The following is a 57008-nucleotide window of genomic DNA, read 5'->3' as shown; positions in this document are numbered from 1 at the left end:
ATATCTCGTCAAAACGGAGCCCGTGTCCCGCAAACCCGCATGTAGCCTGGGCCGTACGCCCTGCATTCCGTGAACAACTGCAACCGTGCGCCGAAACTTTTGGCTGCGTGTTATGAAATCATCGTGTTGCAGTAGGACTAGACTGACATGTTGCGATCTTGCCAGCCTACATCCCAGCGGAAACCCGTCTTATGTTCATAACCTACATAGAAAACTAAAGTACACCCTACGCAATCGGCAAAGCAGCGCGAGAACAGAAGTGCTCCTGGATGGTCTTAATAGATGATCCGGCCCCGACCAGCGAACCATGTACTTATAGTCTGTGAGGATAAAATGAACAACATTCAGCCTGTCGCTACCGAAAAAAACTCTGTGTCCCGTTCGATGCCCATCGGCTCGCGGGACTTCAAGGTGGCGGCGCGGCCCGTTGTCAGTTACAGCGGCACGCAGCAAAATGAACTGCTGGCGGCCCTGCCTCGCGATGTGCTGGAATCGCTGTTCGAACACCTGGAACTGGTCCAACTGCCTTTCGGCAAGGAACTGTTCGAGTTCGGCAGCAAGCTGGAAAACGTCTACTTCCCCACCACGGCCATCGTGTCCCTGCTGTACGTGATGGAAGACGGCGCCACGACGGAAATCGCCGTGGTCGGCCATGAAGGCGTCGTTGGCGTGTCGATGTTCCCGGGCGAACGTGCCATGTGCACCGCCGTCGTGCAAAGCGCCGGCTACGGCTACCGTCTGAAGGCCCAGGCGCTGCGCGACGCATTCAACCAGGGCGGTGCCCTGCCCCAGCTGCTGATGCGCTACAACACGGCCCTGTTTGCCCAGATGGCCCAGAACGCCGTCGGCGGCCGCCACAGCTCGATCGAGCAGAAGCTGTGCCGCTGGCTGCTCGACCGCCTGGACCGTTCGCCAAGCAACGAACTGAAGGTCACTCAGGAAATGATTTCCATCATGCTGGGTGTGCGGCGCGAAAGCATTACGGCCGCTGCCGGCAAGTTGCAGGACGACGGCCTGATCACCTACCGCCGCGGCAATATCACTGTGCTAGATCGTGATGGACTGGAACGCTATGCAGGGGAATGCTACAAGGTGGCGAAGACGGAATATGATCGTCTGCTCGTTGACGTAGCTGGCCGCTGACCGGCCTGGCCGGCGCGCTCTCGGCCGCCGGCTTTCCCTGGGCGGGAATGAACACTTCGATACAGGTGCCCCTGTCGCCCCGGCCACGCCGGATCGTCAGGGTGCCGCCCAGCAGCAGCGCCCGCTCGCGCATCCCCAATAATCCATGTGACATCGGCTTGACGATCATGTCGGCCGCAATGCCGACGCCATCGTCGATCACCCGCAGTACCAGCATGCCGTCCGCCGTTTCGCGCAAGGTCACGGAGACGCGCGTGGCGCGGGCATACTTGCGGATATTCGTCAGCGATTCCTGCACGATGCGGAACAGCGCGATCGACAGGCTCGTTTCGCCGTCGCGCACGATGGCATCCACCTCCGGACCGATCTCGGTCTCGCAGGGAATGCGCGTCATGCGGGCGAAGTCTTCCGTGTAACTGTCGATGGCGGCGCACAGGCCCAGGTTGTCCAGCAGGCTGGGGCGCAGGTTTTCGATGATGCGGCGTTTCAGCTCCACCGTTTCCAGCAGGGTGCCGCGGGCGCGGCGCAGCTGGTTGGCCAATTCCGGGTCGGTCTTTTGCAACTGCTGCGTCACGGCCGTGATGTCCATGCTGATCGACGTCAGGTGTGCGCCCATTTCATCGTGCAGTTCGCGCGACAGGCGGGCTTTTTCCTCTTCCGAAATACTGATCAGGTGGCGCGACAGCACGGACAGCTGTTCGGTACGCTGCGCAACCATCGCTTCCAGGTTCTCGTTGGACTGCTGCAGCGCGTGCTCGACGGTGGCCTGGGCGAAGTACGTGCGCCGCACGATCTGGTAGAACATCACGAGGACGACGATGGCGACGGCATTGATGCCCATGCCCAGCACGAGGGCCTTGTGGTATTCCTCGTAGAATTTCGCGCTGCGGGCGGCCAGGGTTTCGCTCTGCTCCTGGATCATGATGACGGTTTGCAGCCGGATCTCGTCCATGCCGCTGCGGTCCTCGCCGTAACGGGCGATATTGACGATTTCTTCCAGCCCGCCATGGCGGTAGACGTCGATGGCCTGTCCCATCATGCCCAGCTTGCGACGCACCAGCTGGTGCAGCTGGTTCAGGTTCTTCAGCTGAGCCGGATTATCGGCCAGCAAGGTTTCCAGCAGCTTGAATTCAGCTTCCGTATCGGCCGTGACGGCGCGCGTCGGTCCCAGGTAGGTTTCATCGCCGGAAATGAAATAACCGCGCATGCTGCTCTCTGCATCCTGCACGAGCACGCCCAGGTATTGCAGGCGCTCGGCCACCCTCGAGCTTTGCAAGGTCTGCGCATTGGCGCTCTTGAGCGACTCCAGGTTATGGAACAGGCTCAAACCGTTCACGATGAGGAACAGTGCGCAGGTTACGCACAAAACGGTTTTGTAGAATGGCAGGCGGTGAGCCGGTCCTGCTTGAACGGTGAAGTACATCCTGAAGCATCCTTCGCTGACGCGCGGCGGCGGGCAGGCTATTATAGACCGCCGAGTCAATTAATGCCTCATGGAAAGTCTATCGCGCTCAAAACTTGCGCACAGGAACAACAAATCGGGAGGACGGGATGGACTGCGGAGCCCGAAAACACCAGCTGGCGGTACCAGTGGCGGCACCGCCTTGCCGTTCGGGCAAGGCGTTACGCGGGGATGCGCCTGGTCAGGCAGCGCTGTGTATTCAATCCAGCAAGTTGTTCTTCATTGCGTAGTATGTCAGGTCACTGTTCGATTGCAAGCCCATTTTTTCCATGATGCGCGTGCGGTAGGTACTGACCGTTTTGATACTGAGCGACAATGCCGTGCCGATATCGGACACGGTGGCGCCGCGCGCCAGGCGCAGGAAGACCTGGAACTCGCGGTCGGACAACTCCGTATGGAGTGCCGTGTTCGGATCGCGGTCGAAACTCTGCGCCAGCAATTCGCCGACCTGGGAGCTGACATAGCGCCGCCCCTGGTAGACGGTGCGCACGGCAGTGATCAGCTCGTCCGCCTCGCATTCCTTGTTCAGGTAGCCGTTGGCCCCCATCTTGAACAGGTTCAGCGCGTATTGCTGCGCCGGATACCCGGACAGGATCAGCACCGGCAAGTCCGGCTGGCCTTGTCGGATGGTCCGCAGGGTATCGATTCCGCTCTGGTCCGGCATGGCGATATCGAGCAGCAGGACGTCGCAAATCTCGCGACGCGCGATATCGAGCGCTTCGCGTCCCGTACTGCCTTCGGCCACGACGGAAAAATCGTCGGAAGACGAAAAAATCTGTTTGAATCCTGCTCTAACTATCTGATGATCGTCACAAATGGCAACGCGTATCATTGTTTTCCCTCGTATATCCCTAGCGTGGGGAAGTAGTTCTGGGGCGCTCGCCGCCCCGGATCAGCGTCTGCATTTTCACTGGCGAAATTATAACGTTGATATTGTATCACTAAACATTTAACGTTCTCGCCCACTGTCGCGCCGACACGCGCACGCCATTCCGACGAAAAAAAAGACGTTGCCCGCGCCGGAGGACGCTGCCACGTCTTTCCTCGCGACGGACTGTGTCGGCCTTGAAAACCACCCGCGAACCCCTGCGGACGACGTGTCGGTCACGTATGCGCAGGCAAGATGCCGGCGCAAGCGCGATTTTCAATAGCCCCGTACCAATTCTTGCTTCCAGCGCCTACGGCTTCAGCAGATTCAGGATTGCCTGCAGCTCGCCACGGATCATGTCGCCATCCAGCGGCGGCGGTGCCTCCGGCAGCCCGCCAACCGACACTTCATCATACTCTTCCTGCGCGCCCGCGCCACGGCTGTCCAGCTTATTGCGCGCGCCGCTGATCGTGAAACCCTGTTCATACAGCAGTTCACGGATGCGGCGGATCAAGAGGACTTCGTGATGCTGGTAGTAGCGCCGGTTGCCGCGCCGCTTGACCGGCTTGAGCTGGGTGAATTCCTGCTCCCAGTAGCGCAACACGTGGGGCTTCACACCGCACAGTTCGCTTACTTCGCCGATGGTGAAATAACGCTTGGCGGGAATCGGGGGCAGGCTTACCAGTTCGCTCTTGCTGATGCGATCGTTCATGTCCACCCTCGGCTCACGCGGCACGGGCCAGCGCGGCGCTCTCTTCCACCATGGCCTTCAGCTTCTGGCTGGCATGGAAGGTCACGACGCGGCGCGCCGTGATGGGGATCTCTTCGCCCGTTTTCGGGTTGCGCCCCGGCCGCTGCGGCTTGTCGCGCAGCTGGAAATTGCCGAAACCGGACAGCTTGACGGCTTCGCCCCGCTCGAGGGCGTTGCGAATCTCGTCGAAGAAGGTTTCGACCATGTCCTTGGCCTCACGCTTGTTCAGGCCGACCTGTTCGAACAGAAGTTCAGCCAGCTCGGCCTTCGTCAGCGTGGGCAAGTCTTTTTCAGCTTCCTTGCGTACCTTGGCAACCTGCATGGCGCTGTGCAACTCGGCATCCAGCGCAGATTGCATGACCGCGGAATTGACGTCGTTGTTGTTAATTTTTGCCCCGCCTTTACAAAGAACATCGAGTCCGGCGCACCGGACCCGCTGGGTAAACCAATGATTGAAATGCTGATGCTTGAAATGCCTTGCCGATGGATCAGTTCCGTACCCGCCCACCCGCATTTTGCGTGGCCGCATCGGCCAGCGCAGTCATCAGCGCGTCGACCGTATCGTCCTGCAGGGTGTTTTGAGTATCTTGCAAGCTAAAGCGGAAAGCAAGCGATTTTTCGTCCGCTTCCAGGCCCTTGCCGCGATATTCATCAAACAAAACAATGGCTTGCACGATGCGTCCGTGCTCTGCCCTGGCTTGCGCCGCGGCGAAAATGTCGAGCAGTTGCTGGGCCGGCACGTCCTGCTTGACGACGACGGCCAGGTCACGGCTGGTGCCGGGGAACTTGGAGATGTCCACGTACTTCGGCACCTCGCGCCGCAGCAGCGCGTCGCTGTCCACTTCGAACAGCACGGGCGCCTTCGGCAGGTCGTACTGCTGCAGCCAGCGCGGGTGCAGCTCGCCGACGAAACCGATGACCTTGCCGTGCAGCGACACCGAAGCGGCACGGCCAGGGTGCAGGGCCGGATGCTCCAGCTTGGCGAAACGCAGCTGCGCCGGCGCGAACAGGGCTTCCAGGTCGGCCTTGACGTCGAAGAAATCGACGTCGCGGGTCGGCTGCCCCCACTGTTCATCCGCCTGCGGACCGTAGGCCATGGCGGCAACCCGTTGCGGCTGGCTGTAGCCGGCCACCGTCAGGGCGCCGTCCGTTACCGTCGGGTCGCGATGATACACGGCGCCCACCTCGAACACGCGCACCCTTGGCGCCTTGCGGTTCAGGTTGTAGCGCACATTGGCCACCAGGCTGCCGATCAGCGACGAGCGCATCACGGACAGCTGGCTGGCAATCGGGTTCTGCAGCCTGATCGGATTGGCGTTGGCGGCAAAGTCCAGCTCCCACTGCGCTTCGACGAAGCTCATGTTGACCACTTCCTGGTAGCCCAGGTCGGCCAGCTGGTGGCGCACGGCGAAGATGGAGCGGGTGTCTTCCGGCGCGATGCGCATCGTGTTCTCGGCCACGGGCGGACGGGCCGGAATGTTCTCGAAGCCGTACACGCGCGCCACTTCCTCGATCAGGTCTTCCTCGATCTCGATGTCGAAGCGGTAGCTGGGCGCCGTCACGGCGAAGACGCCGTCTTCCAGCGTGAACGGCAGGGCCAGGCGCGTGAAGATGTCGGCGATGACGGCGTCCGTCAGCGGCACGCCGATGACCTTCTGCGCCCGCGCCGTGCGCATTTTGACCGGCGTACGTTGTGGCACGTTGACGACGTGGTCGTCCACCGGGCCCACCTTCGTTTCCGGCGTGCCGCAGATGTCGACGATCAGGGCCGTGATGCGCTCGATGTGCTCGACCGTCGTCGCGTAATCGACCCCGCGCTCGAAGCGGTGCGCCGCGTCCGTCGAGAAATTGTACTTGCGGGCACGGCCCTGGATGGCGTTCGGCCACCAGAAGGCCGCTTCCAGGTAGATGTGCGTCGTGTCCAGCGACACGGCGGTGGCATCGCCGCCCATGATGCCGGCCAGGGATTCGATTTCCTTGTCGTCGGCGATGACGCCGACCCACTCGTCCACCGCGACGGTATTGCCGTTCAACAGTTTGATGGATTCGCCGGCCTTGCCCCAACGCACGTCCAGGCCGCCGTGGATCTTGTCCAGGTCGAACACGTGCGACGGACGGCCCAGCTCCAGCATCACATAGTTCGAGATGTCGACCAGGGCCGACAGCGAACGCTGGCCGCTGCGCTCCAGGCGCTGCTTCATCCAGTCCGGCGTGGCCGCCTTTGCATTCAGGTTGCGGATGACACGGCCGGAGAAGCGGCCGCACAGGTCGGGCGCACTGATCTTCACCGGCAGGGTCTCGTCCGTGCTGACGGCAACGGGCGCCGACTGGGGCGCGCGCAGCGGCGTGCCCGTCAGTGCGGACACTTCACGGGCCACGCCCAGCACGGACAGGCAGTCGGCCTTGTTCGGCGTCAGCTTGATGGTGAACTTCAGGTCGTTCAGTGCGTAGTAGTCGCGGAAGTCCGCGCCGATGGGCGCGTCGTCCGGCAGCTCCATCAGGCCGCCGTGGTCTTCCGACAGCTTCAGTTCGCGCGCCGAGCACAGCATGCCTTGCGACTCGACGCCGCGCAGCTTGCCCACCTTGATTTCGAAGGGCTTGCCGTCCGCACCCGGCGGCAGCACGGCGCCGGCCTTGGCGCAGACCACCTTCAGGCCCGGGCGCACGTTCGGCGCGCCGCACACGATCGTCAACAGCGTGCCGGTGCCGACATCGACCTGGCACACGTTCAGGCGGTCCGCGTTCGGGTGCTTTTCCATCTCGCGCACGAGGCCGACGACGACGTTGGAGAACGGCGGCGCGACCGGTTCGACTTCTTCCACTTCCAGGCCGGACATGGTCAGCAGGTGCGACAGTTCTTCCGACGTCAGCGTCGGGTCGACCAGGGTACGGAGCCAGTTTTCGGAGAATTGCATATTCAGCCTTCGTTATTCTTTTAGTTGAACTGTTTCAGGAAACGCAGGTCGCCTTCGTAGAACAGGCGCAGGTCATTGACCCCGTAGCGCAGCATCGTCAGGCGCTCCAGGCCGGAGCCGAACGCGAAGCCGATGTATTCTTCCGGATCGAGGCCGAAGTTGCGCACCACGGTGGGGTGCACCTGGCCGGAGCCCGACACCTCCAGCCAGCGCCCCTTCAGGGGACCGGAACCGAAGGCGATGTCGATTTCCGCCGACGGCTCGGTGAACGGGAAATAGGACGGGCGGAAGCGCACCTGCAGATCGTCCGTCTCGAAGAAGGCCTTGACGAAGTTCAGGTAGACGCCCTTCAGGTCGGCGAAACTGATGTCCTTGGCAATCCACAGGCCCTCGACCTGGTGGAACATCGGCGAGTGGGTGGCATCGCTGTCGACGCGGTAGGTGCGGCCCGGCGCGATCACCTTGATGGGCGGCTGGTGGCTGCGCGCATAGCGCACCTGCATCGGGCTCGTGTGGGTACGCAGCAGCAGGGGCTTGCCCGTGCTGTCGTTGCCGTCGATATAGAAGGTGTCCTGCATTGAACGGGCCGGATGGTTCTCCGGGCTGTTCAGTGCGGTGAAATTGGTCCAGTCGGTTTCGATCTCGGGGCCGGCGGCCACGTCGAAACCGATCGAGCGGAAGATCGCCTCGACCCGCTCCCACGTACGCATGACGGGGTGGATGCCGCCGGGGGCACGGCCACGGCCCGGCAGGGTCACGTCGATGGCTTCCGCGTTCAGGCGCAGCTGCAGTTGCGCGTCGGCCAGCGCATCACGGCGCGCGGTCAGCGCGGCTTCGATCTGCTGCTTGGCGGCGTTGATCAGCGCACCCTGGGCTTTCTTTTCCTCGGGCTCGAGCTTGCCGAGGCCCTTCATCAATTCGGTGATCTGGCCCGTCTTGCCCAGGTAGCGGGCCTTGGCGTTTTCGAGGGCGGCAGCGTCCGCGGCGGCGAGGAAGTCAGCCTGGGCCGCGGTAGTGAGTTGTTCGAGGGAGTTCATCCGACTGTTTTCCTATGCTGGAAATTAAAAACGGGGCCCAGGTCGTTGAACCCTGCCCCGCTCTTCGCGCCGCTGTCGCCAGCGGCGCGCCACATCGATCGCTGTTAATTACGCAGCAGCGATTTTTGCTTTCACGGCGTTGACAATCGCGGCAAACGCCGGCTTGTCCATCACGGCCATATCGGCCAGGACTTTACGGTCCAGTTCGATAGCGGCTTTCTTCAGGCCGTTCATGAAGACGCTGTAGGTCAGGCCGTGTTCGCGCGAAGCCGCGTTGATACGGGTGATCCACAGTGCGCGGAAGACGCGCTTCTTGTTACGACGGTCGCGGTAGGCGTACTGGCCAGCGCGCATGACTGCTTGCTTGGCAATACGGTAAACCTTGCTGCGACGACCACGGTAACCCTTGGCCTGGTTCAGTACTTTTTTATGACGGGCACGCGCAGTAACCCCACGTTTTACTCGAGGCATAGTAGCTCCTTAGATGAGTGTGAGATTAAGCGGTCGGCATCATGCGCATGACGCTGGTGACGTCGGACGCATTGATGTTACGGGTACCACGCAGTTGACGCTTGTTTTTGGTGGTCTTCTTGGTCAGGATGTGACGCTTGAACGCCATACCCGATTTGACGGTACCACCTGGACGCACGCGAAAACGCTTCTTCGCGGAGCTTTTGGTCTTCATTTTTGGCATAACACATCTGTCCTCACGGACAGCTCCAAAGTAACAGGATCGCAGGTGGCAACACTACGTCGCGCTTGGGTGCCTGCTTTCACTTGTTGATGCAGCGGCAGCGGGGCCACTACATGTTGCAGCGCTTGGGCGCTGCAAAATCTTCTTGCCGTTCAGCTTTACAATGAAAAACCGGGGTCAGTCCCGAAGGGACAGACCCCAGCTGTTCGGCAGCCGGCAATTATAACTTATTTCTTTTTCTTCGGCGCGATAATCATGATCATCTGGCGCCCTTCCATCTTGGGGAACTGCTCGACCAGGCCATGCTCTTCCAGATCGGCCTTCAGGCGCTCGAGCATTCGCATGCCGATGTCCTGGTGAGCCATTTCGCGGCCACGGAAACGCAAGGTGATCTTGGTCTTGTCCCCGTCTTCCAGGAACTTGATCAGATTGCGCAGCTTGATGTTGTAGTCGCCGTCGTCAGTGCCGGGACGGAATTTTACTTCCTTCACAGCAATGATCTTCTGCTTCAATTTGGCTTCATGCGCCCGTTTCTGCTCGGAATACTTGAACTTGCCGTAGTCCATCAGACGAGCAACCGGCGGAACCGCCGTCGGGGCGATTTCGACCAGGTCGACGTTCGACTCTTCCGCCAGACGGAAGGCTTCGGCCAGGCTCACGATACCGAGCGGCTCATTGTTGACACCGGACAGGCGCATTTCCGGTGCCGTGATTTCGCCATTGATGCGATGCGACTTGTCAGTAGCTATTGCAGTTTCCTTTAAGAAATTAGATCGTGTGGCCGGTTACGGAATAAATTCCGTCAGGCTTTGTTGGCGACATCCTGCTGGAGTCGCTCGACCAGGGCATCGATGGACATTACGCCCAGGTCGACATTGCCCCGCGCACGCACAGCCACGGTATTGGCATCCCGCTCCTTGTCACCGATCACGAGGATATAAGGCAACTTTTGGACGGAATGTTCGCGTATTTTATACGTGATCTTCTCGTTGCGCAAATCAGCCGTGACGCGCAAGCCAAGCGAACGCAGCTTGGCGGCCAGCGCCGTTGCATATTCCGCCTGGCCATCCGAGATATTCAGGATGGCAACTTGCACCGGCGCCAGCCACATCGGCAGCGCGCCGGCGTAGTTCTCGATCAGGATGCCGATGAAGCGCTCCATCGAACCGACGATGGCCCGGTGCAGCATGACGGGCACCTTGCGGGTGTTGTCGTCTGCCACATACTCGGCGCCCAGGCGCTCGGGCATGAAGAAGTCGACCTGCACGGTGCCCACCTGCCATGGGCGGCCCAGCGAATCCTTCAGGTGGTATTCCACTTTCGGGCCGTAGAAGGCGCCCTCGCCCGGCAGCTCCGTCCACGTCACGCCGCAGGCACGCAGGGCCTGGCGCAGCGCGTCTTCCGCCTCGTTCCACACCTCGTCGGAACCGATGCGGTTGTCCGGACGCAGGGCCAGCTTGACTTCGATGTTCGTGAAGTCGAAGTCTTCATAAACTTCCATGGCCTGCTTGTGGAAGGCGACCACTTCCGGCTCGATCTGCTCGTGGGTGCAGAAGATGTGGCCGTCATCCTGCGTGAAGCCGCGCACGCGCATGATGCCGTGCAGCGCGCCGGACGGCTCGTTGCGGTGGCACTGGCCGAATTCGCCGTAGCGCAGCGGCAGGTCGCGGTAGGAACGCATGCCGGAATTGAAGATCTGCACATGGCCCGGGCAGTTCATCGGCTTCAATGCATACGAGCGGTTTTCCGACTCCGTCACGAACATGTTTTCGCGGTAGTTGTCCCAGTGACCCGTCTTGCCCCACAGGCTGGCGTCGAGGATCTGCGGCGCCTTCACTTCCTGGTAGCCGTTGTCCTGGTATTTCTTGCGCATGTACTGCTCGACCTGCTGCCAGATGGTCCAGCCCTTCGGATGCCAGAACACGAGGCCCGGCGCTTCGTCCTGGAAATGGAAGAAGTCCAGCTGCTTGCCCAGTTTGCGGTGGTCGCGCTTTTCCGCCTCTTCCAGCATGTGCAGGTATTGCTCCTGCTCTTCCTTCTTGGCCCAGGCGGTGCCGTAGACCCGCTGCAGCATCTCGTTCTTCGAGTCGCCGCGCCAGTAGGCGCCGGCCAGCTTCATCAGCTTGAACACCTTCAGCTTGCCCGTGGACGGCACGTGGGGGCCACGGCACAGGTCGGTGAACTGGCCTTCCGAATACAGCGACACGTCTTCGCCGGCGGGAATCGACGCGATGATCTCGGCCTTGTAATGCTCGCCGATCGACTTGAAGTAGGCCACGGCCTCGTCGCGCGGCAATACCTTGCGGGTGACGGGCTCGTCCTTCTTGACCAGCTCCGCCATTTTCTTCTCGATCGCTACCAGGTCGTCCGGCGTGAACGGGCGCTTGTACGAGAAGTCGTAGTAGAAGCCGTTCTCGATGGTCGGGCCGATCGTCACCTGCGCATCGGGGAACAGCTCCTTGACGGCGTAGGCCAGCAGGTGGGCGGTGGAGTGACGGATCACGTCCAGGCCTTCCGGGTCCTTGTCGGTGACGATGGCGACGTCGGCATCTTGCTCGATCAGGAAGGAGGTGTCGACGACCTTGCCGTCGACCTTGCCGGCCAGCGCGGCCTTGGCCAGGCTGTTGCTGATATTCGAGGCCACCTGCGCCACGGTGACGGGCGCGTCGAACTGGCGCACGGATCCATCGGGAAGTCGGACTGAAACCATATTGATCTCCATCGGCACGGGGCCGCTTAATTTGCTACGGGAAGTATAGGGGAAACTGCGGACGAAAAAAAACGCGGACTAGCCGCGTTTTTCTTCAAATTGAAAAGCCAAAGAAAGCCGGTCGACTAGCGTCACTCACCAAACCCTGGGGTCGTAGTTCGCGGTGTCATAACCGGTGTGCCTTTCTCGCTCTTACAGATGAACAGGACCGCAGCCTTTCGAAGCTGCGGCCCCCTTGAATTCTGGTGGGCGGTGAGGAATTCGAATCCCCGACCCCTTGGATGTCGACCAAGTATTCTAACCAGCTGAACTAACCGCCCTTTGCCCGCGGCAGCGAGTTTCACGACCAGTGCCGTACTACTCAACTACTGCGGATTCACTACACTTTACAACGCACTGCTTGCTGCCTACTGCTGAAACTGGTGGGCGGTGAGGAATTCGAATCCCCGACCCCTTGGATGTCGACCAAGTATTCTAACCAGCTGAACTAACCGCCCGATGCCCAGCATTATAGGGAGGGAAGCGCCGAATGACAAGAGTCAAACTGAAATAGTTGCCAGGGACGTCGGCGACGGCCCGCAGGGCAAGATGCTATATTGATCCGGCCGCCTTGGGCCATTACCAATTCCACCATGAACGCACCCAGCCACCTGCACGCCCACCTGAAGGGCGATGCCCAGTACCGCCACCAGCGCGCCGACCGCAGCCTGTCCATCCTGGCCGGCGCGCTCGGCCTGACCTTGCTGTTCGCCGGCGTCGAAGTGGTCGCCGGCTTCATCTCCAATTCGCTCGCGCTGATCTCGGACGCCGGCCATATGGTGACGGACGCGGCCTCGCTGGGACTGGCCCTGTTCGCCCAGCTGATCGCCAAGCGGCCGCCGTCGTCGCGCTACTCCTTCGGCTTCGGCCGCGCCGAGGCACTGGCCGCCTTCGTCAACGGCATCGTCATGCTGCTGGTGGTGGGCTGGATCGTGTTCGAGGCCGTGCAGCGTTTCGCCCAGCCCCAGGCCGTGGCCGGCGGCACCGTGTTCATCGTCGCCGCCATCGGCCTGATGGTGAACCTGCTGGTGGCGTGGGTATTGTCGAAGGACCGCGACAGCCTGAACACGCGCGCGGCGCTGGTGCACGTGCTGGGCGACATGCTGGGTTCGGTGGCGGCCCTGATTGCCGGCGCCGTCATCTACTACACGGGCTGGATGCAGATCGACCCGCTGCTGTCGCTGCTGGTGTCGCTGCTGCTGCTCAAGTCCACCTACGGCATCCTGCGCGAGTCGGGCCACCACCTGATGGAAGGGGTGCCGGAGCATATCGACTACATGGCCCTGGGCGAGGACCTGGAGGCGCTCGATGGCGTCGTGTCGGTACACGACCTGCACGTGTGGGACATGGCGCCGGGCGAACCGGCCCTGATCGGCCACGTGGAAGTGCGCGACCTGCAGCAGTGGCCGCACGTGCTGGCGTCGATCCGCGCCATGCTGCGGGAGAAGCACCGGATCGAGCACGTCACCTTGCAGGCGGAAGTGGCCGGGCGCCAGGGGCGCCCCGATAGCGCCGGGCACTAGCGTCGTCCCGTCGCGCGAGAGCACGCAGCCAGTGCCGGCGCCGGCAGGCGCTGCCAATCCACGTCCCATCATCAGCCTGCGGCCAGGTGAACTGTCCGCAGGCCGGCGCAGACACATCCCCATAACATTGCCATCCCAGCACACTTGAGGCGGGTGCAGCGCCGACTCCTGGCTACATGGGCCATGCTATCCAATGTACGCGACCTGGTGCTTCCGGCACGTGCTGTGAAAGCCATCGCGCCATCCGCACCACAGGGCGACGCGGTGTGCGGTGCAGGCTTCAATAATTGAACGCCATATTCCGAATAAGGTCCATGCGGCGATACCCGACTGGCACCTTATGCTGCTTAACAAAATATGATCGCGCGGAGGCAGGCATCCAGCGAACGCTACCGGATCATGCGCGCTCGCCACGGGAATACCGCATGGGCGAATAGACGGGAAACCGGCATCCCGGTCTATCAGTTTTAATCACTGACAGCGATGAATTTGTAACAATTTCGATCGCCGTTGACTTCGGATTTTCAGATGGTTAGAGTCGTACTCGCATAATGCAATTAAATCAATTGGAGTCAGTCCCCACCATCGTTTGATCAACCTAAAGGCTCGAAACATGAAGACTTCAGCTTGTTTTGCTCTCGCAGCAGCTGCTTTTGTTTGTAGCGTGACCGTCCCTTCCGCTCACGCGGCAGGGAAACTGTGGGATCTTGGTTACGGCATCACGGTTTCGGGTTCTTCGGCAGACGGCAGCGTGATTGGCGCCTATATTCAAAACGACTCGTATTACATGTGGACTGCCGCCACCGGCGTCACGTCCATCGGCGGGGCATGGCAAGGTGGCGTGGCCAGCGTGTCGGCTGACGGCTCACGCATCTCCGGCTCGGCCTTCGGAAGCGACGGCCTGGGCTACGCCGGCTATTACTCGGTCGGTACTGGCCAGTGGACGACACTGGGCGGCATTGGCGGCAACTCCGATACGTCCGCCAGCTCCGGCTGGAACATCTCCGGCGATGGGAAGACGGTGGTTGGCTTAGGCTGGGTCGACGGGGGCACTGCGCATGCCATCGCCTCGACGCCCGCCGGCGTCATGCACGACCTTGGTTCGCTCGGGGGCTCGTCACGTGCCAACGGCGTGTCATATGACGGCACCGTCATCGCCGGATGGGTCGAGCAGCCAGACGGGCAATGGACCGGCGCCTATTGGAAGAACGGCACCTTGCATAATATGGTGGACGATCAGGGCAATGCACTGCAGGAGGCAGGTGCGGTATCGGCTGACGGCAACTGGATTGTCGGGGATGGCAACCACGGCCAGACCTGGCGATACAGCACTGTCACGCAGCAGACGGAGTGGCTGGGCGATCTGGACGCGACGACGGACTTTCAGGGCGCGACCGGCGTCTCCGCAGACGGTCATATCATTGTCGGCTACGACCGTGGCTTCGGTCCCGCGGCCTCCGGGCAAGGCACCATCTGGATAGAAGGTCAAGGCATGCTCAGTTTCACCGACTATATCACCAGTCAAGGGGTCGACCTTGGCGGTCGCACGCTGGCATTGCCTCTTGGCGTTTCGGCCGACGGAAGGACGTTTTACGGCATGGACAATACCGGTAGCGGCTTTGTCGTGACGTTGTCACCGGTCCCCGAGCCGGCCACTTACGCCATGATGGCTTTGGGACTGGCGGGGCTGGCTGCGCGTCGACGCATGCATTGCAATAAGGAATGAAGCGCCACGCATTTTTCAGACGCTCGTGAGTCGCTGGACTACCGCATTCTTATTCGACCGGTGGGCAGTCATTGATAAAGCTGTGCAGGCGCTTACATCGTAAAACAATCCGATGTCATCGAAGATATCCTGCTTTTCCGATGTCGTGGCGCACCCGGCTCTTGCCGGGTTCGCCTTCGTTCGCAGAGCTGGAAGGCGCTTTCAGCTGGTTTATCGACGACGCATCGCTGTAGTTATACAGGAAAGCAAGTTCGCCATTCGCCTCCGGGTTCGACCAGAGCGCCCTGCTTTTCATTCCCAGGCAAATTCGGCAGCGCGTTATGTGGCAGGATAACCAGACAGAATCTACTCACCTCGGAAAGGCCTCGGCCTGGCAGATCCGGAAGTCTCCGAGAAAAAACGATCTAAACTGAGCGACAATTCCGGCACCTGGGTATGAGGCGTGCCCTGCCTCGGGCTCGCCGCTCGGACGGATCGCCATCACCAGGCCTGGGCAGTCACCGACACCGGCGCCGCAGCCAGCGCGCTGGCGAAGTCCGGCCGCAACTGCACGATGCGCGCCAGGCTGTCGGCATCGAGCCCGGCACCGAGCCCGTGCTTGACGAGGTGACGCCCCAGCCGGCGATAGCTCTCGAACTGGTCCTCGCCGTAGAACTGGTCGCCCGTGGATTCATGCGGAAAGGCCGGGTGCGTGGCATGGTACTGCAGCACCGAAGCGTCGCGCAGGGCCGGGGTCAGCGCCGCCTTGATGTAGACGAGCACGCCCTCCTCGGCACCCCTGCCGTCGTCGAGGGGCGGATAGAGGATCCTGCCAACGGCAAGATGGGATTGGCTCCGGCCGCTGTCGGGCGACGGCCGCAGCCGGTCCACGTCGATCTCGATGCGGGTCTTGAAGTCGACCTGGCACAGGCGGATCAGGGTGCCCAGCGCGCCGAAATGCATGGCGGCGTCGCACTCGGCATCGACCGACACGATCAGCTTGCAGCGGCGCCGCACCAGTTCGTACACGCCCAGGTTGTCGAAATGGCCACCATCGGACACCATCAGGTAGGACGAGCGCTCGCTTGCCGTACCGAACAGCTCGCGCACGAGAAAAGCCAGGCTGAACCATGGGGAGGTGTACGCCGTCGCGTGGCGGGGATTCGGGCACCAGCGGCCCAGCCGCGCATTGAACATCGTCATCATGAAGGCCGCGGCCGACGACGTGTGGAAGCCCTGGTTCGGGCTGGCCGCGGCGCCGGATGTCGCCAGCGCCTCGCCCAGGGTCATGCCGCGACCGCGATAATGGCCGTGTTCCCGAAAACCGACGATGTGCCTGCCCTGGTCGCCCTCGATCGGCGACGCGCTGCCGATCGTGTACGGCGTGACCGTGAACGAGGCGCCGTGGCGGGTGTGCAGCGACAGGTCCCTGGTGCCGCCCAGGTTCACGGTACAGTTGATCAGGTGGAGCGGGCCTGTAAAACCTTCGCCGCCCAACTCGGAAACCCGCAGGTCGTCGGCATCGTCGAACTGCGTGAATTTCTGCGGCGTGCGCGCCTGCCGCGACGCGCCCAGGTAGCAGCGCACCAGGCGGCTGCGATAGAACGATTGCAGGCTGAATTCGTTGATGTCGACGCGCCAGGCCAGCAACCCCAGCAGCACTGTCACGCCGCCGGCGATGCCGGCCAGGATGGCACCGTCATCACGCAGGTAGTCGGCAAACACGGACCACCACTGGCCCGGCGTGCAGTCGGCAAGCTTCCCCAGCGGTGACGTCGGCTCCAAATAGAAACCCGGCAGCATCCGCTCGATGACGGCGGCGACGATCAGCAGCAGGCCGAGAATGAAGATGACGGGCGCCACCTTGGCGACCACTTCCAGTGCCGTGGACACCAGCGTCGATTCGCGCGACCGGATCTTGGTGTCGCTCCTCGTGGCACCGGAGCTCGATGCCAGCAGTCCGGCGGCGGTCGTGCCGATCCAGGCCAGCAATGGCATCGCCTTCTCCCAGGAGTCGGGATTGACGACGGTCGTCACGAGGGCGGGGCCGTGAATGGCGGACATCGTGAGCATGTTCCACACCAGCGCATAGATCCACAGCCATGCTGCAAGCCTGCTCCACCACTCGCGCATGCCTTCCATCGATGCCCGGCCCATTATGCCGATCAGCAGGACGACGGCGAACGCGAACGATACCAGCACCAGGCTCGGTCCCCAGACGAAGGCGTTCCTGACACCGCCATCCCCGACAAAGGTCTGCATCAGCACGACGATGCCGGCAAACGCCGCATGCAGGGCGGCGATGCACACCACGGACGTGACGGCGATAAGCACCGCGTTGAAGACGACCCTGGGCACCCGCGTCCTGCCCTTGAAACCGGTCCAGCGGCGGAAGGAGCAGCAGGTCAACGCCACCAGCGCGGCAAAGGCGCAGGCCAGCGGTAGGGGCCAGTAGCCCAGGCCGTGGGTGAACAGCTGTCCGAACGCTTGCGGTTTTTCCAGCAGCGAGGCACCGCGCCACAACACGGCAGCAAAGGCGACACTGGTCAGCAGCAGCGGCAGCACGACCAGGAGCTGGACCCAGCCCTGGCCATAGTCGGGCCAGGCATTGACACACTCTTTGCCACCGAAGATGAAGCGCACCGATACGGCGCATGTCACGAACGCCATTGCCGCGGCGACGCACAGCAGCGCGATCGGCACGGCCGGCACCCCCGCGCGGGCCAGGTTGTCTACCGTAACGGGCTCGGGGAAGCGCTCGGGGAAAGGCTTGAAATCATGGATATCCGCGAAATACTGTGCCGCCAGGAGGCATGCAACTCCCGCCAGCGCGCCGACAGGGGCGCCGACCCAGGACAGCAGCATTCGCTTGCTCTCCTTGTTCTTGGCTTGCTTGCGCCGGCGCGCCGCCTCATACCGCTGGTGCAGCTGGTTGGCGGCGATGCCTGCGATAGCGACGATGAACACCAGCACCGTGAGCCACCGCAGGTTGTCGTGCTTGGGCCAGCTGACGAACCACAACATGGCCGCACGCGGTGCCAGCAACGCCAGGACGATGCCGCAGATGACCGTCATCTGGACCAGCAGGGCGTTGCGGCCCCACACGGTCAATACGCTCCACGTGTCGGCACTGAATGCTCCCACGCGCGGCGACAGGTAATTGGAGTATTTGCTGAGGTGGGCGATCGAGCTGTCCCAGGCGCGCACGGTGGCGCTGTCGGCACCCAGCCAGCCCGTGCCGCGGCGACAGTGGGCCGTGAGCCAACCCATGATATAGCCGCCGCCGGAGACGGAGGACAGGTAGTCGAAACGGGGCAGGAGCTTCAGGTCGCGCAGGCCTTCGAGCACGCCCAGGCCCAGGGTGGCACTGCGGATGCCGCCGCCGGACAGTGCCAGCCCCGCGGTCGCCGCATTTGGCGCGACCCCGTGGGCGTGGCGCCAGCGCGCCCGATGCAGTTCTTCCTGCTTCTCGGCATACGCTTGCCCCGCATCGTCGCCGCGCGCGGCAGCAGTGCCGCCCGGCGACAACGCACGCTCCCGTGCCGGCTGCTCCGGCACCCGTTCCAGGCCCTGTGGTACAGCGCTCATGGCAACCTCCCGTAGGATACTTCCTACAGGTTAGCGCGCGGCCGGCGGCGAAACTGTAATGAATTGTCGCCCGCTATGACTTGTGGTTTTCCTGCCATCGGAGGCGGCGCCGGCGCTGCCGGCAGGCCTCACTATCTTCAGGCGCGCCGCGCTTCGAGTACGCCAGTGACCTCGGAAATGGCCGCCAGCGCCTTCTGGAGCTGCGCGGTGGCGCCGATTTCGGCCGTGAAGGTCATGCGCGCCTGGCCCTTGGCGCTTTGCGTGTTCACGCCGATCACATTGATCTTTTCGCGCGAGAAGATCTCGGAGATGTCGCGCAGCAGGCCCTGGCGGTCGCCGGCCAGCACGAACAGGTCGACGGGATACACCGTGTCGCTGCGGGTATTGCCCCATTCCGTGACGATGACGCGCTCGGGCGCCTTGGCGCGCATCTCGGCGAAGTTCTTGCAGCTCAGGCGATGGATCGACACACCCTTGCCGCGCGTGACGAAGCCGACGATGGGGTCCGGCGGGGCCGGCTTGCAGCAGCGTGCCAGCTGCGTCATCAAGCCTTCCGTGCCGACTACCAGCACGCCCGACTTGGCGCCCTGCTCCGTCGACGACGCGCGGCTCTTGCCCACCACCACGGCGTCTTCCGGCGGCGGCGCCTCGCTGGAATCGTGCAGCGCCTGCTCGACGTGACGCAGGCTGAATTCCTCCTTGCCCACGGCCAGGAACAGGTCGTCCACCTTCGGGAAGCCCAGCTTCTGCGCCAGCGCTTCCAGGTTGACGGCCGTCTTGCCTTCGCGCTGCAGCGATTTTTCCACCAGCGCGCGGCCGTGCGACAAGGTCTCCTGCACGTCAATGGCGTGGAACCACGCCCGCACCTTGGCGCGGGTGCGGTTGCTGACGGCATAGCCGGGGCTGAGCCAGTCGCGCGAAGGGCCGGCCGTGCCGGGTGCGCCCTTGGCCGTGATGATCTCGCAGGTCTGGCCGCTCTTGAGCGGCGTATTCAGGGGTACCATGATGCCGTCCACGCGCGCGCCGCGGCAGCGGTGGCCGACGTCGCTGTGCAGGTGGTAGGCAAAGTCGATGGGCGTCGCGCCCACCGGCAGCTCCAGCACGCGCGCCTGCGGCGTGAGCACGAAGATGCGGTCGTCCAGCGCGGCCGACTTGAGCTTTTCGACCCATTCGCGCTGCAGCTCCTCCTGGCCGACGACGGCATCGGCCACGTCGGACTTCCACGCCAGCAGCTGGCGCAGCCACGCGATCTTCTCGTCGTACTGCTGGCCCTGGAAGTTCGAACCGCCCTCCTCCTTGTAGCGCCAGTGGGCCGCCACGCCGTATTCGGCGAAGCTGTGCATCTCGTGCGTGCGGATCTGCACTTCCAGCGGGCGGCCGTCGTCGGCCATCACCACCGTATGCAGCGACTGGTAGCCGTTCGGCTTCGGGCGCGAGATGTAGTCGTCGAATTCCTTCGGAATCGGCGTCCAGATATTGTGCACCAGGCCCAGCACCGTGTAGCAGCTCTTGACGTCGGCGACGATGACGCGGAAGGCGCGCACGTCATACAGTTCGTTGAAGTCGAGCTCCTTGCCGCGCATCTTGTTCCAGATGCTGTAGATATGCTTGGGCCGGCCGAACACTTCGGCCGTGATGCCGGCGTTGGCCAGCTCGTCCTGCAGCCGCTGGATCGACTGCGTGACGAAGCTTTCGCGCATCATGCGCTTTTCTTCCAGCATCTTGGCGATGCGTTTGTAGTTCTCAGGCTCGATGAAGCGGAACGACAGGTCTTCCAGCTCCCACTTGATCTGCCAGATGCCCAGGCGGTTCGCCAGCGGCGCGTACAGGTCCAGCGTTTCGCGGCCATAGGCGCGCGTCATCTCGTTGAACAGCTTGATGTCAGCGAAGTAGCGCAGGGTGCTGCAGCATGAAGCCAGGCGCACCAGCACGACGCGCATGTCGCTGGCCATGGCCAGCAGCATCTTGCGCAGCGTTTCCATCTGCGCCAGCGCCAGTTGGGGCGCGTTCTTGCCGCGCGCGCTGACGGACCCCTGCGTCAGTTCACGCAGGCGGATCAGCTGGTGCACGCCGGTCACCAGGTCGGCCACTTCCTTGCCGAACTTCGGTTCGATGGCGATGGCCTGGGCCGGGTCGAGCAGGCACAGTTCGAACATCAGGCCGGCGATGCGGGTGGCGGCGTCGGTGCGCAGCAGCGCCAGCGTGGTGGCCACGCCGACGGCGAAATCGAAGGCACCCTGCCCGCTGGTGGCGGTGCGGCCGGCATAGGCGACGGCAGCGAAATCGAACGCCGCCAGCACGCGGGCGCCGTCTTCCGGCGACAGCCCCTGGACCAGCTGCTCGGACGTTGCGCTATTCAAAGCCGCGATGGAAACCATAGTGAAACCTTCAACCCTTCAAGCCGGCGAATCTGTCTGTTGCAGCAAAATACTGCCGTAAAAGCGGCCGGCACCTGCCCCGCCACCGGCGGCGGGACGTGCCGGCATGCAGTCAGCGCTGGGCGGCGACGACGACGATCTCGACCAGGCAAGCCGGGTTGGCCAGCTTGGCTTCGACGGTCGCGCGCGGCGGCGTGTGGCCCTGGGCGACCCAGGCATCCCACACTTCGTTCATGCCGGCGAACAGCGCCATGTCGGCCAGGAAGATCTGGGTCGACAGGATGCAGCTCTTGTCGCTGCCCGCTTCGGCCAGCAGGCGGTCGACATGGGCCAGCACTTCGCGGGTCTGGCCGCCGATGTCGGCGCTGGTGTCGTCGGCGATCTGGCCGGCCAGGTAGACGGTGCTGTTATGGATCGCCACTTCGGACATCCGCTTGCCAACGTGCAGTCGTTTAATTTCCATCATCTCTATCTTCTTTCTCTACTGGTTCAACAAAAATTCTCGGGCGATCGCGATCTGCTCGTCCTGCAGGAACATCGGCGCATGGCCGACGCCGGGGATCTCGACCAGCCGTGCGCGCGGTCCCCGCTGCGTCATGGCTTCGGCCGTCGCGCGCGACAGCAGGTCGGACTGCTCGCCGCGCACCACCAGGGTCGGGCAACGGATCGCATCGTAGGCGGCCCACAGCATCTTGCCGTCGGAGGCCACCGATTCGGGCGTGGCGGCGCGAAACGGCAGCGCCAGGCCCATGTCGTAGTGGCGCACCCACTGGCCGTCGGCATCCTGGCGCAGCACGTCGCGCGCCATCTTGTCCCACTGTTCGTCGCTGTGCGGGCCGAAGGGCAGCGACACGTCGCGCACGAACTTCGCGCCCGCCTCGTACGTGGGGAAGCGCAGGTCCTGGCCGATGTAGTCGCCGATGCGGTTCAAGGCGCGCGCATCGAGCACGGGGCCGATATCGTTCAGCACCAGCCTGTCGATCGGGCTGTCCGGCAGCGCCGCCAGGCCCATGCCGATCAGGCCACCCATCGATGTGCCGAACCAGTGCACCTGCTGGCGCTCGCCATCGGCCAGCACACGCGCCAGCAAGGTGACCATGTCGGCCACGTACTGGGGCACGCCATACAGCGTCGGATTCTTCAGCCGGCCGGAGCGCCCGCGGCCCACCACGTCCGGGCAGACCACGCGGTAGCGGTCCGCCAGCGCCGGGGCCAGGCGGTCGAAATCGTCGGACACGCGCGTGACGCCGTGCACGCACACCAGCACGTCCGGGTTGGCCGGATCGCCCCATTCCTTGTAGGCCATCCGGTGCAGGCCCGCCGGCGAAATGCACTGCACTGACTTGATTACCGGTTCGATCGCTGGCTCGCTCATGGCCTGCTCCTCTGCTGAGTATTGGTTTTTGGGCTACATTCTACCGTGCGTTGCAGATAAAATCCTCGGGAAGTGTAGCGCAGCGCACCCGGCATGACCACCTCGATCATTTCAACTCGCAAAGGACAACCATGAGCAGCACATCTGCAGACAGCGTCGGAGGCAGCGCCGGCAAAGGCGCGCTGGCCGGCAGGACGGCCCTGGTGACGGGCTCCACGTCGGGCATCGGCCTGGGCATCGCCCGCGCGCTGGCGGCGCAGGGCGCCGACATCGTCTTCAACGGCTTCGGCGATGCACAGGCCATCGCGGCGCTGCAGGACGATACGGCCAGGGAGTTCGGCGTCCGCACCGTGCACCACAACGCCGACATGAGCAAACCGGCCGAGATCGAAGCGATGATGGCGTTCGCCACCGGGCAGTTCGGCGGCGTCGATATCCTCGTCAACAACGCCGGCATCCAGTACGTGGCCAACGTCGACGAGTTCCCCGTCGAGAAATGGGACGCCATCATCGCCATCAACCTGACATCCGCCTTCCACACGTCGCGCCTGGCGCTGCCGGCGATGAAGGCGAAGAATTGGGGTCGCATCATCAATCTCGCTTCCGCCCATGGGTTGGTGGGGTCCGCCGGCAAGTCGGCCTATGTCGCGGCCAAGCACGGCCTGGTGGGCCTGACCAAGGTGACGGCGCTGGAGACGGCCCGCACCGGCGTGACCGTCAACGCCATCTGCCCCGGCTTCGTGCTCACGCCCCTGGTGCAGAAGCAGGTCGACGACCGCGCCGCCAAGGAGGGCCTGACCAACGAGGAAGCCAAGCACGCGCTGCTGGCGGACAAGCAGCCGTCGGGCGACTTCGTCACGCCCGAGCAGCTGGGTGGACTGGCCGTGTTCCTGTGCAGCGACGCCGCAAAGGAAGTGCGCGGCGCGGCCTGGAATGTCGATGGCGGCTGGGTGGCGCAGTAAGGCCGCTGGAGCCGAAGCGGCCCGGCAAATCCAGCCGGGCTGCATTATCGGAGCGATAACGGTTACGATGGCGCTTTGCCAACTCGCCCCGTCGCCATGAAAATCGCCGCCTCCCTGCCCGCGTGGACCATCGCCGCGCCCATCGCCGCCTGGCTGCTCCTGGCCGGCAAAGCCTTCGGCCTGCAGGAAGCACTGGGCGGCACCTATGTGCTGCTGCTGGCCGCGGGCCTGTTCGCCGGCGTGCTGGCCGCCGTTTTCCACGCCGAGGTGGTGGCGCACAAGATCGGCGAGCCTTACGGCACCCTGGTGCTGGCAGTGGCCGTCACGTCCATCGAAGTGGCCCTGATCGTGTCGCTGATGATCGCCGGCGGCGCAGCTACCACGGGCCTGGCGCGCGACACCGTGTTCGCCGCCGTCATGCTGATCCTGAACGGCATGGTCGGCATCTGCCTCCTGGCCGGTGCGCGCCGCCACGGCGAACAGACCTTCACGCAAACGGGCGTCTCCGCTTCGCTGGCCACCCTGTCGGCCATTGCCGTACTGACGATGGTGCTGCCGAACTACACGACCACCACCCCGGGCCCCGTCTACAGCAACAGCCAGCTGGTCTTCATCGCCGTCGTCTCGTTCGTTCTGTACGGCACGTTCGTACTGGTGCAGACGGTGCGCCACCGCGACTACTTCCTGCCCGATGCGGGCGTGGAGGACCAGGAAGCGCATGCCGCGCCGCCACCCACGCGCACCGTGTGGTGGAGCGGCGCGCTGCTGCTGGCCTGCCTGGGCAGCGTCGTGCTGCTGGCAAAATCGCTGTCGCCGCCGCTGGAAGCGGCCGTGGCGGCACTGGGCGCACCGAAGGCGCTGGTGGGGATCATCATCGCCGCCGTCGTGCTGCTGCCCGAAGGGATCGCCGCCTGGCAGGCCGCGCGCGCCAACCGCTTGCAGACGAGCCTGAACCTTGCGCTGGGTTCGGCCCTGGCCAGCATCGGCCTGACCATCCCCGCCGTCGCCATCGTCTCGCTGGTAAACGGCTGGACCTTGTCGCTCGGGATCGACGTCAAGTCCACCGTGCTGCTGCTGCTGTCCATCGTCGTCGCCACCCTGTCGCTGGGGAACGGGCGCACGACGATCATGCAAGGCACCGTGCACCTGGTGATCTTTGCTGTTTATATCTTTATTACGGTAGTGCCGTAAACGGCACCCTGCGCAACGCAATCCGCATAAGCAATCGCAATTAAGTTCGTTCCCGGCCGCTTCCCGCCTGCCTATACTTTGCCCTGGATGACCCGTTCGTCCGGCGGCGGGGCGCGGCCGTTTTTCCGCCACCGCCGCTCGCAAGAGCGCACCACACAAGGATCATCGATGTACCAGCGTAGAATCGGCCACCACGCCATCGCCCTGCTTTCCGCCGCCGCACCGTTCGCCGTCGCCGCCCCTGCCCCGGCCGCGCCGGCCGCCGCCGACATCATCGAGCGGGTCGAAGTGACCGCCACCCGCACCGGTGCCGTCGACGTGCAGGACGTCCCCGCCGCAATCACCGTCATCAAGCCGGAAAACCTGTCCCGATACGGCCTGGGCAATCTGAACGACATCGCCGACCTGGTGCCGGCCATGACGGTGCAGCAGCAGGGCGCGGGCGTGAACAACATCACGATGCGCGGCCTGGTGGTGCGCGGCATCGTGCCGTCCGAAGTGCAGGATGCGTCGCTGGTGGCCGTGTACATCGACGAGATGCCCGTCACCTTGAAGTCCGCCAATCCGGACCTGAAGGTGCTGGACCTGGAACGCATCGAAGTACTGCAAGGCCCGCAGGGCACCCTGTTCGGCGCCGGCGCGATGGCCGGCACGGTGCGCCAGATCACGCGCAAGCCCGAGTTCAACGACCTGTTCGGCTCCGTCGAGGCGGTGGGCTCGCGCACCGGCGGCTTCGGCGGCGGCAACCACAACCTGCGCGGCATGGTCAACCTGCCCGTCAAGGACGACGTGCTGGCCCTGCGGCTGACGGCGTACACGGGCAAGGACTCCGGCTATATCAGGAACGCCTTCAACGGCGCCACGACCAACGCCGTGTCGACCAACCAGGGCCGCATCGCCGCGCGCCTGCGCGCCAACCCGCGCCTGTTGATCGACGCCAGCATCACGGCCTCGAACATCAAGGGCGGCGTCAACGACGCCTATGCCGACCTGGCCCCCTTTACGACGTTCGCCCTGCTGCCGCAGGCCAGCAACGACAAGCTGCAGCTGTATAACGTGACCGTGAACCAGGACCTGGACCGCGCCCAACTGGTGTCGTCGACGTCCTACCTGCACCGCGATACCTTCTACCAGACGTCGGCCCAGTATCCCGCCACGGCCTTCATCTTCGGCGGCCAGCCGCCGTTGATGGCGTCCGCCTACCGCATCGGCAACGCCATCACGGACTTCGCGCAGGAAGTGCGGCTGCACTCGAAGGATGGGGGCGAGCTGAAATGGACGGCCGGCGCCTTCTACGAGCAGGGCCGCCGCGACACGCGCCAGGACCAGCCGACAGCGGGCTTCGACGCACGCTACGCCGCCACCCGCAACTTCCCCGGCTACGACTCGCAGGTGCACGACCAGGCCTTCGGCCCCGATAACTATTTTTCCGGCACGCAGAACACGAAGTCGCGCCAGCTGGCCCTGTTCGCCGAGGCCACCTATACCCTGTGGAACCAGCTCGACCTGACGGCCGGCCTGCGCCTGTTCCGTGGCACGCAGGACTTCGACCTGAAGTTTACGGGCCTGTTCGGCAACCTCGTGACGGCCACGCCGGCCGTGCCCGTGGGCCAGCCGGAGGTCAGCACCAGCAGCGCCACCTCGCGCGGCGCCAATCCCCGCTTCGCCGCCGCCTGGCGAATCGACCCGGACCACACCTTGTACGCGTCGGCCGGCAAGGGCTTCCGCTACGGCGGCAACAACCAGCCCGTGCCATTCAACTTCTGCGGCGTGCAGGCGCCGGCCACGTTCGCGCCGGACAGCCTGTGGAACTTCGAGGCGGGATCGAAGAATTCGCTGCTGGGCCGGCGCCTGACCGTCAATGCCAACGCCTACCTGATCGACTGGCGCGACGTGCAGGTGTTCAACCGCCTGCCCTGCACCTACTACTTCACGCAGAACGCCGGCAAGATCCGCAGCAAGGGCGTCGAACTGGAGACGGCCTTCAAGCTGACGCGCCGCGCCTCGGTCGGCCTGAATGCCTCGTACAACCACGCCAGCGCCACCGACACCGTCGTCACCGGCATCGCCGCGCAGAACATCCCGGCCGGCAGCCGTGTGCCCTACGCCCCGCGTGTGGCGGCCAGCGCCAACGCCAGCTACAGCATTCCGCTGGCGGGCGCGGACGAAGTGGGCGTGTCGGCCAGCTATGCCTACCGGGGCGAAGCCTTCACGAACTTCGCCGCTTCGCAGGGCAGTTACGCGCGCATCCCGTCGTCGAACACGGTCAACGCCAACATCACGTACCGCACGCGCGGCTATGAGGTGGGCCTGTTCGGCACCAACCTGACGAACGGCGCCAAGGTCAGCGACGTGACGCCGAACGGCATCGCCATCCAGCCGGGCAACCTTGTCTACCTGGTGCGTCCGCGCACCGTGGGCCTGCGCGTCACGGCGCGCTTCTAAGGACACGCCATGGCCGACCCGCTGCTGTCCGCGCAACGTTCGGAATACCTGGACGGCCAACAGCGGCGGCACGTGGCGGCCGAGCGGGGCCGCGCCCTGTGGCGGGGCGAATGGCCGACGTGGCTGCTGATCGCCGTCATCCACGGCGGCTGGTGGACCACGCTGGCCCACTGGGAGCGGCTGGGCATCGTCGCCGCCACCGTGCTGATGATCTGGTGGTGCGCCTGGTACATGTCGCTCCAGCATGAGCTGATCCACGGCCATCCGACCAGCACGCCGTGGCTGAACCGGCTGTTCGGCTACCTGCCGCTGGCGGTGTGGTATCCGTGGCGCCTGTACCGGGAAAGCCACCTGCGCCACCACAACGACTTCCACCTGACCCTGCCCGCGCTGGACACGGAAAGCTTCTACGTGACGCCGCAGGCGTGGGAAGGCATGAACCGTCCGCTGCGCGCCCTGTACTGGTTCAACAAGACCTTCTGGGGCCGCATGCTGGTGGGCCCGGCCCTGAGCATCGGCGGCACGTGGCTGGAGGTGGTGCGCCAGCCGCTGCGGGGCAACTGGCGCGACACGCCGATGTGGCTGGGACACTTCGCGATGCTGGGCGCGCTTCTGGGGACCGTCGACATGGCCTTCGGCGTCACGCCCTGGTACTTCCTGCTGGCGATCGCCTACCCTGCCCAGTCGCTGACGATGATCCGGTCCTACTACGAGCACCGCCCGGCGGCGCAGCATAAGGAGCGCATCGTGCTGAACGAATCCTGCCCCGTGCTGCGACTGCTGTTCCTGAACAATAACCTGCACCTGGTGCACCATGACCTGCCGTCGCTGCCGTGGTACCTGCTGCCCCGCGTGTATGCGGCGCGCCGCGCCGACTACCGGCAGCGCAGCGGCGGCTTCCACCTGCCCGGCTACGGCACCCTGGTGCGCCGCCACGGCTTTTCCGCCATCGACGCCCCCGTGCATCCGCACCTGGCAACGGGAGAGCGGGCATGAGCTGGCAGGCGGCCCTGCCGATGTATAACGTGTCGAGCCGCCTGGGCCGGGCGTACGAGAAGCTGCTGGCGGCATGGCTGGCGCAGGCCGGCGTGGCCGACGACGTCGCCATCGCGCGCGACGTCGCCCTGCCCGACTTCTGGACCCGGCCCGACATGCTGGTCAGCCAGACCTGCGGCTACCCGTATATCGCCACGCTGCACGGCAAGGTCGCGCTGCTGGCGACGCCCTGCCATGAGCTGCCCGGCTGCACCGGCAGCGACTACGCCAGCGCCATGATTGTCCGGGCCGACCGCGGCATCGCCACACTGGATCAAGCGCGCGGCCTCGTCGCGGCCGTCAACGATCGTCATTCGAACAGCGGCATGAACCTGCTGCGCCATGCCGTGGCGCCCTTGGCGCGGGACGGGCGCTTCTTCGGCGACGTCAAATGGTCCGGCAGCCACGCCGCCAGCGTGCACATGGTGCGCGAAGGCGCCGCCGACATTGCCGCCATCGACTGCGTCACCTTCGCTTACCTGCGCCAGGAAGACCCGGCCGCCGTGGCCGGCCTGGCGGTGCTGCAGTATTCGGCCGCCGCACCGGGCCTGCCCTTGATCGCCGGTGGCAACGTGCCCGAGGCGTGGGTCACACGCCTGCGCGGCGCCCTGCTGGCGCCCGGCCCTGCCCTGCTTGCCACGATGCGGCCGCTGCGCATCGCCGCGTTCCGCCACTGCGATGCGGCCGCGTATGGGCGGATCGGACAGTTGGAAGCGCTGGCGCGGCAGTGGGGGTATGCCGCACTGGCATGATCCGGCAAGGGGCGGCCGCTTGCGCCCGCTACGTATTTCCCCCATTGTGGAAAGCCCTGATAGGGCTAACCACAATGCGGATAATCACAATGGTGATATCTGAGATGGTTCGGCATGATGGCTCCCAGTGCAGTATTCGAATTCCGGGGAGACCATGATGAAAAAACCGTTTTACAAGATTCTTTACGTGCAGGTGCTGTTCGCCATTGCCGTTGGCGTGCTGCTGGGCATCTTCCTGCCGAAGGACGCCGTGGCGATGAAACCGCTGGGCGATGGCTTTATCAAGCTGATCAAGATGATCATCGCACCCGTGATCTTCTGTACCGTCGTCACCGGCATCGCCGGCATGCAGGACGTCAAGAAGATCGGCCGGGTCGGCGGCAAGGCCCTGCTGTACTTCGAAGTGGTCTCCACCTTCGCGCTTGTGATCGGCCTGTTCGTCGCCAATATCATCAAGCCGGGCGCCGGCTTCAATGCCGATCCGGCAACCCTGGACACGAAGGCGATTGCCCAGTACACGGAAAAGGCGTCGCACCAGTCGACGCTGGACTTCGTGATGAACATTATCCCGAACACCGTCGTCGATGCCTTCGCCAAGGGCGACATCCTGCAAGTGCTGCTGATCTCCATCCTGTTCGGCTTCTCGCTGTCGCTCTTGGGTGAAAAAGGCCGCCCTGTCGCCAAGCTGATCGACGAGGCCGGCAGCGCCATCTTCGGCATGGTCAATATCATCATGAAGGTGGCCCCGATCGGCGCCTTCGGCGCGATGGCCTTCACCATCGGTAAATACGGCATCGATTCGCTGCTGCCGCTGGCCAAGCTGATGGGTTCGTTCTACCTGACTTGCGCGCTGTTCGTCTTCATCGTGCTCGGTGCCATTGCCCGCTTCACCGGCTTCTCGATCTTCCGCTTCATCGCCTACATCAAGGAAGAGCTGCTGATCGTGCTGGGTACGAGCTCATCGGAAAGCGCCCTGCCTTCGCTGATGACGAAGCTGCAGCGCCTGGGCGCCTCCAAGCCGGTGGTCGGCCTGGTGGTGCCGACCGGTTACTCGTTCAACCTGGACGGCACCAATATCTACATGACGATGGCCGCCCTGTTCGTTGCCCAGGCAACCAATACGGAACTGACCCTGATGCAGGAACTGACCATCCTGGGCGTGGCGATGCTGACGTCCAAGGGCGCCTCCGGCATCACCGGCGCCGGCTTCATCACGCTGGCCGCCACCCTGGCCGTGGTGCCGACGATTCCCGTGGCCGGCATGGCCCTGATCCTGGGCATCGACCGCTTCATGAGCGAATGCCGCGCCCTGACCAACTTCGTCGGCAACGGCGTCGCCGCCCTCGTCGTGTCGAAGTGGGAAGGCGAGCTGGACATGGCAACCATGCAGCGCGAACTGGCTAACCCGTCCGCACCGCACGAGCCGCTGGAAGAAGTGGCCCACGGCGCGCCGATGGGCATCGCCAAGCAGGCCTAAGCTGCCCGCTGCAAGGTAAAAAGGGCACCGACCTCGCGGTCGGTGCCCTTTTTTACGTCCAGGCCAGGCTGAGGACCCTCAGACGGCCGAGAAATCCAGGGTTACGCCCGTGGCGGCGGCAAGCTGTTCCTTCGTCACGCCCGGCGCCAGTTCCGTCACCTTCAGGCCGGCAGGCGTGACTTCGATGACGCCCAGGTCCGTGATGATCACGTCGACGACGCCGACACCCGTCAGCGGCAGGTCGCACTGCTTCAGGATCTTGTGCGACGTGCTGCCGTCCTTGGCCGTGGCGACGTGCTCCATCAGCACGACGACCTTCTTGACGCCGGCCACCAGGTCCATCGCGCCGCCCATGCCCTTGACCATTTTGCCTGGAATCATCCAGTTGGCCAGGTCGCCCTTCTCGGACACCTGCATGGCGCCCAGGATGGCCAGGTTGATCTTGCCGCCACGGATCATGCCGAAGGAATCGGCCGAGCTGAAGTAGGAAGAGCCGGGCAGCGCCGTCACGGTCTGCTTGCCGGCGTTGATCAGGTCGGCGTCGACTTCATCCTCTGTCGGGAAGGGGCCGATGCCCAGCAGGCCGTTTTCCGACTGCAGGAACACTTCGATATCGTTCGGAACGTAGTTCGCCACCAGGGTCGGCAAGCCGATGCCCAGGTTGACGTAGAAGCCGTCCTGCAGCTCCTTGGCCGCGCGCCCGGCCATTTGATCACGAGTCCATGCCATGTTGTTCTCCTCAGTTCGAACGCACGGTGCGCTGTTCGATGCGTTTTTCAGGATGGGCGTTCAGTACGATGCGGTGCACGAAGATGCCGGGGGTGTGGACTTCGTCCGGATCGATCTCGCCCACTTCGACCAGCTGTTCCACTTCGACGATGGTGATCTTGCCTGCGGCCGCCACGTTCGGGTTGAAGTTGCGCGCCGTCTTGCGGTACACCAGGTTGCCCGCCTTGTCCGCCTTCCAGGCCTTGACGAGGGAAACGTCGGCCACGAGGCTGCGTTCCATCACATATTGCTCGCCGTCGAATTCGCGGATTTCCTTGCCTTCGGCAACGATGGTGCCCACGCCCGTCTTCGTGAAGAAGGCGGGAATGCCGGCGCCGCCGGCGCGCAGTTTCTCGGCCAGGGTGCCTTGCGGCGTGAATTCCAGTTCCAGTTCGCCGGCCAGGTACTGGCGCGCGAACTCCTTGTTCTCGCCCACGTAGGAGGCGACCATCTTCTTGATCTGCCGGGTTTCCAACAGCTGGCCCAGGCCGAAACCGTCGACGCCGGCATTGTTCGAGATGGCCGTCAGCCCCTTGACGCCGGAATCGCGCAGCGCCTCGATCAGCGCTTCGGGAATGCCGCACAGGCCGAAGCCGCCGACGGCGACCGTTTGCCCGTCCTGCACGACGCCCGCCAGCGCCGCATTTGCATCGGGATAGATTTTGTTCATTGGTGACCCCTCTATTTTTTGATAAGCTCCCTCGGGCATGCACGAATCTGCCGGCAGCCGCGATGGGCCGGTCGATGCGCGCAGTCCTGCTCTGTCCTGCAGATGGCGTACCAGAATAGATTACGCAACTGGAAAGTACAATACCGTAGAAATACCTGTAATACAGGGTTTCAATAATGGAGATGACGGAAGACGCCCTGATGAATGCACCCTACGAGATCGACTACGAAACCATCTTCAAGTTCGCACCGGTGGGCATGTGCATCTCCGTCAACCGGGTGATCCAGTCCAGCAACGATGCGCTGACGATCATGTTCGGCTATCCGCACGGCGCGCTGGACGGCGAATCGTTCCAGCGACTGTACCCCACGGTCGATGAATTCCTGCGCACGGGCGACCGCATCATTCCCATCATGAACACGCGGGGCCGCTATTCGGACGAGCGCATCATGCGCCGCGCCAATGGCGAACTGTTCTGGTGCCACGTGACGGGCCGCGCCCTCGACCCGCGCGACCCGCTGGGCGCCGGCGTGTGGACGTTCGAGGATGTCAGCGAAAAGCGCCCCGTATCGGCCGAGCTGACGCCGCGCGAACGGGAAATCGCCGCCTTCCTCGTCGAAGGCAAGACCAGCAAGATGATCGCCCGCGAAACGGACCTGTCACCCCGTACGGTGGAAATGCACCGCGCCAAGCTGATGCGCAAGTTCGGCGCCGCCACGTCGAGCGAACTGGTGCATAAACTGATGGGCGTGACGCGCTGAACCCGGCCTAAGGGGCCGCCTGCCGCAGCGTCCACCGGTCGCGCCCGGCGGCCTTGGCCGCGTACAGCGCTTCATCGGCCACCCGCAGCAGCGTGTCGGGCCCGATCGCACCGGCCGCGCAGGCCACGCCCACCGTCGCCGTCACCGTCAGGCACTGCGCACCGCAGTCGAACGGCACCCTGATCGCGGCCAGCAGCTTGTCCATGATGGGGGCGACGGCGGCCTCGGTCTCGACGGATTCGAAGATGATGACGAATTCGTCGCCGGCCAGCCTGGCCACGGTATCGACCTGCCGCACCGTCACGCGCAAGCGACGCGCGAATTCGCACAGCACCCGGTCGCCCACGGCGTGGCCGTGGGTATCGTTGATCTGCTTGAAGTAGTCCACATCCAGGAAGGCCAGCGCCAGGCCCGTGCCCTGGCGGCGGGCCCGTGCAATGGCGGCCGGCAGTTCCGCCTCGAAGGCGCGCCGGTTGTTCAGCCCCGTCAAGGTGTCGGTGCGGCTGAGCAGTGCCAGGCGCTGTTCGGCCTGCTGGCGTTGCCGCGACAGCGCGAAGAAGGCCCGGCTCAGCCCCCCGATCTCGTCGGCGCGGGCCGAATCGAGCACGGCAATGTCGGCCGTGCCCGCCACCAGCATCTCGACCCGCTGATGCAACAGCTTGAGCGGCGCCAGGAACAGCGCGATCAATGCCAGGCCCAGCGCGGCGGCCAGCAAGGTGATGGCCGCCGTCGACAGCCAGGCTGCCCGTTCGCCCTCGCGCAGCGGCGCGAACGCCTCCTCCACGGGGTAGACCAGGGTCAAGGTCCAGCCCGTGCGGCGCAGGTGGGTGGCGGCGATCAGGGCCCGCTGGCCCTCCTTCGTCACCCCTTCCGTCCAGCCTTCGAAACCGCCCAGCGCGCGCCGCGTCACCTCGGTGACACCGCCCTGCTCGCGCCAGACGTTGTGCAGGATGCGCGCCGACTGGGGATGGTAGATGATCGTGCCGTGCTGGTCGATCAGGTAGAAGTAAGCCGAAGGTCCCGGCCGGGCCGACAGGAAATGGCCCATGAAGTGGGCGTTGACGAGGCTCAGTCCCCCGCCCAGCACCAGCGCCACGCTGCCGTCGGCGCCGGTCACGGCTTCGGTCAGCATGATGGCCGGCTTGCCCGTCAGCGGGTTGCGGTACGGTGGCGACACGGCCCCCTCGCGCATCGCCAGGGTTTCCTGGAACGCGGTATTGTTCCGCGCCACCTGCTCGCCGATGCCGCGCCGGTTGGCCAGGTTGGCGACGGTCCGGCCCGTGACGTCGAAGGCCAGTACATTGTCGAACTCGTCGCGCAGGATGGGGTGCTGCTCCAGCAGCAGTTGTAGACCGGCCGGACCGGTGCGCGCTTCGCGGGCGATATTCTCGGCGATCGAGCGCAACAGCACCTGCTTGGCGCCGATTTCCTGGTCCAGTGCGGCGCCGGTACTGGCCAGCAGGGCCACCTGCTGGTTGCCCACCAGCGTGCGCATCTGATGGCGCATCGGCTGCAGGGCGGCCAGCGAAGCGAGCAGGGCCGATGCCAGTGCCAGGATACTGACGAGGATCGCGATGCGTGCTTTCAATGTGGACGGAACGAAGCGCATGGCAGAAACATGGGGTAACGGTCGGACGGCCCCGGCGGCGAGGCTGATGGCGGCGCGCAGTCCCGGAGGGAGGCACGTGCGGATTCGCCGTGGTGGCGTGAATCAGGGCGGGGACGGGGCCATGACCCAGGGAAACGGCAACATCAGTTTCCCTACGCAAATTCTAGCATGGGCCGAATTGGCTGCTCGTCAATCTGCGCCGCGCACGCCTTGGGCGCGGCGCCGGTGCGGCGGCGATACAACTGTCACCGGCTGTTTCCCGGCAGGGGCAAGGGAAACATTGCCCGAAAAATGGGGTCTGTCCCCATTTTTCGGGCAACTTATTGGGCCATCATGCCGTCGTCGGCGGAGATGACGGCGCCGTTGATGAAGTGGGCATCTTCGCCGGCCAGCAGCAACAGCAGGCCGTCCAGGTCCTCCGGCTTGCCGGGGCGCTTGCGCGGCAGCATTTCGATCAGGCGCCGGCCCTGTTCGCTGGCGAAATAGTCTTCGTTGATTTCGGTGGAGATATAGCCGGGGCAGATGGCGTTCGTGTTGATGCCGTATTTGCCCCACTCCACTGCCATGGCCTTCGTCATGTGGACGACGCCGGCCTTGCTCATGCAGTAGACGCCGATCTGCGGCAACACGCGCAGGCCGGCCACGGAGGCGATATTGATGATGCGGTGCTGTTTCTTCGGGTCGCCCTTGGCCCGCGCGATCATCCGCTTGGCCGCTTCCTGGGCAACGAAGAAGGCGCCGCGCAGGTTGGTGTCCATGACGAAGCTGTAGTCTTCCGGCGTGACGTCGACGAGGCGTTGCGTCGTCGAGACACCGGAGTTATTGACGAGGATGTCGATGGGCCCTGCTTCCGTTTCCGCATGGGCAATGGCGGACTTGATGCTGGCGTAATCCGTCACGTCCAGCGTCACGACATGGGCGGCACCGCCATCGGCTTCGATTTCGGCGCGCAGTTCCTTCAGGCGCTCGGTGCGGCGCGAGGCCAGCACCACCTGGGCGCCGGCGCTGGCCAGCACCTTGGCGAAGCGGGCACCCAGGCCGCTGGAGGCGCCGGTCACCAGCGCGATCTTGCCTTCAAAATTGACTTCGATGCCCACTGGCTGCTCCTTGTTGTCATTAGGGAAGCGCTGATGTATTCATGGCGGCGGTCTTTGCCATGAGAAAACGCGCCCAGCTGCGCCACAAACGCCCCGCAATACCCCGGTATGACGGGGCGTTCGCGTCTTGCTGGACACGCTTTTCAAGACTAATCTCATCCACCAGCAATAAATCAGCGCTTCCCCAGCTCGCGCCCCGTGCGCCGTTGCACGCCATCTTACACAATTAGCAGTATTAGACGGGAACATCTAATACAATGCCGTTGCATTTGAGCGGAAAAAGAAGCACACTCGTGCTAATTTTTCCCGTTTCACTTAATTACAAGAATCTCATATGACAAATCTCGTTGAACAGTACGGTCCGCGCGAAGCGATGGAGTATGACGTCGTTGTCGTCGGCGGCGGCCCGGCCGGCCTGTCGGCAGCCATTCGCATCAAGCAACTGGCCCAGCAAAAGGGCCAGGAGATTTCCGTCGTCGTGCTGGAAAAAGGCGGCGAACTGGGCGCCCATATCCTGTCCGGTGCCGTCATGGACCCGCGCGCGCTGACGGAACTGATTCCGAACTGGAAGGAATTGGGCGCGCCGCTGAACACGGAAGTCACGGAAGACCGCGTGCTGTTCCTGACCGAGACGAAGGCAATCAAGACGCCCAATTTCATGATTCCGAAGTGCCTGGAAAACCACGGCAACTACGTGATCTCGCTGGGCAATGTCACGCGCTGGCTGGGCCAGCAGGCCGAGAGCCTGGGCGTGGAAATCTTCCCCGGCTTCCCTGCCGCGGAGATCCTGTACAACGAGGACGGCTCCGTCAAGGGCGTCGCCACCGGCAATATGGGCGTCAAGCGCGACGGCGAACCGGGTCCGGACTTCCAGCTCGGCATGGAACTGCACGGCAAGTACACCCTGTTCGCGGAAGGCTCGCGCGGCCACCTGGGCAGGCAGCTGATGGCCAAGTACGACCTGAACAAGGGCAAGGACCCGCAGGCCTACGGCATCGGCATCAAGGAACTGTGGGAGATCGACCCGGCCAAGCACAAGCCGGGCCTCGTCATCCACACGTCCGGCTGGCCGCTGGCGCATGACGTCTACGGCGGCTCTTTCCTGTACCACATGGAAAACAACCAGGTGGTGGTCGGCTATGTCGTGGGCCTGAACTACCACAACCCCTACCTGTCGCCGTACGAAGAGTTCCAGCGCTACAAGACGCACCCGGAAATCCGCCAGTTCTTCGAAGGCGGCAAGCGCATCTCGTACGGCGCCCGTGCCATCACGGCCGGCGGCCTGCAGTCGCTGCCGAAGCTGGTGTTCCCGGGCGGCGCGCTGATCGGCTGCGACGCCGGCTTCCTGAACATGAGCCGCATCAAGGGCAGCCACGCCGCCATCAAGTCCGGCATGCTGGCCGCCGAAGCCATCGTGGACGCGCTGGGCCAGGGTCGCCAGTTCGACGAGCTGGCCGCCTACCCCGTCGCCTTCGAGCAGTCCTGGCTGCACGAAGAGCTGCACGTGGCCCGCAACGTCAAGCAGTACCTGAACAAGGGCCTCGTGTTCGGCACCCTGATGACGGGCATCGACCAGATTGTGTTCCGCGGCAAGGCACCCTGGACCCTGCACCACAGCGAGCCGGACCACGCCTGCCTGAAGCCGGCCGCCAACTACAAGCCCATCGTCTATCCGAAGCCGGACGGCAAGCTGACCTTCGACAAGCTGTCCTCCGTGTTCATTTCGAACACGAACCACGCGGAAGACCAGCCGGTGCACCTGACGTTGAAGAACCCGTCCGTGCCGGTGGACGTCAACCTGGCCAAGTATGCCGGCCCGGAACAGCGCTACTGCCCGGCCGGCGTCTACGAGTACGTAAAGACGGACGACGGCGCCGACCGCCTGCAGATCAACGCGCAGAACTGCGTGCACTGCAAGACCTGCGACATCAAGGACCCGACCCAGAACATCGTCTGGGTCACGCCGGAGGGCGGCGGCGGGCCGAACTATCCGAATATGTAAGTTGGCTTTACGCCAACAGCGCCGCGGCCCCGGCCCCGGCGCTTTTTTTACGTCCACAATTTATTTCAAAAAATTTCCGCACGGCACTTAATGACTTGCGCGGGACGGTCGTCTTGTACTGATGAGAGCGCAGAAAGCTGCTCTAAACGAACCCACCCACTGGAGTAACTACAATGCTGAGCCTTCACACCAACAACGCAGCCCTGTCCGCACAGAACTCGCTGAACCGTACCCAAAGCACGCTGTCGACGTCGATGACCCGCCTGTCGACCGGCTACCGCATCAACTCCGCCATGGACGACGCGGCCGGCCTGCAGATCGCCACCCGCCTGAAGACCCAGACGAGCGGCATGCAAGTTGCCATGCGTAACACCCAGAACTCGATCTCCCTGATGCAGACCGCCGAAGGCGCGCTGGACGAGACGTCGAACATCCTGAACCGCATGAAGGACCTGGCCACGCAAGCTGCCGACGGTTCCTCGACCAAGGACGACCAGTCCGCCATGCAGGCCGAGTTCGACTCGCTGAGCAACGAACTGGGCAACATCATGACGAACACCAAGTTCGGCGGCACCAACCTCTTGACCAGCGGCACGGGCAAGCTGTCGACGACGATCACGTTCCAGATCGGCGCCGACAAGGACGAAAAAATGACTGCCGACTTCACCACCGAAATGACGGCCGTGCATGACAAGATCAAGGCCGCCGCCGACCAGTTCGACGGTGCCACCGGTGCCGCCGCCGCCGCTGCCGGTACGGAAATCTCCGGTGCCGACGCCACGGCCGGCGCCACCGCCGCCAACGCGACGATCAAGGACCTGTCGGACGCCATCGACGCCGTCGGCACGATGCGCTCGAAGCTGGGTGCCGTGTCGAACCGCCTGGACCACGTCAACAGCAACCTGTCGAGCATCTCGACCAACACGAAGAACGCCTCCGGCCGCATCATGGACGTCGACTTCGCCACGGAATCGGCCAACATGACGTCGAACCAGATGCTGCTGCAAGCCGGCACCGCCATGCTGAAGCAGTCGAACAGCCAGTCGTCGCTGGTCCTGTCCCTGCTGCAGTAATCCGGATGATCCGGGGCCGGCGTCGCACCCGGCCACCCAGAAGCCAACCGCCGCGGTTGGCTTTTTTTTGTCCTCACATGGTAAGCTGGCCGAATGGCAATAGATCGCGTGGCGATGACCGCCCTCAGCATTCCCGAACGTATTGTCCGCGACCAGCCGGGCCGCCAGCTGGCGCGTCAGCCGGAGCCGGCCCCCCTGCCCGTCCCGGCCGGCGGGCCCGATACGGTCGGCGCACTGTTGCAGGCGCTGGACGCCGAGCCCGTCACGGGCACCTTGCCCACCGCCCTGGCCGGCAAGCTGGCCGCCGAGGCGCTGCTGAACGCCGAGCCCGGTGCGATGCAGTCGAACCACCAGATTTTCCTGTCGCGCCAGTTGACATGGCAGACTCCGGACGTCAATGTCATGGCCGCCTCCTGGCTCGTCATGATAAGAAACTATGCCGAGCAGCGCAGCGCCCTGCTGCAGCAGACACAGGGACGCCACCTGCCGGCCGGCCTGTTCCAGTCCGAGCAGGCCCCTGCCGTGCTGCGCGACGGCCGCGTGCCGCCCCAGCTGGTGGCGGAAACGGAGGCCTGGAAATTCGCCGTGTATGCCTGGGGCGCCGAGAAGCTGGTGCTGCGCGTGATCGTGCGTGACCCGGACGAAGGCGACAATCCCCCGCCGGGCCGGCTGCCGGCGCGCCGCCGGGCACCCCGCATCGCACTGCGGCTGGAGCTGTTCCTGGGCGGGCTGGGCAAGGTCGTGCTGCAACTCGAACCGCTGGTTGACGGCGTGCTGCTGGAAATCGGCGCGGCCCAGGCCGGCGCGATGGCCCATATGCGTGCAATGCTGCCGCAGATCGCCGCCGTGGCGAAGGCCTGCGGGATCCGCATCGGCCGCGCCCGCATGATGCGCCAGCTGCCGCCTGCCGCCGGCCGCGAGCCGACGGCGCGCCAGGTGGCGGCGCTGACGCCGGCCCTGTTTCGCACGATGGCCGAAGTGGCCGTGCTGCTGTCGCAGCCGCTGCCGGCCGACGAGCTGTTCCTGGAAACGCGCGCCTAGAACGTGATCTTCACGGCCGCCGCGCTGCGCTGGGCCTCGCCATGGAACACGGCTTCGATATTGTTGCCGTCAGGGTCCAGCACGAAGGCGGCGTAATAGCCCGGGTGATACGGCCGTTCTCCCGGCCCGCCGTTGTCCGTGCCGCCATGGGCCAGCGCGGCGCGATAGAAAGCGTTCACCATGTCGCGGTCGCGCGCCTGGAAGGCCAGGTGGTGACGGCCCGTCAAGTGTCCCTGGGCTGCCTCGCTGTCGCGCGAGGAGACGAACAGCTCGTCCGCCCAGAAGTAATCCTCGCCCTCGCCGCCGATGTCGATTTCCAGTTCCTCGAACACGGCCGTATAGAAGCGCCGCGACGCCGCCAGGTCCTGTACCACCAGCTGTATATGGTCGATCAGCCGGCCACGAAAGAGCTCTTGGGTTTCCATGCTGCCTCCGGGAGAAGAAGTTGCCGCCCAGTTTAGGTGCAAATTCCGCCCGGTTCAAGCATGGCGCGCCCCCGCTTAAGGGGTGCTCTTCCTGCCGTTGCTGCGCGCAGCCCGTTCGCTGTCCTGCTGCAGGCTGCCACCGGCGCTGTGCTGCGTGGCCTGGCTGCCGCTGGCCGCCACCTGCCTCGGGCTGCGCCCGTCGCCCGTCTCGCCCGACGTGGCCCCCGTCTCCTGGTCACCGTAGGCATCGCGATTCGCTTCCTGCGGGTCCAGCTGGGTCTGCGGATTGTTGACCAGGCCGCCCGCGCCGGCCACCAGTCCGTCGCGCGTGGTGCCGCCCTGCACGGGCTTGTTGCCGTGCTGGACCGAGTCGCCATCGTTATGGAGCTTGTTCTGTTCTTGCGTCATGGTTGATCCTCCTGGAATGCGGGCCGGGGCAGGATTACCGCCGGCCATTGAACCGAGCATAGGCTGGTGGCAACGAGCAAGGTATCGGCGGACATGCCGTGCCGGCGTAGGGAATGCCGTGAGCCAAGGCCAACCTGGAACGCGTGCCCGCATGCAGGCTTACCCTCCCGGCGCCCAAGCAGGCGCCAGCACTACGATCCGGCATCGGCGCGGCAAACTGGATGGGTTTATTCCCGCACGACGAACTATTCAACGGCGTCGGCGAGGGAGGTATATGGCAATGGTTCGGGCGGAAAGAAATTCGCGGGCATTGAGCTGGATGTCAGGACATCGATAAAAGAATCGACCTTGCGAAAGCGATTATAAATGGGCAGCGAACGGCGCCAGCGCGCCATCGGCGGAAAAATGGGCAGACCGTCGCATCGGTGGCGCATCGACCCGTACCTTATTCCATACGGGTCGACGATGAAGCGAAAGGGAAACCGGTATCAGGCGCGGCGACGCCGCGCCAGTGCGGCGATGCCGGCGATTCCTGCTGCGAACATGCCGTATTGCGCGGGTTCGGGCACCGGACTGATGTCCGTCACCGTCGTGGTCGTCGCGTCGGTCCATTGCCAAGTGAAGTCGGACTGAATACCACTGGTGTATGACCAGGCATAAAGATGGTAATCGACGCCCGCGACAAGGGTGTTACGCTGTTCGTACATGAGGTCGCCGCCCCAGTAGGTCTGACGTCGATAGGTGGCTGTGAACGCCGGCAGGCTGCCTGCTGTCCAGTTGAAATTCTCCACGCAGTCGACCGCGCTGCACGAACCCCGGTATTCAAGCTCGTCCACCTTGAGCCTGCTCAGTTCGCCCTGTGAGTAGCTCCCATCATTATTCAAGTCGTTTACCGTGACCTCGACGGTAAGCTTCCAATCCGGAAGGAACACTTCAAAATCAGGAGAATAAGCACCCTGGTACACGATCTCGAATGTTTTTTCGCTGGCTTGCGCCGTTGCGCAGATGGAGAGCGCAGCACCCAATAATAATCTTTTAAACATGGCATCCTTTCTCAGAGAGTTATTGTGCACGATCCGCCGTATTCGAGACAGATGGACTGAAGATTAACACGGATGCGGCAGGAATAATCATGTACGTAAAATATTATTGGATGCGCCTTTCCTTGAAAGAATAGGGATTTTTTAATGGAAAATTCAAAGCACAAGCGGTGGCCCGTGCTGTATCCGGTCTTCAGGTCGTTTTGTCTGGCGGTAGTATGCGTACTCGATATCGTATCGTATCCGACCCAATATGGAAAAATCGAACCCTGTTATAGCTGGCAGTCGAACGGCACCGGTACGGCGCTGCTCGATCGCACCAAATCATGGGTTGGGTAAAATGGCGGCCCTGTAACGCTGGAGGTACAACTGGGCAGATGAGCAATCTCATCCGGAACGGAGGAAGCAGTCTGCCCGCATAGCGACCTGCGCGACGTGTTCCATTGGCGTCCCACCGCGGTAGCGAGGCTGGTAAAGATCTGGATTCATCTTGCTGGTACAGGCAGTATGGCAGACCCGTTCATGACCGGCGAAGCCCGCTCGATGCTGCGAAATCCCTGTGCGGCACTGCGCAATCGCCCAAGCCCGTCTGCGCCACCCAAGGACAAGGCCGGACTCAGCCGTCATGCACCAGCGCCACCAGGCTGGCCGCGGGCACGACGATCAGCGCGGATTCGGCTCGCCTTTTCACGAACGAACCCGGTGTGTCCAGCACAAGCCTGACCTTGCGGGCTGGGGGATTGTTCCCGCTGGCGCAGTCGAAACCCGACATCCACCTGTCGGCCAGCGTCAAGCCGTCGCCGGCGATGCGGTACGGAGTTCCTCCCGGCCGGCCAGCAGGCCGGTGCCGCCCGGCGCCTCGAAGCGGTCCCGCGCGGCAGGCGCCAGCGCGAATACCGCGACGCCCCACCCTTCGCGGAAATGCGACTCGCCTTCGACCGACAGGACGCCGGCCAACTCGACTTCCGAGGCAATCAACGCCCTGTAATGATCGGCTTCCCACCGCTTGAACGCCATGTAGATGCCCGCGGGCGTCAGCAGCGCCGTCGCCAGGATGGCAAGGACAGCGGCAACCTCCCATTTCTTCAGCGCGGGCAAGACAAGCGCCCTTACCCCACCGTCCCGATAATCGACACTTCCCGATTCTCCGGCACCTCGTTATACGACAGCACATGCAGCCCCGGTGCGAACAGCCGGGCGTAACGGGCCAACAGGGGGCGGATCTGCGGCAGCACCAAGAGGATCGGCGGCGTGGCGGCCTGCTTCATCTGCTCGCGCGCGACGGGCATGTTGACCTGCAGTTGCGCCAGCAGGTGGGGATCGATCGGGTAGTTGTCCAGCACCACCTTGCCGGACTGGCGGGCCTGGTTCAGCGAGCCCAGCAGCATGTTTTCCAGCTCGCCGCCCAGGTTAAAGGCCAGCATTTCCCGCTTCTGGCCGAACAGGCTGTTGACGATCTGGCGCCGCAGGGCGCAGCGCACTTCGGCCGCCAGCAGGATGGGGTCCTTGGTGGCTTCCGAGCTGTCCAGCAGGGTCGTGGCGATGGGCACGATGTCCTTCAGCGACACGTTCTCGGCCAGCAGCACGCGAAACACGCGCAGCAGCTGGGTGTGCGTCATGGCCTTGTCCAGCGCCGCGCCGAGGCGGGGCGACAGGGCCGTCAGCCGCTCCATCAGCGCGGCCACGTCGTCGTGGCGGAACAGTTCCGGCAGGTATTCGCGTATCAGCTTGGACACGTGCGTGGCGATCGCGCTGGGCGCCTCCACCACCTGGTAGCCCAGGCCCAGGGCCTGCGCCTTGTCGGCCGGCTCGATCCACATGACGGGCATGCCGTAGGCCGGCTCGACGCCGGGAATGCCGTCCACCTGGCCATACATGTTCGGCGACGGAATCGCCATCAGCCGGTCGGCAAAGACTTCTGCATGGGCAATCGCAGCGCCGCCGAGCACGACGGAATACTGCGACGGTTTCAGGCTCAGGTCGTCGCGCACGCCGATCGGCGGCAGCACCATGCCCATCCCTTCGGACAGGCTCTGGCGCACGCCGCGGATGCGCTTGGTCAGCACCTCGCCCTGCGCCTTGTCGATCAGGCCCACCAGCTTGTAGCCCAGCAGCACCTGCAGCGGGTACACGATTGGCAGGCTCTGCCATTCCAGTTCCGGCGTCTTCTCTTCCGACAGGGCCGCCGTGATGGCTTCGATCTGCTTCGTGTCGGGCACCTCCACGGTTCTTTGCAACATGCGCCAGCCGGCATAGCCAAGCGCGCCCGCGAAGGACAGGAACGGCAGCCACGGCATGCCCGGCACGATGCCCATCACCACCATCAGCCCGGCGGCCGAGAACAGCACGTTCGGGTTGGCCAGCAGCTGCGAGCCGACCTGGTCCTCGAAGTCGCCGGCGTCGCTGATGCGGGTGACGATGATGGCGGCGGCGGACGACAACAGCAGCGCGGGAATCTGTGCCACCAGGCCGTCACCGATGGTGAGCAGGGCGTACTGGCGGAATGCGTCGCCGAAGCTCATGTCCTGCATCAGCGCGCCAATGGCGACACCGCCGACCAGGTTGATGATCAGGATCAGGATCGACGCCACGGCGTCGCCCCGGACGAACTTCGAGGCGCCGTCCATGGCGCCGTAGAAGTCCGCTTCCATCGCCACGTCGCGCCGGCGCTGCTGGGCTTTTTCCTGGTTGATCAGGCCCGCGTTCAAGTCGGCGTCGATGGCCATCTGCTTGCCCGGCAAGGCGTCCAGGGTGAAGCGGGCCGACACTTCGGAAATGCGCTCCGCGCCCTTCGTGACGACGGTGAAGTTAATGATCATCAAGATGACGAAGACGACCAGGCCGACGACGAAGTTCCCGCCGATCACCACGTTGCCGAAGGCTTCCACCACCCGTCCGGCCGCGTGCGTGCCTTCGTGGCCATGCAGCAGCACGACACGGGTCGACGCCACGTTCAGGGTCAGCCGCAGCAGGGTCGTGGCCAGGATCACCGTGGGGAACACGGAGAAGTCAAGCGGCCGCCTTGCCTGCACCGACACGAGGATGACGATCAGCGCCAGCACGATATTGAACGTGAACAGCACGTCGAGCAGGATCGGCGGCAGCGGCAGGATGATCATGCCCAGGATGGACAGGACGAACACAGGCGTGGCGAACTTGTGGCGGCGCGTTTCGGCTACCAGGCGGTTCAGGAAATTCATGGCGGCGAAACCTCACTCATGGATGGTGGTACGACGATGCCGTCGGGGAAGGCGGGCAGCCCCTGGCGCCCGCCGGACTTGAAGGCTTTCAGTTGCAGCACATAGTGCAGCACCTGCGAGACGGCCTGGTACAGCTGCACGGGAATCTGCTGGTTGACCTGGGCCGTGTTGTAGATGGCGCGCGCCAGCGGCGCCAGGGTCAGTACTTCGATCTTGTGCTCGACGGCGATCGACTTGATGTACAGGGCCAGCTCGTCGACGCCCTTGGCCACGACGAACGGCGCCTCGGCACGCTTCTCGTCGTACTTCAGCGCGACGGCATAATGCTCCGGATTGACGACGACGACGTCCGCCGTCGGCACGGTTTTCCGCGCGCTGCGCTGGGCCATGGCGCGCTGCAACTGGCGGATGCGGCCCTTCACTTCCGGGCGCCCCTCGCTGGTCTTGTGCTCTTCCTTCACGTCCTGCTTGCTCATGCGCTGGTTCTTGGCGAAGAAGAAGGCCTGGGCCGGCACGTCGATAATGGCGAACAGGATGAAGATCGACACCATCGACATCAGGCCGTCGGCCATCAGCGCCGCGCCGTTCAGCATGGCTTCGGACAGGGGCTGCGACTGCAGCCGGGCATAGTCGTGCATCGTCGAGCGGGCCATATGCACCAGCACGGCGATCAGTACGCCGGCCTTGGCGACGGACACGAGCAGCTCGAAGCCGTGCTTGCCGGAAAACAGGCGGCCCAGGTTGGAGATCGGGCTCATGCGCGAAAACTTGGGTGCCAGGTTCTTCTTGCTCATGACGAAGCCGCCCGGCAGCACGGACGACAGCACGATGCAGAACGGCACCAGGAACAGGGGCAGCACCATCTTGACGAGCAGGATGCTGGCCTCGTAGAACACGTCGGACATGGCATTGCCCAGCGCGTCACCGGCGTCCAGCGGCACGAAGCTCTGCGCGAAGATGGCCTTGAACTGGTCCAGGTAGGTGGGCAGCAGGTAGATGAACAGCTTCAGGCTGACGAGGATGCCGATGGCCGTGGCCAGGTCCTTCGACCGGGTCACCTGGCCTTCCTCGCGCGCCTTCCTCAGCTTCTGCTGTGACGCCTTCTCTGTCTTGTCGCCGCTATCGGATTGCGCCATTGCGCTGCCCTTCCGCTACCTGCATTTGTTGCCGGATCATTTCCAGCACCTGTCCCGACATGCGCGTGTAGTGATCCGGGATGAAGCGCACCACCTGACCCAGCATCAACAGGCCGAACAGGGTGATGACGGAAAAGCCCAGCGAAAACAGGTTCAGCGAGGGCGCCACGCGATTGAGGAAGCCGAAACCGAGTTGTACCACGACGGTGGAAAACACGATTGGAATGGCCAGCAGCATTGCCGCGGAGAAGATCCACGCGGCGTTCCATGCCACCGTCTGCAGCAGCAGCGGGCCGAAGCCGCCACCCAGGGGCCAGGCCCGGAAGCTGGCACCGATGACGCCCGTGATGACCAGGTGGCCGTCGATGGCGAAGAAGACGATAATCGACAGCATCGACAGCAGGCCCGAGACGACGTCCGACGACGATCCGTTCAGCGGGTCGTTCATGACGGCCATCGAAAAGCCCATCTGCGACGACACGATATAGCCCAGCAGGCTGATAACGGCCATGCTGAAGTGAAACGCCAGGCCCAGCACGAAGCCGATGATGGCCTGCTCCAGGGTCGCCACGGCCGCCGCCAGGGTGAACGGGTCGATGACGACCTGTTCGCGCCCCGTGACGGGCATCATCAGGATGGCGATGACGAGGGAGACGAGGATGCGGATCGGCACCGGCACCATGGCTTCGCCCAGCACGGGCGCGGCCGACAGCAGTGCCATGGCGCGCACGAACGGCCACCACAGCGCATTGAGCAGCGGGAAGAGATTGGCGAGGACCTGTTCCACGCGCTCTAGCCGACCAGAGTGGCTGCGCGCGTGAAGATGGACACGCAATAGTCCATCAGGTAGCTGGCCATCCACCGTCCCGTCAGGATGATGGCGAACAGCGTGATCAACAGGCGCGGCAGGAACGACAGCGTCTGTTCGTTGATCTGCGTGGCGGCCTGGAACAGGGCCACCACGAGGCCGGCCACGAGGCCGGGAACCACCAGTACCAGCACCAGGACCATCACGATGTGCAGGGCCTCGACCACCAGGTCGACGGCCACGTCGGGAGTGAGCATAGTTGTCCGTTCCGCGTCGCTAATAGGCCTGGATGCTCGTCACGAGCGTGTTCACGGTCAGGGTCCAGCCGTCCACCAGCACGAACAGCAGCAGCTTGAACGGCAATGAAATGACGAGGGGCGACAGCATCATCATGCCCATCGCCATCAGTACCGAGGACACCACCAGGTCGATGATCAGGAACGGAATGAACAGCATGCAGCCGATCTGGAACGCCGTCTTCAGTTCCGACAGCACGAAGGCGGCCAGCTTGACGGTGAAGGCATGGTTCATCGGCACCGTGACGTTGGTTTCGCCGGCCAAGGTGGCGATCTGCTTCAGGGCGGCCTTGCTGGTCTGGGCCAGCATGAAGCGCGACACGGGCTGCTCGGCGATGCGCAGGGCCTCGGTCAGGCCGATGCGGTCCTGGTCGTAGGGCACGAAGGCGTCGCGCCAGATCTGGTCGCCGATGGGCTTCATGACGAGCAAGGTCAGGATCAGCGCCACGCCCGTGATAATGCGGTTGGGCATGCCCTGCTGCAGGCCCAGGGCCGAACGCAGCAGGGTCAGCACGATGACGAAGCGGGTGAAGCTCGTCATCATCATGACCATGACGGGCAACAGGCCCAGCAAGGTCATCACGATGAGGATCTGCATCTTCACCGACAGGTCGGTGGCGGCACCGGGCACCACCCCGGCCAGCAGGTCGGGGGTATTGCCCGGGGCGGCCTGGGCCAGCGCCAGGCCGGGCACCGCGATCAGCAGTGCAAGGATCGACCGCGGGATCGACCGCGCGAGTAACTGTGGAAACAAGCGTGGCAACTTCGTCAAGACACCCCCAAAAGCAAAAGGCCGGCTGCGGGAGCCGGCCACCATGCGAAAGACGACATCATGAGGTCATCATGTCGAGGTTGAGCCCGTCCAGGTCGATCACTTTCAGACCATAGTTCTCGCCCGCCACGACCACTTCGGCGCGGCCGATGGCGGTGCCGTTGACCTTGATGACGAGGGGCTCGCCGGCCAGCACGTCGAGTTCGACGACGCTGTCCGGACCGATGCTCATCAGTTCCTCGAGCGAAATGCGCGCCGAGCCCACTTCCAGAGTCAAGGTCACGGGGATCTTGCGCATCATCTGCGGCAGATCGCGCCGCGGCGGGCGCGCGACCTGCATCTCGGCCAGGTCGGCGGCGACCGGATCGAGGATCATCTCTTCCGTCACATCGTCCAGCAGCTCGCTGCCGGTGCCGTTTTCGTTTACGTTCATCATGATTATTCGATGTCTTCAAAAGATGTTAGGCACAGTTTTCCCTTGTGCTCCGTGACGGCGGCCGTAAACAGCCGCGAGTCCTCCAGCATCACGTCGGCCCGGTGCAGGCTGACCGGAATGACATCGCCCACGCGCAGGTCGAACAGCGCACCGAGCGTGACTTCCTTGCTGACCAGCCGGCCATCGAGCGCCACCTGCATGCGCTGCGCCAGCGGCGCCGCGGGCGCCCGCTTGACCGATTCCCGTTCCGAGGCCAGACCACGCAGCACGTCGGAGATCAGGTGCTTGTCCAGGGCGATCCACAGCTTGCCTTCCACTTCGCCCTCGCGCACCGTCACCACGACGACCCAGGCGCCCCGCGCCGGGTTCGGCGCCGTAACGGCCTCGACCGGTTGCGTGGCCGCAGCATCGACACGGGGAACGTTTTCCGCGATCCGGTGCGCGACGGCGGCGGCAATTTGTTGGCCTAAAACAACAGCAAGACGTTCTTCCGTGGCTGTTACCTTCACGAGGGCCTCGTCGACTGCCGGCTCGCTGCCCTTGCCGCGACCATAACGGTTATTCAAGACCTGTAGCAACACCTTTCGTTCGAGCGAGAACGCCAGCACGCCGCCGGCACCCGTGAAATGCAGCCAGCGGGTGCGCCGTTCGTTGCCGTCCAGCCGCGCCACGTCCACCGCATCCACGACGAAGGCGCCCCAGTAGCGCCGGTTGGCGCCCTGGCGCAGGGCGACGGCCAGGTCGTCGCGCAACTGGGCGGCGAACTGCGGCAGCCGGTGCACGGGCCGTCCCAGCAGGGCCGGGTCCAGTACCAGCGGGGGCGCGGCGTTGGTCGATGAGCTTGTTAAATGTGTCATAGGTGTGTATTCGTCTGCATGGCACATCGTATCGCAAAGTATACGAAGACACGATCCAGGCATCATAGAATAACCGAAAATCGTCATTATTGCCACCAGTCAATAACGCACAATTCCCAAATTCCTCTTTACAGTGCTGTTGCCACCCGGTAAGCTTATCCCTGTCCCGAGCAACACACCATGTCTTCGCAAGTTAATGACAAGCGGCGCCTAGTGTTTGATTATTAAGGACTTTTGCCACAGTAACAGCGTTTCTTTCACAGGAAACAATGCAGCGCACTGAATCGACCCTGGCACATTATCTATGCATGATTGCAATTAATCATGCCGATCATCCAGATAATCGGATGAATGTTATGTCAGCAGTTTTCGGGTTTTCCAATCGGCTTGCAGCGCTGGCAGCCAGGATTGAAAACCGGACCCGCAGCACCCCCTGAACCGCGCCATGCACCCCGTGGCGGTAACACCGAAGGGGTGGCAGTGGAATCGAAGATCAACGTTGCAAGAAAGTGAGAACGCACATGGCAAATCCTATCGCAAGCCTGATCCAGGCCGACCTGGCGTCGCTGACCAACGCCGCCGCCGACCTGGCCCAGCATACCCAGATCGCCCCAGCCGCCCAGTTCGGCGGCATGGGCTCCAATGCCGGCGAGTCCGCCGGCTCCTTCGCGCAAGCAATGCAGAACGCCATCTCCGGCGTGAATTCGGCCGACCAGGCCGCCAGCGCAAAAATGGCCGACGTCGACGCCGGCCGCAGTGACGACCTGGTGGGTGCCATGATGGCCAGCCAGGAAGCCAGCCTGTCCTTCTCCATGTTGATGCAGGTTCGCAACAAGGTGATGGGCGCCGTCGACGAGCTCATCAAGTTGCCGCTGTAAGCCGCTGTACGCCAATTCCGCCGTACCTTCTGTTCGACTAAGCGAAAGTCCCCGTGATTAATACTCTCAAGTCCGCCTTCGGGCGCTTGCGCGGCTCCTCCAATGGGATGCCGGGCGTGCCCCCTGCCCTGCTGAAGAACCTGTACCCGCTGCTGCTGCTCGCCATCGGCGTGACGGCCCTCGTGCTGATGTTCCTGTGGAAGGACCAGTCCGGCTACAAACCCGTGTTCGGCGCCCGCGAGAAAGTCGCCGTGTCCGACATGATGACGGTGCTGGAAGCGGAACAGGTTCCCTACCGCATCCACCCGGACAGCGGCCAGGTGCTGGTGCCCGACGAAATGCTGGGCAAGGTGCGCATGCTGCTGGCCGCCAAGGGCGTCACGGCCCAGCTGCCGGCCGGCCTGGAGCTGATGGACAAGAACGACCCGCTGGGCGTGTCGCAGTTCGTCCAGGATGTGCGCTTCCGCCGCGGCCTGGAAGGCGAGCTGGCCCAGTCGATCATGACCCTGGACGCCATCGCTTCGGCGCGCGTGCACCTGTCGATCGCCAAGTCGACGTCGTTCGTGTCATCCGACGGTGAAAAATCGTCGGCCGCCGTCGTCATCGGCCTGAAGCCGGGCCGCACCCTGACGCCGGAACATATCGCCGCCGTCGTCAACATGGTCTCGGGCAGCGTCGCCAGCCTGGCGCCGGCACGGGTGTCGCTGGTCGACCAGGCCGGCAACCTGCTGTCCTCGCATGTGGACCTGACGGACGGCTTCGATGCCAGCGCCGCCGGCAACGATGCCCAGAAACGGGTGCAGGAAGAAATCAAGGGCAATATCCGCGGCCTGCTGGGCCCGATCGTCGGCGACGACAACTTCAAGATTTCCGTCACGGCCTCCGTCGATAACGACAAGGTCGAGGAAACGGTCGAGAAATACGGCGAAACGCCGAAAGTCACCAGCGAAGCGATGCGCGAAGAGCAGGACCGCAACCGCATGGCCATGGGTGTGCCGGGCACGCTGTCGAACCGCCCGCCGGCCGCCGAAGCCGCCCCGGACGCCGCCGCTGCCGCCGGTGCCGCCGCCGGTGCCGCTGCCGCACCGGGCCAGATGCCCGACGGCACGGCCCGCAAGAATGCAACCACGCGCCAGTATGCTTACGACCGCAGTATCGTACAGACCAAGCGTGCCCGGGGCCGCCTGGAACACCAGAATGTCGCCATCGTGCTGGCCCAGGCCGCCGCGATGAATCCGAAGACGGGCTGGACGGCCGCGGAACTGGCCAATGTCGACAAGGTGCTGCGTAACGGCCTGGGCATCAATGCCGAACGGGGCGACACGCTGGTGGTGTCGGCCATGAATTTCCCGCCGAAAGCGGCACCGGTGCAGTGGTGGGAAGAGCGTGACAACGTCGTCGACATGGGTGGCTGGATCGGCTACGCGGTGGCAACCCTGCTGGGTTACTTCCTGATCCTGCGTCCGCTGCTGCGCCTGCTGACGAACCGCATGACCCCTGCCCCGGTCGCGGCACCGGCGCTGGCCCTGGATACCCGCAGCGGTGCCGACCGCCGCGCCGGCGACGCGGTGGCCCTGCCGGTTGGTGTCGACGCCGTGGCCGGTACCCCGGCCGCCCTGGGCGCGACGCCCGCCGTGGCCGCCGTGGCAGGTGGCGTGGGCATGGGTTCGGGTGGCATGCCGGTGGTGCCGCTGCTGGAGAACTACGACCTGCCGCCCGCCGGCTCGCCGGTCGACGTGATGGTCGATCACCTGAAGGTTCTGGCCGAGAAAGAGCCGGAGCGTGTTGCCGAAGTCGTCAAACAGTGGATGCAGAAAAATGGCCGAGCTCAATAATATGAACGATCTGATGCCTGTCGAAGGCGCCACCCTGACCCCGGTCGAGCAGGCCGCCATTGTCCTGCTGTCGATCGGCGAGGAACAGGCCGCCGCCGTGCTGCGCTGCCTGTCGCGCGAGGAACTGCTGGAAGTGACGCAGGTGATGTCGCGCATGAGCGGCATCAAGGTGGAAGCCGTGAAGACGGCCATCCAGACCTTCTTCGACGATTACCGCGAGCAATCCGGCGTGCATGGCGCGTCCCGCTCCTACCTGAAGCGCTCGCTGGACCTGGCGCTGGGCGGCGATATCGCAAACACCGTGCTGAACAATATTTACGGTGACGAGCTGCGCCCGAAGATGGCGCGCCTGCAGTGGGCCTCGCCGAAGTGGCTGGCCGAATACATCGCCAACGAACACGTGCGTATCCAGGCCGTGTTCCTGGCCTTCCTGCCGCCCGCGCTGGCCGGCCAGATCATCGACGGGCTGCCGCTGGAAGGGCGCGACCTGGTGCTGCTGAGCCTGGCGCGCCTGGACGAGATCGACCGCGACCTGCTGGTCGAGCTCGACGAACTGGTGGACCGCTGCCTGGCCTCGTTCGACATGCAGAGCACCAGCATCGAAGGCGTCAAGCAGGTGGCCGAGATCCTCAACCGCCTGCCGGGCAACCGCGCCCAGGTGGTGGAACTGCTGCGCGCCCATGACCCGTCCATCGTCGAGCAGATCGAGATGTCGATGTACGACTTCCTGATCCTGTCGACCCAGACGGAAGCGGTGCTGTCGCGCATCATCGAGGAAGTGCCGCTGGAACAGTGGGCCATCGCCCTGAAGGGCGCCGAAGGCTCGATCCGCGACGCCATCCTGAAGACGATGCCGAAACGCCAGGCCCAGGCCTTCGAGGACATGATGCGCCGCGCCGGCCCCGTGCCGATGTCGCGTATCGAGGCGTCGCGCCAGGAAATCATGGCGACCGTCAAGGCGCTGGCCGATTCCGGCGAAGTCGAAGTGCAGCTGTTTGCCGAGACGGTGGTCGAATGAAGCAGTTCCGCCCTTACCGCTTTCCGCCCCTGTCCCACCACACGCCGCAGTCGGCGCAGCGTGGCGGCACCGGCACGACGGTCGATGCCGCCCAGTGGCAGGCATCGATCAGCGAAGGATTCGAGCAGGGGCAGCGCGACGGCTACGATATCGGCCTGCAGCGGGGCCAGGAAGACGGCTTCGAAGCGGGCCGCCAGCAGGGCCTGGCCGAAGGCCGCGACGAAGGCCGCCAGGAGACCCTGGTCGGCTACGACCAGCTGGCCCGCCCCGTCGACGCGATGCTGAAAAGCCTGAAGAAGCTGCGCAGCGACTACCGCGCGGCGCAGCGCAAGGAAGTGGTGGACCTGGTGGCCAAGGTGGCCCGTTCCGTCATCCGCGCCGAGCTGGCCCTGCAGCCCGTGCAGATCATGGCCCTGGTCGACGAGACGCTGGCGTCGATGCCGCCCACGCGCGAGGAAATCGACGTCTTCCTGAACCCGGAAGAATTGAAACGCGTGACGGAGCTGGACCCGAAACGGGCCAAGCGCTGGAACCTGATTGCCGACTCGCGCCTGGAACCGGGCGAATGCCGCATCCGCGCCGGCGACAGCGAAGTCGATGCCGGTTGCACCCAGCGCCTGGCGGCCGTGATGGAACAGGTCGACAAGCAACTGCAGGCCGCCGACGGCGGCGATGACGACGACGAGAACGACGAATGATTGCCGACGCACTGCGCAAGCTGGAACTCGATGCGGTACCGATGGCCACCCCGACGGGTCGGCTGGTCGGTGCCCAGGGGCTGCTGCTCGAAGCGGTAGGCTGCCCGATGCACACGGGACAGCGTTGCCAGATCGAAACGGTCGGCGGCGACTGGCTGGAAGCGCAGGTGGTGGGTTTCCGCGACAAGGTGTCGTACCTGATGCCGTTCAAGAAGGCCATCGGCCTGACGACGGGCGCACGGGTGTTGCCCCATGCGGAAAAGGTCAACCTGCAGATCGGCAACGGCTGGCTGGGCCGCATGGTCAATGGCCTGGGCGAGCCGATCGACGGCCTGGGCAAGCTGACGGGCGAACACGTGCTGGAAATGCAGCCGCCCAAGGTCAATCCCCTGAAGAAGACGCCCGTGCACGAGCCGCTCGACGTGGGCGTCCGGGCGATCAATTCCATGCTGACCCTGGGCAAGGGGCAGCGCGTGGGCCTGATGGCCGGTTCCGGCGTCGGCAAGTCCGTGCTGCTGGGCCTGATCACGCGCCAGACCGTGGCCGATGTCGTCATCGTCGGCCTGATCGGCGAACGCTCGCGCGAAGTGCGCGAATTCGTCGACATGTCGCTGGGCCCGGACGGCCTGAAGAAGGCCGTGCTGGTGATCGCGCCGGCCGACGAATCGCCGATGATGCGGGTGATGGCGACGGAACTGTGCCATTCGATCGCGGCCCACTACCGCGACCAGGGCAAGAACGTGCTGCTGCTGGTCGATTCGCTGACGCGCTACGCGATGGCGCTGCGCGAAGTGGCGCTGGCGCTGGGCGAGCCGCCGGCCACGAAAGGCTACCCGCCCTCCGTGTTCTCGAACCTGCCGCAGCTGGTGGAATCGGCCGGCAACGGCGAGCACCCGGACGGCTCGATGAGCGCCATCTACACGGTGCTGGCCGAAGGCGACGACCAGCAGGATCCCATCGTCGACACGGCGCGGGCCATCCTGGACGGCCATATCGTGCTGACCCGCTCGCTGGCGGAACGGGGCCACTACCCCGCCATCGACGTGGGCCAGTCGATCAGCCGCTGCATGAACGGCATCATCAGCAAGGAACACATGCTGGCGGCGCGGGCGCTGAAGGCGGCCATGGCCAAGCACGACCGCGTGCGCGACCTGATCCCGCTGGGCGCCTACGTGCCTGGTGCCGATCCGGTCACGGACAAGGCCGTGCAGCTGCACCCCCATATCGAGGCATTCCTGTGCCAGGGCACCAAGGAAGATGCGCCGTACACCCCGTGCGTGGAGCAACTTGAAAGGCTGATGACGTGAGCGACGTGAACCTGATCCGCAACCTGTCGACCCTGGTGGCGCTGCGCAACTCGGAGCTGGAAAAGCTGCAAACGGCCCAGGCCGCCAAGGAAGCCACGGCCGAGCGCTACCGCAAGACGCTGGAACGGCTGCACGGCCTGGCCACCAGCAGCGGCCCGTCCGGCAGCCTGCCGCTGGCCCTGGCCGCCAACTGTGGCGCCTACAAGCAGGCCGTGCTGGCCATGGCGGACAGCCACCGGCTCGACCTGACGATGCACGAAGCCGACATGGCCGTGTCGCAGCGGGCCCTGAACGCGGCCTATGTGAAGCGCGAAGTGCTGGGCCAGGTACTGGACAGGAAACAGCAGGTGGTAACGTCGGCGAAGCATGTGCAAGAACGGAAAGTGCATGATGACCTGGCAACGCAACTGTGGTTGCGATCCCAAAAATAGAGCCATACGGAAATAAATTTCATGGGAACGTCCCTTTGGTCGCTTCTACCCAAGGTACACTCTCAATAATTTCCTCGGAGCACGAAAATGGCATCGACCGCACCTACCTACGATCCAAAGAGCACAGCGACCCAGCTGGCCACCGCATACATCTCTGACCGCCAGTCGATCCTGAGCAGCCAGAACAGCGCCGCGACGGCCACGGAAAAGGCCCTGACGAGCCTGAAGTCGGCCATGAGCACCTTCGAAGGCGTCATGTCCAGCCTGTCGCTGAAGAAATCCGTGCTGGCCACGTCGGCCACGTTCAGCTCGGCCGTCGGCACCGCCACGGCCGGCACCGCCGCCACGGCCGGCACATACAACTTCTTCGTCGAGCAGCTGGCCACGGCCAACCAGGCCGCGTATGACAACCTGAACGACACGACGCCGATCGCCGAGTCCGGCACGATCACCGTGTCGGTGGGCTCGTCCAGCTTTGCCGTCGACCTGACGACGGCCGACCAGAGCGGCGACGGCGTGCTGTCCGTGAAGGAAATCGCCACGGCCATCAATATTGCGTCGGGCAACACGGCCAAAGTGACGGCCTCGACGATGACGGTGAACGGCGTCCAGAAACTGGTGCTGACCGGCAGCGAAACGGGTGCCGCCAACACGGTCGGCATCGACAGCAGCGCCCTGCCCGCCGGCACCCTGAAGGATGCGCTGGCCCTGCCGGGCAACCGCACCGACCTGATGGTGGCCAAGGATGCCATCGTCTACCTGGGCGACAAGGCCACGGGCACGAAGCTGCAGCAGGCCTCGAACACGTACAACGTCATCGACGGCGTGTCGATGACGTTCACGAAGGCACAGTCCGTGGGCGAAAGCCCCGTCAGCCTGACGGTGGGTACGGATGCCAGCGGCACCCAGGCCAACCTGCAAGGCTTCGTGGACGGCTGGAATGCCCTCGTCAAGACGCTGCAGAGCCTGACCGATGCCGGCGACGCCGTCAGCGGTGCATCGGCCGGGGCCTTCAGTGCCGACGCCGGCGTGCAGGCCCTGCGCACGCGCATGCAGGCGGTCCTGCGCCAGCAGGTGGGTGGCCAGAGCCTCGTGAACTACGGCGTCACGGCCCAGCGCGACGGTACGCTGACCCTGGACACGACGCGCATGAACAAGGCGCTGAAGGCCAACCCGACGGGCCTGGACGCCATCATGGGCTCGTCCAGCCTGACGACGCCGAGTGGCGTCATGGGCGGCCTGGACAAGCTGACGGACCAGTGGACCGACCTGTCCTCGGGCCAGATCACGAAGCGGCGCGACAACAACACGAAGGTACAGGACGGCATCATGGACCGCCAGGCACGCCTGGACAAGCAGTACGAAGCGGCCTACATCCGCTACCTGAACCAGTTTACGAAGCTGCAGACGCTGCAGGCGCAGATGAGCAGCAACACCAGTATTTTCGATGCCCTGTTCGGCGACAAGTCCAATTAAGACATGTCGCGCCAGGGCGCCTTGCGAACCCCAGTTTAGAACGGTTACCAGATGATGAATCACGACGCTTACAGCGAATACCACTCGACCAACCTGGACGCGCAGACCGCGCGCGCCTCGCCGATCGAACTGGTGCTGGTCTTGACGGACGGCCTGCTCGAAGAGCTGGCGCGCGCCCGCGGTCACATCGTGGGCAAGCGCTATGAACTGAAGGCAAGCAGCCTGGACAAATGCACCCAGATCATCAATGGGTTGTCGAGCTCGCTCGACTTCGATAATGGTGGCGAAGTGGTTGCCAATCTCGGCCGGCTCTACGACTACTGCGCCGCCCGCCTCTACCGGGCCGGCATCGACATGGACCCCGCCATCGTCGACGAAGTGGTCGGCCTGCTGGCGACGATCCGGCAGGGCTGGCTGGGCGTGCAGGCCAAACATGGATAGGCAACAACAACTCCTGCGGCTGGGCCAGCGCCTGGCCGCCGCTACCGCGGCGTCCGACTGGGACGAACTGGCGGCACTCAATACCTTGATGGCGTCCTCCTTGCCGGCCTTGGCCGCCCAGGGCAAGTGGACGCCGGCCGAACGGGCGGCCCTGGCCGCCCTGCGCCAGTTGCACGGCGATGCCGTGCAGCGCGCGCAGTCGGCCAGTACGGAACTGGGCAAACACCTGCAGCATATGACAACGCATAAAGAGGGCTGGCTGGCCTATGCCCTCGATAACGAATTTGCCGGAACCGAAGCATGATGATGACAATCCCCACCGCGCCAGCAGGCGCACCCGCAGCGGACACCAAGCTGCCAGGCGCCGTTGCCGCGAATGCCGGCGCCACCCCAGGCGCCATGCCGACCGGCACTGCCGGCGCCGTGGACGGCCAGGCCGCCGGCAGCGGCCTGCCGTTGATGTTTGCCCAGATGC

General features: G+C 64.2%; 52 protein-coding genes and 2 tRNA genes. 22 read left to right on the top strand and 32 right to left on the bottom strand.

The features are described from left to right. The first annotated feature begins 384 nt into the window (after positions 1 to 384). On the top strand, positions 385 to 1143 hold the full coding sequence (locus GM672_RS05975) for a Crp/Fnr family transcriptional regulator (protein WP_371867037.1): 759 nt from the start codon (positions 385 to 387) through the stop codon (positions 1141 to 1143). Here the strand turns inward: GM672_RS05975 and GM672_RS05970 are convergent. The 12 genes from GM672_RS05970 to GM672_RS05915 all read right to left on the bottom strand — a co-directional run bounded on the left by GM672_RS05970 (position 1040) and on the right by GM672_RS05915 (position 12077). After that, positions 1040 to 2566: a CHASE3 domain-containing protein gene (locus GM672_RS05970; protein WP_155469608.1), complete on the bottom strand. Its 1527-nt coding sequence runs from the start codon at positions 2564 to 2566 to the stop codon at positions 1040 to 1042. The genes GM672_RS05975 and GM672_RS05970 overlap by 104 nt on opposite strands. 238 nt (positions 2567 to 2804) lie before the next feature. After that, on the bottom strand, positions 2805 to 3437 hold the full coding sequence (locus GM672_RS05965; RefSeq protein WP_155469607.1) for a response regulator: 633 nt from the start codon (positions 3435 to 3437) through the stop codon (positions 2805 to 2807). A gap of 346 nt (positions 3438 to 3783) precedes the next feature. Further along, the gene (locus GM672_RS05960) at positions 3784 to 4185 is read right to left on the bottom strand and encodes a MerR family transcriptional regulator (RefSeq protein WP_155469606.1); all 402 of its coding nucleotides are present in this window, start codon (positions 4183 to 4185) and stop codon (positions 3784 to 3786) included. A gap of 13 nt (positions 4186 to 4198) precedes the next feature. After that, positions 4199 to 4546 carry an integration host factor subunit alpha gene (locus GM672_RS05955; RefSeq protein ID WP_107144599.1) on the bottom strand — a complete coding sequence of 116 codons (348 nt, stop codon included), beginning with the start codon at positions 4544 to 4546 and terminating at the stop codon, positions 4199 to 4201. A gap of 166 nt (positions 4547 to 4712) precedes the next feature. After that, positions 4713 to 7139 carry a phenylalanine--tRNA ligase subunit beta gene (pheT, locus tag GM672_RS05950; protein ID WP_155469605.1) on the bottom strand — a complete coding sequence of 809 codons (2427 nt, stop codon included), beginning with the start codon at positions 7137 to 7139 and terminating at the stop codon, positions 4713 to 4715. 20 nt (positions 7140 to 7159) lie between these two features. After that, on the bottom strand, positions 7160 to 8176 hold the full coding sequence (gene pheS, locus GM672_RS05945; RefSeq protein ID WP_155469604.1) for a phenylalanine--tRNA ligase subunit alpha: 1017 nt from the start codon (positions 8174 to 8176) through the stop codon (positions 7160 to 7162). A gap of 108 nt (positions 8177 to 8284) precedes the next feature. Next, positions 8285 to 8647, bottom strand: a complete 363-nt coding sequence (gene rplT, locus GM672_RS05940; RefSeq protein WP_130188793.1) for a 50S ribosomal protein L20 — start codon at positions 8645 to 8647, stop codon at positions 8285 to 8287. Between the two features lie 25 nt (positions 8648 to 8672). After that, complete coding sequence (rpmI, locus tag GM672_RS05935) at positions 8673 to 8870, bottom strand: 50S ribosomal protein L35 (protein WP_008449407.1); 198 nt, start codon at positions 8868 to 8870, stop codon at positions 8673 to 8675. Positions 8871 to 9097: 227 nt separating this feature from the next. Beyond that, positions 9098 to 9619, bottom strand: a complete 522-nt coding sequence (infC, locus tag GM672_RS05930) for a translation initiation factor IF-3 (protein WP_170299948.1) — start codon at positions 9617 to 9619, stop codon at positions 9098 to 9100. Positions 9620 to 9672: 53 nt separating this feature from the next. Beyond that, positions 9673 to 11580 carry a threonine--tRNA ligase gene (thrS, locus tag GM672_RS05925; RefSeq protein WP_155469602.1) on the bottom strand — a complete coding sequence of 636 codons (1908 nt, stop codon included), beginning with the start codon at positions 11578 to 11580 and terminating at the stop codon, positions 9673 to 9675. A 243-nt stretch (positions 11581 to 11823) separates the two neighbouring features. After that, a tRNA-Val gene (locus tag GM672_RS05920) sits at positions 11824 to 11900 on the bottom strand. 100 nt (positions 11901 to 12000) lie between these two features. Continuing rightward, positions 12001 to 12077, bottom strand: a tRNA-Val gene (locus GM672_RS05915). A 135-nt stretch (positions 12078 to 12212) separates the two neighbouring features. On the opposite strand from GM672_RS05915, the gene GM672_RS05910 reads away from it, so the two are divergent. Together GM672_RS05910 and GM672_RS05905 are read left to right on the top strand one after the other, a co-directional pair. Next, positions 12213 to 13142, top strand: coding sequence for a cation diffusion facilitator family transporter (locus GM672_RS05910; protein ID WP_155469601.1), 930 nt, complete (start codon positions 12213 to 12215; stop codon positions 13140 to 13142). Positions 13143 to 13755: 613 nt separating this feature from the next. Then, complete coding sequence (locus tag GM672_RS05905; protein WP_155469600.1) at positions 13756 to 14868, top strand: PEP-CTERM sorting domain-containing protein; 1113 nt, start codon at positions 13756 to 13758, stop codon at positions 14866 to 14868. Between the two features lie 480 nt (positions 14869 to 15348). On the opposite strand, the gene GM672_RS05900 is transcribed toward GM672_RS05905, so the two are convergent. The 4 genes from GM672_RS05900 to GM672_RS05885 form a co-directional block, all read right to left on the bottom strand. Continuing rightward, positions 15349 to 18435, bottom strand: a complete 3087-nt coding sequence (locus tag GM672_RS05900) for a patatin-like phospholipase domain-containing protein (RefSeq protein ID WP_155469599.1) — start codon at positions 18433 to 18435, stop codon at positions 15349 to 15351. Between the two features lie 137 nt (positions 18436 to 18572). Then, positions 18573 to 20813, bottom strand: coding sequence for a RelA/SpoT family protein (locus GM672_RS05895; protein ID WP_155469598.1), 2241 nt, complete (start codon positions 20811 to 20813; stop codon positions 18573 to 18575). A 112-nt stretch (positions 20814 to 20925) separates the two neighbouring features. Further along, positions 20926 to 21276: a RidA family protein gene (locus tag GM672_RS05890; RefSeq protein ID WP_155469648.1), complete on the bottom strand. Its 351-nt coding sequence runs from the start codon at positions 21274 to 21276 to the stop codon at positions 20926 to 20928. An 18-nt stretch (positions 21277 to 21294) separates the two neighbouring features. Further along, a complete protein-coding gene (locus tag GM672_RS05885) occupies positions 21295 to 22188 on the bottom strand; it encodes an alpha/beta fold hydrolase (protein WP_155469597.1) in 894 nt (297 codons plus the stop codon). A 131-nt stretch (positions 22189 to 22319) separates the two neighbouring features. Here GM672_RS05885 and GM672_RS05880 point away from each other — a divergent pair, with 131 nt between their 5' ends. From GM672_RS05880 to GM672_RS05855, 6 genes are all read left to right on the top strand, one after another. Continuing rightward, positions 22320 to 23150 carry a 3-hydroxybutyrate dehydrogenase gene (locus GM672_RS05880; protein WP_155469596.1) on the top strand — a complete coding sequence of 277 codons (831 nt, stop codon included), beginning with the start codon at positions 22320 to 22322 and terminating at the stop codon, positions 23148 to 23150. A gap of 96 nt (positions 23151 to 23246) precedes the next feature. Continuing rightward, a complete protein-coding gene (locus GM672_RS05875; RefSeq protein WP_155469595.1) occupies positions 23247 to 24341 on the top strand; it encodes a calcium:cation antiporter in 1095 nt (364 codons plus the stop codon). A gap of 168 nt (positions 24342 to 24509) precedes the next feature. Continuing rightward, complete coding sequence (locus tag GM672_RS05870; protein WP_170299944.1) at positions 24510 to 26786, top strand: TonB-dependent receptor; 2277 nt, start codon at positions 24510 to 24512, stop codon at positions 26784 to 26786. 9 nt (positions 26787 to 26795) lie between these two features. Continuing rightward, complete coding sequence (locus GM672_RS05865) at positions 26796 to 27782, top strand: fatty acid desaturase (protein ID WP_155469593.1); 987 nt, start codon at positions 26796 to 26798, stop codon at positions 27780 to 27782. Continuing rightward, complete coding sequence (locus GM672_RS05860; RefSeq protein WP_155469592.1) at positions 27779 to 28573, top strand: phosphate/phosphite/phosphonate ABC transporter substrate-binding protein; 795 nt, start codon at positions 27779 to 27781, stop codon at positions 28571 to 28573. The genes GM672_RS05865 and GM672_RS05860 overlap by 4 nt, the downstream gene beginning before the upstream one ends. A gap of 154 nt (positions 28574 to 28727) precedes the next feature. Further along, positions 28728 to 30050 carry a dicarboxylate/amino acid:cation symporter gene (locus GM672_RS05855; protein WP_194484544.1) on the top strand — a complete coding sequence of 441 codons (1323 nt, stop codon included), beginning with the start codon at positions 28728 to 28730 and terminating at the stop codon, positions 30048 to 30050. Between the two features lie 78 nt (positions 30051 to 30128). On the opposite strand, the gene GM672_RS05850 is transcribed toward GM672_RS05855, so the two are convergent. Together GM672_RS05850 and GM672_RS05845 are read right to left on the bottom strand one after the other, a co-directional pair. Continuing rightward, positions 30129 to 30779 carry a CoA transferase subunit B gene (locus GM672_RS05850; RefSeq protein ID WP_155469590.1) on the bottom strand — a complete coding sequence of 217 codons (651 nt, stop codon included), beginning with the start codon at positions 30777 to 30779 and terminating at the stop codon, positions 30129 to 30131. A 10-nt stretch (positions 30780 to 30789) separates the two neighbouring features. Beyond that, positions 30790 to 31488 (bottom strand): CoA transferase subunit A, encoded by a 699-nt coding sequence (locus GM672_RS05845; protein ID WP_155469589.1) that lies wholly within the window; start codon positions 31486 to 31488, stop codon positions 30790 to 30792. A 200-nt stretch (positions 31489 to 31688) separates the two neighbouring features. Between GM672_RS05845 and GM672_RS05840 the strand changes: the two genes are divergently transcribed. Then, positions 31689 to 32249 (top strand): PAS and helix-turn-helix domain-containing protein, encoded by a 561-nt coding sequence (locus GM672_RS05840; protein WP_155469647.1) that lies wholly within the window; start codon positions 31689 to 31691, stop codon positions 32247 to 32249. Between the two features lie 7 nt (positions 32250 to 32256). Here GM672_RS05840 and GM672_RS05835 read toward each other — a convergent pair whose 3' ends face one another. Both GM672_RS05835 and GM672_RS05830 read right to left on the bottom strand, forming a co-directional pair. Beyond that, positions 32257 to 33858 carry a sensor domain-containing diguanylate cyclase gene (locus GM672_RS05835; RefSeq protein WP_155469588.1) on the bottom strand — a complete coding sequence of 534 codons (1602 nt, stop codon included), beginning with the start codon at positions 33856 to 33858 and terminating at the stop codon, positions 32257 to 32259. 320 nt (positions 33859 to 34178) lie between these two features. After that, on the bottom strand, positions 34179 to 34955 hold the full coding sequence (locus tag GM672_RS05830) for an SDR family oxidoreductase (RefSeq protein WP_170299943.1): 777 nt from the start codon (positions 34953 to 34955) through the stop codon (positions 34179 to 34181). Between the two features lie 373 nt (positions 34956 to 35328). Between GM672_RS05830 and GM672_RS05825 the strand changes: the two genes are divergently transcribed. The 3 genes from GM672_RS05825 to GM672_RS05815 all read left to right on the top strand — a co-directional run bounded on the left by GM672_RS05825 (position 35329) and on the right by GM672_RS05815 (position 39071). Further along, the gene (locus tag GM672_RS05825; protein WP_155469645.1) at positions 35329 to 36957 is read left to right on the top strand and encodes an electron transfer flavoprotein-ubiquinone oxidoreductase; all 1629 of its coding nucleotides are present in this window, start codon (positions 35329 to 35331) and stop codon (positions 36955 to 36957) included. A gap of 173 nt (positions 36958 to 37130) precedes the next feature. After that, positions 37131 to 38030 (top strand): flagellin N-terminal helical domain-containing protein, encoded by a 900-nt coding sequence (locus tag GM672_RS05820; RefSeq protein ID WP_155469587.1) that lies wholly within the window; start codon positions 37131 to 37133, stop codon positions 38028 to 38030. A 114-nt stretch (positions 38031 to 38144) separates the two neighbouring features. After that, complete coding sequence (locus GM672_RS05815) at positions 38145 to 39071, top strand: hypothetical protein (protein ID WP_229417571.1); 927 nt, start codon at positions 38145 to 38147, stop codon at positions 39069 to 39071. Here the strand turns inward: GM672_RS05815 and GM672_RS05810 are convergent. The 12 genes from GM672_RS05810 to GM672_RS05755 form a co-directional block, all read right to left on the bottom strand. Then, on the bottom strand, positions 39068 to 39496 hold the full coding sequence (locus GM672_RS05810) for a VOC family protein (RefSeq protein ID WP_155469585.1): 429 nt from the start codon (positions 39494 to 39496) through the stop codon (positions 39068 to 39070). The genes GM672_RS05815 and GM672_RS05810 overlap by 4 nt on opposite strands. Before the next feature lie 75 nt (positions 39497 to 39571). Next, positions 39572 to 39904 carry a hypothetical protein gene (locus GM672_RS05805; RefSeq protein WP_155469584.1) on the bottom strand — a complete coding sequence of 111 codons (333 nt, stop codon included), beginning with the start codon at positions 39902 to 39904 and terminating at the stop codon, positions 39572 to 39574. A 488-nt stretch (positions 39905 to 40392) separates the two neighbouring features. Beyond that, positions 40393 to 40947, bottom strand: a complete 555-nt coding sequence (locus GM672_RS05800; protein ID WP_155469583.1) for a PEP-CTERM sorting domain-containing protein — start codon at positions 40945 to 40947, stop codon at positions 40393 to 40395. 613 nt (positions 40948 to 41560) lie between these two features. Continuing rightward, positions 41561 to 41737 (bottom strand): hypothetical protein, encoded by a 177-nt coding sequence (locus GM672_RS05795; RefSeq protein WP_155469582.1) that lies wholly within the window; start codon positions 41735 to 41737, stop codon positions 41561 to 41563. Next, complete coding sequence (locus GM672_RS05790) at positions 41734 to 42042, bottom strand: hypothetical protein (RefSeq protein WP_155469581.1); 309 nt, start codon at positions 42040 to 42042, stop codon at positions 41734 to 41736. Before GM672_RS05790 ends, GM672_RS05795 begins: the two co-directional genes overlap by 4 nt. A gap of 11 nt (positions 42043 to 42053) precedes the next feature. Next, entirely contained in the window at positions 42054 to 44144 is a 2091-nt protein-coding gene (locus GM672_RS05785; protein WP_155469580.1) for a flagellar biosynthesis protein FlhA, read from the bottom strand. Next, a complete protein-coding gene (flhB, locus tag GM672_RS05780) occupies positions 44141 to 45280 on the bottom strand; it encodes a flagellar type III secretion system protein FlhB (protein ID WP_155469579.1) in 1140 nt (379 codons plus the stop codon). Before flhB ends, GM672_RS05785 begins: the two co-directional genes overlap by 4 nt. After that, on the bottom strand, positions 45264 to 46067 hold the full coding sequence (locus tag GM672_RS05775) for a flagellar biosynthetic protein FliR (protein ID WP_170299942.1): 804 nt from the start codon (positions 46065 to 46067) through the stop codon (positions 45264 to 45266). The genes flhB and GM672_RS05775 overlap by 17 nt, the downstream gene beginning before the upstream one ends. A 5-nt stretch (positions 46068 to 46072) precedes the next feature. Further along, positions 46073 to 46345, bottom strand: coding sequence for a flagellar biosynthesis protein FliQ (gene fliQ, locus GM672_RS05770; RefSeq protein WP_155469578.1), 273 nt, complete (start codon positions 46343 to 46345; stop codon positions 46073 to 46075). Between the two features lie 19 nt (positions 46346 to 46364). Then, positions 46365 to 47069: a flagellar type III secretion system pore protein FliP gene (gene fliP, locus GM672_RS05765; RefSeq protein ID WP_229417576.1), complete on the bottom strand. Its 705-nt coding sequence runs from the start codon at positions 47067 to 47069 to the stop codon at positions 46365 to 46367. A gap of 145 nt (positions 47070 to 47214) precedes the next feature. Continuing rightward, entirely contained in the window at positions 47215 to 47589 is a 375-nt protein-coding gene (locus GM672_RS05760) for a FliM/FliN family flagellar motor switch protein (protein ID WP_155469643.1), read from the bottom strand. Positions 47590 to 47594: 5 nt separating this feature from the next. Continuing rightward, a complete protein-coding gene (locus tag GM672_RS05755; protein ID WP_155469576.1) occupies positions 47595 to 48449 on the bottom strand; it encodes a FliM/FliN family flagellar motor switch protein in 855 nt (284 codons plus the stop codon). 521 nt (positions 48450 to 48970) lie between these two features. Between GM672_RS05755 and fliE the strand changes: the two genes are divergently transcribed. The 9 genes from fliE to GM672_RS05705 all read left to right on the top strand — a co-directional run bounded on the left by fliE (position 48971) and on the right by GM672_RS05705 (position 56837). Next, positions 48971 to 49327, top strand: coding sequence for a flagellar hook-basal body complex protein FliE (fliE, locus tag GM672_RS05745; RefSeq protein ID WP_155469574.1), 357 nt, complete (start codon positions 48971 to 48973; stop codon positions 49325 to 49327). A 107-nt stretch (positions 49328 to 49434) separates the two neighbouring features. After that, the gene (gene fliF / locus GM672_RS05740; RefSeq protein ID WP_155469642.1) at positions 49435 to 51162 is read left to right on the top strand and encodes a flagellar basal-body MS-ring/collar protein FliF; all 1728 of its coding nucleotides are present in this window, start codon (positions 49435 to 49437) and stop codon (positions 51160 to 51162) included. After that, positions 51146 to 52180, top strand: coding sequence for a flagellar motor switch protein FliG (locus GM672_RS05735; protein ID WP_155469573.1), 1035 nt, complete (start codon positions 51146 to 51148; stop codon positions 52178 to 52180). The genes fliF and GM672_RS05735 overlap by 17 nt, the downstream gene beginning before the upstream one ends. Then, on the top strand, positions 52177 to 52878 hold the full coding sequence (gene fliH / locus GM672_RS05730) for a flagellar assembly protein FliH (RefSeq protein WP_155469572.1): 702 nt from the start codon (positions 52177 to 52179) through the stop codon (positions 52876 to 52878). The genes GM672_RS05735 and fliH overlap by 4 nt, the downstream gene beginning before the upstream one ends. Continuing rightward, positions 52875 to 54185 (top strand): flagellar protein export ATPase FliI, encoded by a 1311-nt coding sequence (fliI, locus tag GM672_RS05725; RefSeq protein WP_155469571.1) that lies wholly within the window; start codon positions 52875 to 52877, stop codon positions 54183 to 54185. Before fliH ends, fliI begins: the two co-directional genes overlap by 4 nt. Beyond that, positions 54182 to 54616, top strand: coding sequence for a flagellar FliJ family protein (locus tag GM672_RS05720; protein WP_170299940.1), 435 nt, complete (start codon positions 54182 to 54184; stop codon positions 54614 to 54616). The genes fliI and GM672_RS05720 overlap by 4 nt, the downstream gene beginning before the upstream one ends. An 87-nt stretch (positions 54617 to 54703) precedes the next feature. Then, positions 54704 to 56092 carry a flagellar filament capping protein FliD gene (gene fliD, locus GM672_RS05715; protein WP_155469570.1) on the top strand — a complete coding sequence of 463 codons (1389 nt, stop codon included), beginning with the start codon at positions 54704 to 54706 and terminating at the stop codon, positions 56090 to 56092. Between the two features lie 51 nt (positions 56093 to 56143). After that, on the top strand, positions 56144 to 56533 hold the full coding sequence (gene fliS / locus GM672_RS05710) for a flagellar export chaperone FliS (protein ID WP_155469569.1): 390 nt from the start codon (positions 56144 to 56146) through the stop codon (positions 56531 to 56533). Then, complete coding sequence (locus GM672_RS05705) at positions 56526 to 56837, top strand: hypothetical protein (RefSeq protein ID WP_155469568.1); 312 nt, start codon at positions 56526 to 56528, stop codon at positions 56835 to 56837. Before fliS ends, GM672_RS05705 begins: the two co-directional genes overlap by 8 nt. Positions 56838 to 57008 lie beyond the last annotated feature (171 nt).

The organism is Pseudoduganella buxea (assembly GCF_009720835.1).
In the GTDB taxonomy this organism is placed as follows: domain Bacteria; phylum Pseudomonadota; class Gammaproteobacteria; order Burkholderiales; family Burkholderiaceae_D; genus Rugamonas; species Rugamonas buxea.
Note: the sequence above shows the minus strand (reverse complement) of the source record. Positions and strands in the feature narration are given on the sequence as shown.

Excerpts from the sequence above, each read along its gene's own strand:
- GM672_RS05975 (WP_371867037.1), top strand. The coding sequence starts at position 385 with ATGCCCATCGGCTCGCGGGACTTCAAGGTGGCGGCGCGGCCCGTTGTC.
- GM672_RS05970 (WP_155469608.1), bottom strand. The coding sequence starts at position 2,566 with ATGTACTTCACCGTTCAAGCAGGACCGGCTCACCGCCTGCCATTCTAC.
- GM672_RS05965 (WP_155469607.1), bottom strand. The coding sequence starts at position 3,437 with ATGATACGCGTTGCCATTTGTGACGATCATCAGATAGTTAGAGCAGGA.
- GM672_RS05960 (WP_155469606.1), bottom strand. The coding sequence starts at position 4,185 with ATGAACGATCGCATCAGCAAGAGCGAACTGGTAAGCCTGCCCCCGATT.
- GM672_RS05955 (WP_107144599.1), bottom strand. The coding sequence starts at position 4,546 with ATGCAGGTTGCCAAGGTACGCAAGGAAGCTGAAAAAGACTTGCCCACG.
- pheT (WP_155469605.1), bottom strand. The coding sequence starts at position 7,139 with ATGCAATTCTCCGAAAACTGGCTCCGTACCCTGGTCGACCCGACGCTG.
- pheS (WP_155469604.1), bottom strand. The coding sequence starts at position 8,176 with ATGAACTCCCTCGAACAACTCACTACCGCGGCCCAGGCTGACTTCCTC.
- rplT (WP_130188793.1), bottom strand. The coding sequence starts at position 8,647 with ATGCCTCGAGTAAAACGTGGGGTTACTGCGCGTGCCCGTCATAAAAAA.
- rpmI (WP_008449407.1), bottom strand. The coding sequence starts at position 8,870 with ATGCCAAAAATGAAGACCAAAAGCTCCGCGAAGAAGCGTTTTCGCGTG.
- thrS (WP_155469602.1), bottom strand. The coding sequence starts at position 11,580 with ATGGTTTCAGTCCGACTTCCCGATGGATCCGTGCGCCAGTTCGACGCG.
- GM672_RS05910 (WP_155469601.1), top strand. The coding sequence starts at position 12,213 with ATGAACGCACCCAGCCACCTGCACGCCCACCTGAAGGGCGATGCCCAG.
- GM672_RS05905 (WP_155469600.1), top strand. The coding sequence starts at position 13,756 with ATGAAGACTTCAGCTTGTTTTGCTCTCGCAGCAGCTGCTTTTGTTTGT.
- GM672_RS05900 (WP_155469599.1), bottom strand. The coding sequence starts at position 18,435 with ATGAGCGCTGTACCACAGGGCCTGGAACGGGTGCCGGAGCAGCCGGCA.
- GM672_RS05895 (WP_155469598.1), bottom strand. The coding sequence starts at position 20,813 with ATGGTTTCCATCGCGGCTTTGAATAGCGCAACGTCCGAGCAGCTGGTC.
- GM672_RS05890 (WP_155469648.1), bottom strand. The coding sequence starts at position 21,276 with ATGGAAATTAAACGACTGCACGTTGGCAAGCGGATGTCCGAAGTGGCG.
- GM672_RS05885 (WP_155469597.1), bottom strand. The coding sequence starts at position 22,188 with ATGAGCGAGCCAGCGATCGAACCGGTAATCAAGTCAGTGCAGTGCATT.
- GM672_RS05880 (WP_155469596.1), top strand. The coding sequence starts at position 22,320 with ATGAGCAGCACATCTGCAGACAGCGTCGGAGGCAGCGCCGGCAAAGGC.
- GM672_RS05875 (WP_155469595.1), top strand. The coding sequence starts at position 23,247 with ATGAAAATCGCCGCCTCCCTGCCCGCGTGGACCATCGCCGCGCCCATC.
- GM672_RS05870 (WP_170299944.1), top strand. The coding sequence starts at position 24,510 with ATGTACCAGCGTAGAATCGGCCACCACGCCATCGCCCTGCTTTCCGCC.
- GM672_RS05865 (WP_155469593.1), top strand. The coding sequence starts at position 26,796 with ATGGCCGACCCGCTGCTGTCCGCGCAACGTTCGGAATACCTGGACGGC.
- GM672_RS05860 (WP_155469592.1), top strand. The coding sequence starts at position 27,779 with ATGAGCTGGCAGGCGGCCCTGCCGATGTATAACGTGTCGAGCCGCCTG.
- GM672_RS05855 (WP_194484544.1), top strand. The coding sequence starts at position 28,728 with ATGATGAAAAAACCGTTTTACAAGATTCTTTACGTGCAGGTGCTGTTC.
- GM672_RS05850 (WP_155469590.1), bottom strand. The coding sequence starts at position 30,779 with ATGGCATGGACTCGTGATCAAATGGCCGGGCGCGCGGCCAAGGAGCTG.
- GM672_RS05845 (WP_155469589.1), bottom strand. The coding sequence starts at position 31,488 with ATGAACAAAATCTATCCCGATGCAAATGCGGCGCTGGCGGGCGTCGTG.
- GM672_RS05840 (WP_155469647.1), top strand. The coding sequence starts at position 31,689 with ATGAATGCACCCTACGAGATCGACTACGAAACCATCTTCAAGTTCGCA.
- GM672_RS05835 (WP_155469588.1), bottom strand. The coding sequence starts at position 33,858 with ATGCGCTTCGTTCCGTCCACATTGAAAGCACGCATCGCGATCCTCGTC.
- GM672_RS05825 (WP_155469645.1), top strand. The coding sequence starts at position 35,329 with ATGGAGTATGACGTCGTTGTCGTCGGCGGCGGCCCGGCCGGCCTGTCG.
- GM672_RS05820 (WP_155469587.1), top strand. The coding sequence starts at position 37,131 with ATGCTGAGCCTTCACACCAACAACGCAGCCCTGTCCGCACAGAACTCG.
- GM672_RS05815 (WP_229417571.1), top strand. The coding sequence starts at position 38,145 with ATGACCGCCCTCAGCATTCCCGAACGTATTGTCCGCGACCAGCCGGGC.
- GM672_RS05810 (WP_155469585.1), bottom strand. The coding sequence starts at position 39,496 with ATGGAAACCCAAGAGCTCTTTCGTGGCCGGCTGATCGACCATATACAG.
- GM672_RS05805 (WP_155469584.1), bottom strand. The coding sequence starts at position 39,904 with ATGACGCAAGAACAGAACAAGCTCCATAACGATGGCGACTCGGTCCAG.
- GM672_RS05800 (WP_155469583.1), bottom strand. The coding sequence starts at position 40,947 with ATGTTTAAAAGATTATTATTGGGTGCTGCGCTCTCCATCTGCGCAACG.
- GM672_RS05785 (WP_155469580.1), bottom strand. The coding sequence starts at position 44,144 with ATGAATTTCCTGAACCGCCTGGTAGCCGAAACGCGCCGCCACAAGTTC.
- flhB (WP_155469579.1), bottom strand. The coding sequence starts at position 45,280 with ATGGCGCAATCCGATAGCGGCGACAAGACAGAGAAGGCGTCACAGCAG.
- fliQ (WP_155469578.1), bottom strand. The coding sequence starts at position 46,345 with ATGCTCACTCCCGACGTGGCCGTCGACCTGGTGGTCGAGGCCCTGCAC.
- GM672_RS05760 (WP_155469643.1), bottom strand. The coding sequence starts at position 47,589 with ATGAACGTAAACGAAAACGGCACCGGCAGCGAGCTGCTGGACGATGTG.
- GM672_RS05755 (WP_155469576.1), bottom strand. The coding sequence starts at position 48,449 with ATGACACATTTAACAAGCTCATCGACCAACGCCGCGCCCCCGCTGGTA.
- fliE (WP_155469574.1), top strand. The coding sequence starts at position 48,971 with ATGGCAAATCCTATCGCAAGCCTGATCCAGGCCGACCTGGCGTCGCTG.
- fliF (WP_155469642.1), top strand. The coding sequence starts at position 49,435 with ATGCCGGGCGTGCCCCCTGCCCTGCTGAAGAACCTGTACCCGCTGCTG.
- GM672_RS05735 (WP_155469573.1), top strand. The coding sequence starts at position 51,146 with ATGGCCGAGCTCAATAATATGAACGATCTGATGCCTGTCGAAGGCGCC.
- fliH (WP_155469572.1), top strand. The coding sequence starts at position 52,177 with ATGAAGCAGTTCCGCCCTTACCGCTTTCCGCCCCTGTCCCACCACACG.
- fliI (WP_155469571.1), top strand. The coding sequence starts at position 52,875 with ATGATTGCCGACGCACTGCGCAAGCTGGAACTCGATGCGGTACCGATG.
- fliD (WP_155469570.1), top strand. The coding sequence starts at position 54,704 with ATGGCATCGACCGCACCTACCTACGATCCAAAGAGCACAGCGACCCAG.
- fliS (WP_155469569.1), top strand. The coding sequence starts at position 56,144 with ATGATGAATCACGACGCTTACAGCGAATACCACTCGACCAACCTGGAC.
- GM672_RS05705 (WP_155469568.1), top strand. The coding sequence starts at position 56,526 with ATGGATAGGCAACAACAACTCCTGCGGCTGGGCCAGCGCCTGGCCGCC.